We start from the raw sequence: 52,715 nt of genomic DNA, 5'->3' as shown, positions 1-52,715 counted from the left end.
AGCCAGGTCGCCAGGTAGGTGGTGAGGCCGGCGTTTCGCATGCCGTAGACCACCAGGTACATTCCCAAGGAAAAGATCACGATTTGCCACGGTGCTTCCTTCAGCACTTTGCGCGTGGAGATCGCGTGGCCCTTGGCGGCGATGACCAGTAGGAGCACGGCGCAGACGGCGGAAATCGCGCTGATGGGAATGCCCAGCGGCTCCAGGGCAAAGCAACCGACCAACAGGATGCCCAACACCCACCAGCCGGCGCGGAAGGTGGCGCGGTCGTGGACAGCACTGGCGGGGTCTTCAAGGTCGGCCGGGTCGTAGGTCTGCGGAATGTCGCGGCGAAAGAACCACAGCAGCACCGCCAGCGTCGCCGCGACGCTGACGAAGTTCACCGGCACCATCACCGCGGCGTATTCGTTGAAGCCGATCTTGAAGTAATCCGCCGAGACGATATTCACCAGGTTCGAGACCACCAGTGGCAAGCTGGCCGTGTCGGCGATAAACCCTGCGCCCATGACAAAGGCCAGGGTCGCCGCCGGGGAAAAGCGCAGGGCCAACAGCATCGATATCACGATCGGCGTGAGGATGAGCGCCGCGCCGTCATTGGCAAACAGCGCCGAGACCAATGCGCCGAGCAACACCATATAGGCAAATAAACGCCGGCCGCGCCCACGCCCCCAGCGCGCTACATGCAGGGCGGTCCAGGCAAAGAAACCGGCTTCGTCGAGCAGCAGGCTGATGATGATCAGTGCGACAAAGGTCCCTGTGGCATTCCAGATGATGTGCCACACCACCGGGATATCCGCCAGGCTGACCACGCCAGAGGCCAGGGCCAGAATGGCGCCCAGGGTTGCGCTCCAGCCAACGCCCAGGCCCTTGGGTTGCCAGATGACCAATACGATGGTGAAGATAAAAATCGCAAGTGCGACAAGCATGAATGAACGCTCCGAGGATTCAGCAGCAGGTGTTGGTCCGTTGTGGTCTGTCGCCCATTGCATTCAGACGCTGTGCGTCGTTGTGCAACCAGGGCTGGTTGGCTTGCAGGGTGGTGTGCAGCACGTCAGTCACCCAATCGGGTAATGCCGGGTTGATGCGGTAGTAGATCCATTGGCCTTGGCGACGGTCCAGCAGCAACCCGCCACTGCGCAATTGCGCCAGGTGGCGGGAGATTTTTGGCTGGCTGTCGTCCAAGGCATGGATCAGTTCGCACACGCAAAGTTCGCCTTCACGCAGGATCAATAACGTCAGGCGTGCCCGGGTGGCATCGGCCAGGCATTTGAACAAGGTGGGTGGGGAGAGGGGATCCAGCATGGCCAAGGTCTTTGTATATGGGGCTATGCGAATATACGTATTTCCATATATATCGGTCAAACGCTGTTTCAATTGATATGGATCAAATGCCTTGAAAACCGCCACAAGTGTTTGAAATTAAAATGAAACATGAATGTCCTAAAGTGCCTTCCCATTGCTGATCAAGGAATAACCCGCGTGACCCGTGCCACTCGCAACCTGCGCAAGACCCTGGATTCCGTCGCGGAAAATAACGAAACTGCGGCCTTCGACCTGATGCGTGCCGTCGAAAAGCTCGGCGATGAAGTGTTGCGCCAGCGTTTGCTCAACACCATTCACCGGCTTAACCAGGACGCCCACGAACTGCGCGAAGCGCGCGATTCGGTGGAGCAGGTGTCGGTAAGGCTCGCCTGAGCAAGATCGTTCAAGACAATCCCCTTGTTGCGCTGGCATGCTTGTCGACTGTCTGTCGATGAGCCGTTTCCATGCCCACTGCCTTACCTCATTACGCTTTCGCTCGCGGCGCCATCGCCGTCATTCCCTTGTCCCTGGCCTGCGCGCCGTGGGGACTGCTGGCCGGTTCGATGGCCATTGATGCACAGTTCACCCCGTTGCAAGCCCAAGGTTTGTCCGCCATCGTGTTTGCCGGAGCCGCGCAACTGGTCGCCATCGGTATGGTCAAGAGTGGCGCCAGCCTGATTTCCATCGTGCTGACCACCTTGCTGCTGACGTCCCAGCATTTGCTGTACGGCATGCATGTGCGCCCGATCCTGTCGCCCCTCAAGACCCGCTGGCGCATGAGCCTGGGCTTTTTGTTGACCGACGAATTCTTCGCACTGATCAGCCATTTTGACCGCGAGACGTTCAACCGCTGGTACGCCCTGGGCGTCGGCCTGACGTTCTATATTATCTGGAACCTGTTCACACTGGCCGGTATCGTGCTCGGCAAAAGCGTTCCCGGCCTTGATCAACTGGGGCTGGAGTTTTCCATCGCTGCTACGTTTATCGCGTTGATTACGCCGGTGGTGCGTGACATCCCCACGTTGGTTTGCGTGGCCGTATCGTTGCTGTTTTCGGTGTGGTTGAGCTTTCTGCATTGGGAGTCGGCGGTGGTGGTGTCCGGGGTGTTGGGCATGAGCGCGGGGTATGCCTGTAAGCGACTGGGAGTAGGGCAGCGATGATCTACATCATGATTGTGGCCATGGGCCTAGTGGTATTTCTCAACCGATACCTGTTTATCGAGCCGCGCCTGCCGGTGCGCCTCAACCGTGGCGCGCGGGAGTTTCTGGGGTTCGCCGTGCCTGGCATGCTCACGGCGATTTGCGGGCCGATCATTTTCCTGGCCGACCATCAACTCAACTTGAGCCCGGCCAACCCTTACCTGCTGGCGGGGCTCAGCGCGGTGGCGTTGATGTTCTGGACGCGCAATGTGTTGATCACCGTACTGTTGAGCATGGCGTTGTTCTACCTAGTGCGCTGGTTGCTTTAACACTCGGACGAAAAAAAGCCCGCGGGAGGGCGGGCAGAAGGGAGGTTTCTAAAAATGAGCGTGGCCAATATAGGCAGCCCAGGCGCCCTTCACAGTGAAACTAAATTCATGCTGCACACAGCAAGGCAGCCCGATAGGGCTGCCCAGGCACATCAGCTTTTTGCGTTGAGCTTGCGCAGTTCTTCATAGGTGGCCGACTGGACGAACCAGAAGCCGGAAATGATGCACCACGTCAAAGTACCGCCCACCAATACCGCCAGGCCCGACAAAAAGCTTGCGCTGAACATCGTCACCAAACCCATCAGCCAGACGAAGGCCAGTGCGATGTAGAGAACGGAGTTGTTGACGCTGATGACGAAATCTTTCATGACGCTTCCTTGTTGAGGGTATCCCGTTGATCTCCTCAGTGAGATCAACCGCGGCATCATAATGCCATGTGTCAGCAGGCGCCACCTTCAAGCACCCAGTCAGTTGGGCGTGCTCTCGCCCTTGACCGTACGCTTGCCCTTGAGCATGCAGCGAATCCACTTATAGGCGCCTGCGTGACGTAATAGTCCTTGGGTGTCGCCTGCTAATGATAGAGTCGCGTTTTTTTCCAACGGAGCAATGGCATGCACAAGGTGGTAATTGGCGCACTGGTACTGGCGGCCCTGGCCGGTTGTGCAGGTTCGAAGATGAAAGAGGCGCGCGCCGGCACGCCCTACAAAACCCTGGCTTCAGACAAGGCCACACTGGTGGTTGCCGAATGCGTGCAGTTCGGCTGGCAGGATGAAAGCGTGTTCGGCGTTGACGCCGGCGGCTTCAAGGAACCCATCGGCGCTAGCGGCTTTACCGTGTACACCACCGCCGGCGACTACTTTGTCGATGTGCAAAGCGCGGGGGCCGGTTCCACCATCAAGTACTACGCGGCAGAAGACAATATGCCGGCCAAGCGGCGTTTGGCCGCACTGGCGACTTGCCTGTAATCCATTGCTTTAGTCGTTTTAGGAAATGCCTGTCACGACGGCTGCGAGGCATTTGGATTATGATTCACCCGCCCGTCCGACACGATGGCTCTTTACCAGTACACGGACGTCGAGGCTTAAACGTCGGGCGAGCACCTTTTTTCCTCAGCGCGGCATGTAGCCAAGGTGCCAGCGCCGGGGAATCTTCAGCCACACCAGCCCCAGCACGCCTGCCAAGACGCCGCTGACCAGCAGCGCCCTCAAGCCCATCTGCTGCTCCAGCACCGCGCCAATCACCGCCCCCACGAACATCCCGGCCCATGGGATCAGTTGTACGCGCCAGCCGCTGCGACGCTCCCCGAGCAGCCAGCGACCCAGCCCGCGACCGAACCGTGAAAGCGCGCCGGTGACGTAAGTCAGGCCTACCGGCAATCCGTTAACCTCTTCCACAGCGGCATTCAGCATACCCATCGCGATGATCGCCGCCAGCAGCGCGGGCAACGTATCGGCGAAGGGCAGCACGGCAGCGCCGCACAACAAGCCGGCAATACACATCAGCAAAGGCAGTGCATGGCGGCGGCTCAGCCGGCTGACCACGACGCCGAAGGCGTTACCAACGATAAAGGTCGCGACCAGCAACAGCAGCCGTCCGGTCAGGCCAAGATCCCCGGCGCTGATCGCCACCGCCAGGCGTGTGGTGTTGCCGCTCATGAACGACACAAAGTCACCGCTGGCCATGAAGCCGATGGCGTCAGTCATTCCCGCCAGCACCGACAGGCTGGCCACCAGCATCAGCCCGACCCGGCCACGCCAGCGCTGTCGATGGGCCAGTGCAGCATTGGCGTTGGGCTTGCGCGGCGAAGGCAACATAGAGCCGGGTTCCTCTGTGAGATTATCCGGCCACTACCGTAGGGCGCTTTTAGGGCGCGCGCAATGACCTCAGACACACTCTAGGCACCAGCCCGTAGGCTGCCAGGTGAAAAAGTGGGTCGGCCTGATCGCTTGCACGAAATCCGCATCATGGGACACCACCATCATCGCCCCCGTAAAACCTTGCAGCGCCTGTTCAAAGGCCATCACCGATTCCACGTCCAAGTGGTTGGTCGGCTCGTCCAGCAATAACAGTTGCGCCGGCACTTCGCGCCACAAGGCAATCGCCATCGCGGCCTTCAAGCGCTCGCCGCCACTGAGTTGCCCGGCGGGTTGGGTCACGCGCAAGGCGTCCAGTTGCAGCAACGCCAGGCGCGTGCGCAATTCGGCTTCGGCCAGTGGCGAGTCGAGCAGGTTGAGCTGCTCGACGATGGAACGCTGGTCGTCCAGCAGCGCAAGAGGCTGGTCGATATAGGCACTCGGCACCTGCACGCTGCAGACGCCATTGACCGCTTGCCATTCACCCGCCAGCACCTTGAGTAACGTGGATTTGCCGCACCCGTTCGGCCCACGCACAGCGACGCGTACCGGGCCGGCAAGGTGCAGGTTGAGGCAGGTCGAGGGCAGCCATGGCAATTGCGCGTCGACCAACGCCAGCACCTGCCGGCCATAGGGCACCGCTGAGGCGGGCAATGCCAACAGCGTTGGCGTTTCATCCAGTACCTTTTCGTAGGCCTGGCGCACCTGGGCATCCAACGCCTGTTTGTGTTGCCCATGCGCGCTGCGCACGCTGCTGAGGATTTCCGTGGCGGCGCCTTTCCAGCGGGCTTTTGTGAAACGGTCGACGTTGGCTGTTTCCGCCTGTTTGCGTGAGTGGGCGGCATTGCGTTGCAGGTTGTCATGGTCCTTTTGCAGGCGCCGCCGTTCGCGGCTGCGCGCCAGGCGTGCGTGTTCCAGTGCGGCGACGGCAGCCTGTTGCCCGGCATCGCGCTGAAGGCGATAAGCATCGTAGTTGCCGCCATACACTCGGACGCCGAGGGATGACAGCTCGATGATGCGCCCCATGGCGTTGAGCAATTGCCGATCATGGCTGACCACCACCAAGCCGCCACGCCAATCAGCGAGCACTCGCAGCAGCCAGGCACGGCCGTCGCTGTCGAGGTGGTTGGTGGGTTCGTCGAGCACCAGCAGGTGTGGCGCGGCCAACAGCGCTCCGATGACCGCGACGCGGGCCAACTGGCCGCCGCTGAGTTGGTCGACAGGGGTATCAACATTAAGCTGAGAAAGACCCGCCGCATCCAAGGCGCTGCGCAAACGCTCGGCGAGGTTCCAGCGGTCGTCGATCAACGCCAGGTCGTCGTCCTGCGCGGCGCCTTGGGCCATGCGTTCGAGGGCTGCCAATGGCGCAGCGGTCCGGGTGAGATGAGCGACTGTTTCGCCCGGCGCCATCACGACATTCTGCGCGACGTAAGCCACATCGGGCGGTCGATTCAGCGTGCCAGAGGAGGGCGACAGCTGCCCGGCGATCAACTTCGCCAGGACACTTTTGCCGCGGCCGTTACGCCCCACAATGCCGGTGGGCGTGTGATCGATGGACAAGTTCAGGTCGTCCAGCAAGGTTTCGCCATTGGCGAACTGGAAACACAGGTGTTGCAGGGAAACGAGGGCGGGCAGCCGGTTGACGTCAGTCATCAGCACCTCCAAAAAAATGTCGGACACGCCAACAAGCGCGCCAGGCGGCCTGTTGCAGATACATTTTGGAAGGCTTAGTTGTTCACGTCGGCGCTCGTCCCGTGAGTCAGAAGGGAGGCAGAGCCTAACCCACCTTGGCCTTTTTCGGCAAATCCGCCGCCAGTTGCTCAAGGAACATCGCCAATGCCGCTTCTTCGGCCTTGAGCCCTTTGCGCAACCGTGGCTTGGGCAGCTTTGAGAGTTCGCCGAGGCTGAAATGATCCAGCACCGCAGGATGGATGTAGCACTTGCGGCATACCGCCGGGGTGTTGCCCAACTGTTTGGCGACGTCCTTGACCATTGCCACCACGTGCCGTTTGGCATCGGACTCGGGCTGCCACTCCAATTCCCGCAACACCGCCAGCGCCATGGCGGTGCCCGCCCAGGTGCGGTAATCCTTGGCGGTGAAGTCCGCACCGGTGAGGCTGTGCAAGTATTCATTCACGTCCTGTGAGCTCACGGTGTGCCGCTCACCGCTTTCGTCCAGGTACTGGAACAAGTTCTGCCCCGGCAATTCCAGGCAGCGCTTGACCACCGTCGCCAAGCGCCGATCTTTAACGCTGATCTGGTGTTCGACGCCGCTCTTGCCGCGAAACTGGAACTTGATCTCGCTGCCTTTCACATCCACATGGCGGGTACGCAGCGTGGTCAGCCCGTAGGATTTATTGTCCCGCGCATATTGAGTATTGCCGACGCGGATTAGCGTAGCGTCCAGCAGCATTACCACGGTGGCCAATACCTTTTCGCGGGTGAAGCCAGGTTCGGCGATTTTTGCTTCCAGCTGTTTGCGCAATTTTGGCAGGGCGATGCCGAACTGCTGCAGCCGAGAGTACTTGTCGCTGTCACGCACCTCACGCCAGCGCGGATGGTAACGGTACTGCTTGCGCCCACGGGTGTCGCGGCCGGTGGCTTGCAGATGGCCGCGCGGGTCAGAACATATCCATACATCGGTGTAGGCCGGCGGTACGGCCAGGGCGTTCAGGCGCTTGATCTCGTCGGGATCGCGGATGCGCTCACCCTTAGAGTCGAAGTACTGGAACTTGCCCCGCAGGGTCTTGCGGCGGATGCCGGGCTGGGTGTCGTCAACATAATGCAGGTCGCGGGGTAGCGCAGAGTCGGACATGGTGCGGGTTCCTTGGCAACAAATCAGGCCGGTATGTCTGATTGACCGCAGCCGTTTGCGGTCGTGCCAAAAGGTTACTTACGCCAACACAGCCACCGCCTTGATCTGCGCCCACAGTGTCTGGCCGGGGTGCAATTGCAACTGGTCGCGGGAGAACCGTGTGATACGCGCCAGCAACGGCGTGCCACCTGCGTCCAGGCGCACCAGCACATGTGCGCTGTTGTCCGCCGGAATTTCCTGGGTCACCGTCACCGGCAGGCGATTGAGGATGCTGCTGTGTTCTTCTGCCTGCAGGCTGAGGCTCACATCACGTGCCTGGACTTTGATGCGCAACGCTTTGCCCACGGCCAGCGGTGCATGGGCCACGCGCATGTGCAGGGCGCTGTCGGGCAGTTGCAGCGTGAGTAACTGATAATGTTCGTCGTAGGTACTGACCGTGCCGTCGATCACCACGCCAGCGTCGTCGCCCCGTGCCAGGGGCAGGTCGAGGCGCGCCAGGGTTTCGCCAATGGGGCCGCTGGCCAGGGCCTTGCCGTCGCTGAGCAAGACGATGTGATCGGCCAGGCGCGCGACTTCATCCTGAGCATGGCTGACATACAGCACCGGGATATCCAACTCGTCGTGCAGACGTTCGAGGTACGGCAGGATTTCACCTTTGCGCTGGCTGTCGAGGGCGGCCAGGGGCTCGTCCATCAACAGCAATTTCGGGCTGGTGAGCAAGGCGCGGGCGATACCGATGCGTTGGCGCTCACCGCCGGAAAGGTGCTGGGGGTTGCGGTCGAGCAGGTGGCCGATCGCCAATAACTCCGTGGCCTGGGCCATGTCCACACGGCGTTGCTGGCGGGGAATGCGCTTGAGGCCGAACTCCAGGTTGGCCCGCACCGACAAATGCGCAAACAGGCTGGCCTCCTGAAACACGTAACCCAATGCACGCTTATGCGGTGGTACAAACACCCCGTTGCGGCTGTCTTGCCAGACCTCATCATTGACCTGGATGAAACCGTCTTCGGCGCGCTCCAGCCCGGCGATACAACGCAGGCAGGTGGTCTTGCCGGAACCGGAATGCCCGTAGAGCGCGGTCACGCCGCGACCTGGCAGGTGAAGGTCTACCTCAAGGGCAAAGCCCGAATACTTGAGTTGCAGGCGCACATCAATCATTGACATCAGCTCCAGCCCATCTTTGTTTTACGGCTGGAGTAGAGCGCCAGCAACACCAGGAAAGCGAACACCACCATGGAGCCGGCCAGCCAATGAGCCTGGGCATATTCCATGGCTTCGACATGGTCGTAGATTTGTACGGAAACCACCCGGGTTTTGTCCGGGATATTCCCGCCGATCATCAATACCACGCCGAATTCGCCGACGGTGTGCGCAAAACCCAGGATGGAGGCGGTGATAAATCCTGGTCGTGCCAAGGGCAGAATCACCGTGAAAAACGTATCCCAAGGATTGGCGCGCAGGGTCGCGGCCACTTCCAGCGGGCGCGTGCCAATGGCGTAGAAGGCGTTCTGCAAGGGCTGCACTACAAACGGCATGGAATAGATCACCGAACCGATGACCAGCCCAGCGAAGCTGAAGGTGAGGGTGCCCAGGCCCAGCCATTGCGTGAACTGGCCAAAGTAACCATTGGGGCCCATGGCCAACAGCAGGTAAAAACCAATCACCGTGGGTGGCAACACCAACGGCAAGGCGACGATGGCGCCGATGGGGCCGCGCCACCAGGAGCGGGTTCGCGATAACCACAGGGCAATGGGAGTGCCGATGATCAGCAGGATCACGGTGGTCAGTGAGGCCAGCTGGACGGTCAGCCAGATAGCGGAAAAATCGGCACTCGAAAGCGGCATTTATTTGGCCAGCTCGTAACCATAGGACTTGATGACGGCAGCGGCTTTAGGCCCCTTGAGGTATTCAACCAGTGCCTTGGCAGCGGCGCTGTCTTTGCCCTTGTTGAGGATGACCGCGTCCTGTTTGATCGGGTCGTGCAGGGAGGCTGGAACGATCCACGCCGAACCGCTGGTGACTTTGCCGTCTTTATAGATCTGCGACAAGGCCACAAAGCCCAGCTCGGCGTTGCCGGTGGACACGAACTGATAGGCCTGAGTGATGTTCTGGCCTTCAACGAGCTTGTCTTTGACCTGCTCGGTCAGCCCTTGCTTGGCCAACACTTGGGTGGCAGCGAGGCCGTAAGGTGCCGCTTTCGGGTTGGCAATCGACAGATGTTTGAACTGGTTTTTCTTCAGCACTTCGCCTTTGGCATCGACATAACCGTCCTTCGCCGACCACAGGGCCAGGGTGCCAACGGCGTAGGTAAAGCGTGACCCCTTGACGGTATCGCCTTCGGTTTCGAGTTTTTGCGGGGTGGTGTCGTCGGCGCTCAGGAACACTTCGAACGGCGCGCCATTCTTGATCTGGGTGTAAAACTGGCCGGTGGCGCCGTAGGCAGCGACCAGTTTGTGGCCGGTGTCTTTTTCGAAGTCGGCGGCAATCGCCTGGATCGGTGCGGTGAAGTTGGCAGCCACGGCCACTTGGACGTCATCGGCATGCGCCGAACCAAAGGCGAGGGCTGCGGCCAGAACGGCCAGGCGTGAGGCGTGAATCTTCATGAAGCAGCTCCTTTGAGGGTGTGCGGCCTGTTATCGATAGAAAGCTTAACCGCTATGTATTGGAATATATAGCGGTTGGCCAGTTCCGGTACAGTGCAAAGTTGCCATGGATGAGGGCTCTACTTGAGCTTGGCCAGGGCCTGCTCCGCCAGTTCGCGTGTCAGCTCATACGTGGTCGTGTCTTTGCCCAGGCGCAGTGCCTGACCGGACCACAGGTTGCTGAAGCCCGTTTCATCCTTGGCCTTGAGCGGCATCAGCGCACCGCCCGAGGTCGGGAACGCCGGAGCGGCCGGGTTGATCGCACCCAGCTCACGCATCACGCGGTTGACGATGCCGCGTGCCGGGCGGCCGGTAAACAGGTTGGTCAGTGCCGTTTCGCTGGCCTGGGCATGACGCAGCGCATGGTGGTGCGAAGCCGTGACGTTGGCTTCTGGGGTAAACAGGTACGCCGTACCGATCTGCACCGCCGAGGCGCCCAGGGCAAATGCTGCAACCATCCCACGTGCATCGCCGATACCCCCGGCAGCAATCACCGGCACGCGGACGGCGTCGACAACTTGTGGCAACAGCGCGAACAGGCCGATCTGGGTGTTGAGGTCTTCGCTGAGAAACAAGCCGCGATGCCCGCCTGCTTCAATGCCCATGGCGATGATTGCATCGCAGCCATGGTGTTCCAGCCAGATAGCTTCCTCCACCGTGGTGGCCGAGGACAACACCTTGGCGCCGGTGGCTTTTACCCGATCCAGCAGGGACTTTTCCGGCAGGCCAAAGTGAAAACTGACGACCTCGGGGCGGAATGCTTCGACCACCTGGCAGGCGGCGTCATTGAAGGGGGCACGGTTGGACAGCGGTGTTGGCGCATCAAAGTCGGCCCCCAATTCGCGGTAGTAGGGTTCCAATAATTCTTTCCAGCGTCGATCGCGTGCGACGTCAGGTTCCGGGGGTTGATGGCAGAAGAAATTGACGTTGACAGGGCGCGGGCTGGCCTGGCGGATGGCGGTCAGCGCTTCGCGCAGTTGCTCGATACTCAGTGCGGCGGCCGGCAATGAACCTAGCGCGCCCGCATTATTGGCGGCGATCACCATGGCAGTGGTAGTGCCTACCGCCATTGGGGCCTGGATGATCGGCACTTCGATGCCCAGCAGGTCGAGAAGGCGGGTGTCTGGCCAGGTGCTCATGGGATGCGTCTCCAGCGTTAGTGAGGCTTCACGCTGTTTTAACAGGGCCCTTGGCACCCGGCCAGTCTGTTTTATTCACTGGACGAACGTGCAGTTTCGTGATGTGCCATCAGTCGATGGCGTGGCCCACGACGGCGTGAATTCGCTCGGCGATATGTGCCGCATGGGTTTCCAGGGCGAAGTGGCCAGTGTCGAGCAGTTCCACCACGGCGTGGGGGTTGTCGGCCTTGTAGGCGTGTGCGCCTGGCGGGATGAAGAACGGGTCGTTCTGGCCCCAGATCACCAGCGTTGGCACTTGCGTCGCCTTGAAAAAGGCCTGGAACGCCGGGTACAGCGTCAGGTTGTTACGGTAGTCGAGGAACAGGTCCAGCTGGATCTCGTCATTGCCGGGGCGCTGCATGAGCAGGACATCCAGCATGTAGGCTTCCGGCGCCACGCGCTCGGGTTGGTTCACACCGTGCAGGTACTGGTAGCGCGTGCCTTCCAGGCTAATCACCGCGTTGCGGATGACTTCGCGGTTGGCCTGGCTCGGTTCGGCCCAGTAGGCGCGGATCGGTGCCCAGGCGTCGCCCAGGCCCTCCAAGTACGCATTCCCGTTTTGCGAAACCAGCGCGCTGACCCGTTCCGGGTGCGCCACCGCCAGGCGCAGACCCACCGGTGCGCCGTAATCGAACACATACAGCGCGTAACGGCTCAGGGCCAGCGCATCGACAAAATGCCCAACCGTGATTGCCAGGTTATCGAAGCTGTAGTGGTAATCGCGCTCGGCCGGCACCTCGGTGAAGCCGAAGCCCGGTAAATCCGGCGCGATGACCCGAAAGCGCGTGGCGAGCAGGGGGATCAGGTCGCGGTACATGTGGGACGAGCTGGGGAAACCGTGCAACAGCAACATCACCGGAGCCGACGGTGCGCCGGCCTCACGGTAGAACATGCGTACGCCATCGACATCGATGTGGCGGTAGTGAACAACGGGGTCTGGAGTGGTCATGATGAGACACCTATGTAACTTGATTGGGTTGATATACGGGTTACCGTTTTCAAAAGCTGCGCTTAAAAATGTAACCTGTCAAATTGTTTATTATGGTTAGCTAATCGTTCGTGGTAACTACCAGGATGAATTAATAGCGGTTACGATAGGGTCGCGCCCAAGAGGATTGAACATGACCACCCATGCACCCCTGGAACCCTATGTCCTTGCCGATCACCCGGTACTGGACATGCTCAACACCCGCGCCAACGTCGACGGCGAGCCCTTCGAGTTCTGGCAGGCTGACGCCGATGTTGCGCGCTGGTTGGTACGCTTGGGCTGGGTCGAGGAGGGGGCGACGCCTGCGTTCGAGGATGGGGCGTTACTGGCAACGGCGAAGACGCTGCGGGAAGTGATCCGGGCCTTGCTGGAGGCACGCAAGGCGTGCGAGCAGGCTGATCCGGCTGCCCTCAATGGCTTTTTGCGCAAGGCCGTCAGCCATCCACAATTGTCCTGGCCGGCCCCGGGTGAATTGCACCTGGTGCGTCAGCGCAAACTGCAAACGCCGGAGCAGTTTCTTTCGCCGATCGCCGAAGCTGCCGCTACCTTGCTCGTGGAGGCAGATTTCAACCTGATCCGCACCTGCGAACACCCTGAATGCGTGCTGTGGTTCTACGACCTCACCAAGGCGCATAAGCGTCGGTGGTGCAGCATGGCGCTGTGTGGCAACCGTCATAAAGTCGCCGAGTTCCGCAAGCGCAAGCAGGGTTAGACATTGCTCTCACGCTCCAGCAGCTGCTGCTTGCGCTCCACGCCCCAGCGATAGCCCGAGAGGTCGCCATTGCTGCGCACTACGCGGTGGCAAGGGATTGCCACCGCGAGGCTGTTAGCGCCACAGGCCTGGGCCACCGCGCGGAACGACTTAGGCGCACCGATCCGCGCTGCAATCTGCGCGTAGCTGGCCGTGCTCCCCGGTGGAATATCGCGCAAGGCTTGCCACACCCGCTCCTGAAACGCGGTACCACGCAGATCCAGCGGCAAGTCCAGGCCAAGCGCGGGCGCTTCGATAAACCCCACGACCTGGGCGACCAACTGTTCGAAGTGCGGGTCGGCGCCCACCAGTTCGGCGTTGGGAAATTGATCCTGCAGATCACGCGCTAATCGATCCGGGTCATCTCCGAGCAAAATCGCACACACACCACGGGCACTTTGCGCCACCAGGATTGCACCCAGCGAGCATTGCCCGATGGCAAACAGGATCGCAGTGTTAGTGCCGCCGGCTTTGTAGTCGCTGGGCTTCATGCCAAGCAGATGGTCGGCCGACTCATAAAAGCGGCTGTTGGAGTTGAAGCCTGCGTCATACAGCGCATCGGTCACCGAGCGCGGGCCCTTGAGGCCATCGCGCACTTTGCGTGAGCGATGGGCGCTGGCGTAGCCCTTGGGGGTCAGGCCGGTGACGGCTTTGAACACGCGGTGAAAATGGAAGGGGCTCAGCTTGGCTTGCGTGGCCAGCGTGTTCAGGCTGGGCGGGGTGTCGGCCTGTTCGATATGCCGGCAGGCGTCGGCCACCAGTTGTGCATGGTGTGCTGCCAGTTGGGTCTGGTCGCCGGCAGCGCGTTTGCTGGCGCGATAGCCCGCGGCTTCGGCCTGTGCCGCTGTGTCGAAGAACTCGATATTTTCCGGGCGTGGCAAGCGTGAAGCGCTGCTCGGGCGACAGTACACGCCGGTGGTCTTCACTCCATAGACGAACAGCGTATCGGCTTTGGGGTCACGGGCCAGAATGGCTGCCCAGCGGGGGTCGTGTTCGGTGGTCATGGTTGGCACTCTTGACGGGGCCAGGCCAGATTAGTCGCGCCGCGAGCACCTGGCACTCTGAAGCTTGCGGTCAAATCAGCCGGCAGTGCGAAAGGTGAGGTTGATGCGTTGCGCGCCCATGACCGAGTGCACGCTTTCCTTGATCGGCATCACCCCATGAAAGCGCAAGCGGTCCACGCCGCCCCACACCACCACATCGCCATGGAACAGCGAGACTTTCTGGGGCTTGTCACTGCGCTCGTGCCCGCCAAACAGAAAAATCGCCGGCAACCCAAGAGAGACCGACACCACCGGTTCGCTGTAGCGGCGCTCATCCTTGTCTTGGTGCAGGGCCATTTTCGCGCCGGGTACATAACGGTTGATCAGGCAGGCGTCGGGCGCAAAGTTGAGAAAACCGGCTTCTGCCGCTGCCAACACGGCCAATTGGCGCAAGGCGTCCGGCATCTGCGGCCATGGCTGCAGGTTGCGCGGGTCCAATGGCGAGTAGCGATAGCCCGAGGCATCAGTGGTCCAGCCCAGATCGCCGCAACTGCTCAATGCAGCCGACAGGGTAAAACCACCAGGTGTCACCATGTGTCGAAACGGTGATTGAGCCAGGACCCGGCGCAGTTCCGGCAGAAGACGCTCAACCCAAGGCAGGGCATAGCCTCTTAGCACGTAGGACTGTTCGCCAATCTGCTCGCGCCCTGCGGGTTGCTGCAAGGCGTCATCGGCGAACAGATCGGTCGTGGGGCCAGGCATCGGCTTACAGTGCCTTGCTCACGTTGATGTCGGTGATTTCATCACTGGCATCGTGAATTTTCGCCAGGGCTTGCTTGGCTTCTTCCACGCTGTTGGTGTGCAGTTGAGCGAACTCGAAGCGGCGTTCGCCGTTGAGCTTGTATTTGATTACGTACTTGGTGGTAGCGGTCACGGCTATTTCCTGTCGAGTGTTCAGCTCAGTTTGGTGCTGGTACGGCGCACAATGCGAATCTTGTGGGACAGCGCGGGTTTGCGGGTCACGCTGATTGCGCGGCGCGTGACTACGTCCAGGGTGATGTTCCAGAACCCGGTGCTCGGTGCGGTGATTTTGGCCGGGAACGTGTCGAAGGCGCCGCCGTGATAGGTGTGGCGACCGCCGTTCTTAAAGCTGCGAAAATTCGCGTCGCTCATCAGACGAATATTACAAGTCTGCGAGCATTCGATGACGACAATGTCTCCCTCGTTGAGGTGCTCGCGCTGGTGGATGAATTTCATGAGGGTGTCTCCAGAAGGGCTTTTTCTGAAAAATCAGAACGATACGTAGGTTAAGATGGAGTTTATCAGCCCCAGCGCGTTTATTATCGGGTCGTCTTCAACGACGTCGACAATTTAAAACAGTTATTTACCGAGTTATCAGGGATAAATCCTACTTGGGCGGGAGAAATTTACCATCCCCGCTGTCGTAGGGTCTTTATCGGAGGTTTTAGTATGAAGTGGAGTGTGTTGGTTCTGGCCCTGGCGATTGGTGGGTGTGCTTCGGTTGCAGATATCAAGCAGACCCCTCCGACCTTGGCGGTCATTTCCGGGAAGAAACCGCAGGAATATGCCGCGTGTGTGGTGAAGAAGCTGTCGGCGACCCGCCGGCCGTCGCAGATCGAGCCGCGTAAGGAAGGAGGAATGGAAGTCATTGTGCCGCAGAAGTTTTCGGCCGACCCTTCGGCAATCTTCGAGATTGATGAACGTTCCAGCGGTAGCAGCATCAAGCTCTACGAGAGCATGTCCAATGTGCCGATCCGTCCGGGTGATGTGAAGAAGGCCGGCGAGGATTGCATTTCCGGCTGACCTGGCCCGTTTCACCGCATAACTTTCCATCCGATGAAAAAGCCTGGCCCCCAAGTGTGATGCTGATTTTTTACCGCGCGTTGACGGGCTAGGGCCGTGGGGAGAAAACCTGGGTCAAGTTGCCCACCAATGACGGTGTCAATTTCTACGGTCAGATCGTAGGGGCGTGCTGATAGGGCAGGGCATACGTTAAACTGTCTGCCGATCAATGCAAAAATGCCGCGCAAACCCTCGGTTTGTGCGGCATTTGTCTTTTTGGGGAAGTCTTTCATGAAGCGTGAACACGTCAGTGCTCGCCAGGCCGAAGGCCAGATATCGGCCACTCACATCATCCAGAACCCTGCTGCCCTGGGGGAGTGGATCGTATTTTTCAAGAAAAGCGGCGGCCGCAGTTTTTTCCTGGTGGACGATCAAGATGAAGTCGAATCCTTTGCGCGCCTGGATGATCTGGTGGAGACCATTCGCGGCCTGGGTATCAAGTTTGCTGACATTCAGATGTAGGCGTAATGCCTACTTGCAGACCACCACCACGCTGCGGCTTTTGTAGTTGCCAACGTCCTGGCCCAGGGTTTTGTCACTTTCCTTGAGAGAGGGTGTGCCTTCGGTGCCGACGATACGGTAGCCGGTGCCCGCACAGGAGGCGTCAGCTTTTTCGTAGCAACTGGCCCAGGAATTGGCCTCGCCCGAGCAGTCGATGGTCAGGCCTTGCTCACCGTTTTTGAGGTAGACGTCAGAGGTGGTGGTGCACCCGGCGAGCGCCAGTACCGCTATCAGTGCCAGAAACTTGTTCATATGGGTTCATCGTCGAGGGTGTTGGAGGGGGCGCAGACACAGTCGTGGGCGTTGGCGCAAGTTTATAGCTAAATGCCACCTTATGCGCAGTCGCAGAAATAATATCTGTGACTGCGTAGTCCATAAAGTGACGCAAGAGGTCTTCGGTTTCAGCCTTGTGCGTGGGTTATGGCACCCCCATTACGAGCACACCGCTTCCCGTTATGGGCCCTGCCGCGGGTAGGGTTCCAGCGCGCGAGACGAGAGAAAAGATCACGTCATCGCCCCCCACGCTGTTGGTGAGTTGGGTCAGGAATGAACCGTTGACCGGAACCGCTGACCCCGCCCGGATCAGGGCCGTGCCGACGTCAGGATTGGTCATCGTCAAAAGCCGTGTGTCGAACGACGACGGGATACCTTTGTAGGTAATGGTGATCGGCGTGGTGATGCCGCCGGTCGGGCATGAATAATTGAGCCTGCGGTTGCTGTTGATGGGCGTCGTCAGTGGGTTAGTGCCTATTTCCCTTTGATTTACGTTGCCGAAATTTATCTCGATTGGATTGTTATTGTTGATCGTGCACGTAGAGGGTGAGACTGAGAAGTTATTGGCGGCCGTGTACGTGAGCATGAGCCCCGTCCGCTGTGTGTTGTAATTGTTTGTCTGGTTTAGACGCAACACTCCAAGGACGTCCCCTATCCGAACGTCGATAGGGTTTGTTGGGTTATTGCGTATCAAAATATAGGGCGTTACATCCACGGGTACACCCACAGCGTTGTTGCGCATGGTCGAAATCCGAATGCCATCCGGAACCGGGGTGTTTCGGAAAACCCCGTTTATACGCAAACCTGTGCCTTGGCTGACGAATTTTGGGCCGGGCGTCCAGGCGGGGCCGGCTTGTATGGACGTCGCCCAATAGTCTTCCCACCAAGTCGGGGTGCTGGGGTAGGGCGTGAATCTGCACTCCAGCCTCACGCCATCCAGGATGATGCGGGTTGCGTCAGAACCGAGTTGGACCGTTACGGGAACCTGGAGGTTTAGCGTCCCGCCATTGTCTACTTGCTGCCATGGGCCGTTATTCACACGGCATTGAGCTGCCTTCACATTCATCGCAGCAGCCATCAGGACGAAAAGCGCCATGGCGCCATAGAGTCGTTTCATTTTGATCTCTCGCTGCTCCTCTATCCAGGCACCGCCCGACGAACTTTCGGTCCGTGAGCTAAAGCCGCCCAGGAAATAGAGTTGAGGTTTATCTGAGGCGGTTATGGATAGTCCAGCGTAAAAGTCGAGGTCACCGTGAACCTGCCGTGCCCGATGGTTTGATCCCTGATCGCTTCCGGCTCACCCTGCACATAGGCCTTGAGCTCGATCACATTGCTGCCATCGCTCAACACCTGTTCGTCGCTGGCTGTATTCAGGGGTAACGGTTTGTTGTTCGGCGTCTCTATACCAAGCCCAATGCCTGAGGCCCCGCTGGCAACATCGAGCGCGAACAATCCAGGTAGCGCCGCGTTCTCCCTACCGCCAAGCGTGATGGTGACCGTGTTGCCAACCGTGGTGTCACAGTCCTCCAGGTGAACCTTGAAACCCTTACCCTGTGTGCGCGTATTGATGTAGAGGTGCTTGCTGGTCACGTCCCAGAGTTCCAGGGTGATTGCCTCGTCACCCGGGCGGATCGTGCAAGCCTCTTCAACCAGGTTGCCTTTGAAACTCAGGTTGTCCGCCGCATGCCCCGCGGGCACCAGGCTGAAGCTCAGCAGCAACGCCACGCCGGCATATGGCCGTCCTTTAGGGTTCATCGCATGTTGCATAAGCTCAGCTCCTACTCGTATTCGGCCAATAACGTGGCCACCGCGGTAAAACTCGCGGGGGTCAGCACGGCACCGGGCTGCTTGACGGGGACGACTTCCAAGGTCGGTGGGGACGACAGGGTTATGTCCATTGGCGTGTTGAGTAGGAACGGCACGTTATTCTGAAAAACCCGAATACCCAGGTCAGGTACGTTGGTCTGCACCGCCGAGCCATCAAACGCTGTTGCTGTAGCGTTGACGCTCAGTTTCAGCTCCCAGGGGAGTGTGTCGGTGCCGCAGTTGATGGTGTAACCAACACCCCTGCGGTACTGCACGCCGTCGATTCGCCTGATCCCGACATCGCCAAAGTCGACCTCTATCGTGTTGCCTGCATCAATCGTGCAGGGTGGCGGTTCGTTCAATGTTCCGCTGAACGTCAGGTTGGCCGATGCACCCGTGCACAGGCCTATGGAGCACAACGCGAGCAATGCTCGCTGCGGCCAACATGTCATTGATCTTTCCTCTTCATTGATAATCGACCACCAAGGTGGCGGCCGCATCAAAGGCGCCTCCCGTGAGCTCGCTGCCAGCCCGCTTGACGGGCACCGCCTGCACCACCGGAAAGTTCGGATAGGTAAAGTTCACCGCTGTATTGAGTGGCCAGTCGGCACCATTTACGAACAGCTTTACCCCAAGATCCGTTTTGCGAGTCATCAGCACGCGATGGTCAAACGCAGCCGCCGTGCCTTTCAGTTCGAGTGTCAACGCATTGCTGAACGGGGAGTTGCAGGTAACGGTATAAGGCACCCCTCGACGATAATTAATCCCGTCGACCCTGGATGTCAGAAGGTCGTTTCCGAACGGCACATCAAGCGTACTGCCGCCGTTAATGACGCAGGGTGGAGGCGCAATGATGACCGCGCGGATCGCCAGGCTGGTCTCGGCCTGTACGCCCTGGTTGGCAACCCACAGCAGGCCGCCACTGATAAAAATGGCCCGCAGGCCGGTAGGCTTAACCATTATCACGCCCTTACTCATAGTTGAGCCTGAAATCCACCACGGCCCGAAATGCCCCGCTTGTCAACGGTGCAGAGGTGCGTGTGGGCTGAACAGTCCACGTCTGGGTATTACCGCCCAGTGGCAAAAACAAAGGTTCGCCCCTCGATCCCAACTGAACATCCCGCCCCAGGGCATCGGTCAAGCGCAAACCCATGCCAGTGATGCCTTGCACCTTGACCAGCCGTGGGTCATCGGCATCGGCGGGCGCATAGAACGCGACCGACAGCACCGGTTGAAAGGCGCTCCACGTCAGGTTTCCCGTACGTTCGCTGCGGATGCTGCCGGCGGTGCGTTGGCAATCGGTAAAACGCAACTGGAATGCCACGGGCCTGGCTTGATCGCCGGAGCGTTGCAGTTGACTGGTCGATACGGCGCCCAGGTCGATGGTTTGATGGAGGGAGGTCATTTCCAGCACGCAGGGGATTTCGTGCAGGCTCCCGGAAATGTTCAGCATCCCATTCATGCCCTCGACATCCTCAGCGTGTGCGCCTTCCACAGAGGCCAATAGCAGTCCGCTCAGGACCTTCACGGTGTGCGACTTCATGGCTTTCTCCCACGGCATGCGCTACTCACCTGATGTCGATGCTTGCGAGTTCACCTTGCAGGTGCCGCCGCTGCAGGTGAAGGCTATCAACGGACGCCCACCGTAATCGTTCACGTAGGCCAAATAGGGGGCAGAGCCGAGCGCCTTGGCGGTTGGCCCCAGGGTCAGCGTGCCTTTGGGCGGGACCATCAAAGGCTCAAAGCCCGACGCGGTCTTGCCGTCCTTGGTGCTGCGTGCATCCACCAGGGTCACGTAGTAAGGCGTGGGGTTACTCACCCGGTAGTGCTCGCCGTCGCGCGTCAGGGTCAGTTTTTCCTGCCAGGGTGTGGACAGGTCTTGCTGGCTTGGCGCAATGGCTTGCGGTCGGTAGAACAATTTAATCCGGGTTTGCAGCGCAATTTGCAGGGTGTTGGACTTATCGCTGCGCGGCGGAATTTCCCTCAAGTTGAAGTAGTAGACGGTCTCTCGATCCTGTGGCAAAGACTTGGCCGCCGGTAATGCCTGAACTTTCACCTGGCTTTGTTTGCCGGGCTCCACGCGTTGAACCGGCGGTAGCACGATCAAGGGCGTGGTGATTTTCTCGCCGGCTTCATCCTCGATCCAGCCTTGCGCCAAATACGGTAACTGGGTGTTGTTGTTGGTGATGTTCACGCTGGTGGCATCCTTGCCACCATCAAAAATCACTCGGGTGCGGTCCAGCCCGATGGCGGCGTAGGCGCTCTGGCTCAAGCCGAGAGCCAGCATCACGCAGGTTTGTGTGAAGCGCGTGTTGAGCATCATGAAGGGGTGTTCTCCGTATCGTTACGCTGGCCGGTCAGTGCATCTGGCTCGGGCAGGGGTTGATCAATGGCTACCGTCCGGCAGCCCAATTGCAGGGCATCGGTCAAGCTGTCAGCGGGCAGGACGACGGGAAGCGTGAGGATGCAACGCTCGGAACCGCCCCAGCTGACAGTCATCTCTGCGCCAGGCTGTATGCCGCTCAGATAGACATTGCCGCCGTCATTCACGATGCCTGTGTCCTGCTGTTTCAGGTTTTTCACTGTCGCGCCGAAGGGTGGCGAACTGCCGTCTGGCAGGCGCAGGACAGCCATGGCCTTTTCGCCGGAAATCACCGACAGGGAGCGATAGCCGATGGCGCCTTCGGTGAGCGTCAGTTGCGTGACTGATTGAGTGGCTTCGACAGTGCGCGGCAAATTCTCCAGATCCACACTGGCTGCCATGCGTTGATAGCTGCCGATATCGGAAATGACCGCTTTGCCAAAGGCGTTGCTGCGGGTCGGTGTGCCGTAACCCCGCACAGGTACGTCGGGCACCCCGCCGGTATCGACCATCAGGCGGGTGCCGCCCGTGCTATTGGTCCGATGCAGTGCGCCACCGTAAGGCGTGAGCGTGCCGCCGCCGCGCGCAGACACACTGAGCGTGGTGTAACTGCCTTCTTGCGTGCTGGCAGCGATATCGATGTCTGACTGGTCACCGATATGGCTCAGATAACCGCTGGCAGCGTTGTTGCTGGCACTGAGTTGGTAGCTGTTACGCTCATCCAGCCGATCGCTGTAGCGCGTAGCAAAGCGGTTATCGCCTGCGGCCCTGTTAGCGTCCATAGACAATGTGCCAGTACGCCCCAAGGGCAGGCTGACCGTCAGCGCCACGCCGTTATCTTTATAGTTGTATTCCAGGGTGCGGTGAATATTCAGGGACATGTTTATGTTCTTGACGGTGCCGACATTAAAATAACGTGACACTGATAAGTTCCAGCGCTGAGTGGGCGGCCGCTCCCAATAGGTTTGTTTGTTGTAACTGGCATACACGGTGGCGCCTAAATCACGAAACTGCTTGTTGATGGTCGCCGTATAAAGTGCCTTGCTGCCGCCGATAGGTTTCCAGTCTTGCGTGTAGCCATCGTACCGATAGCGCCCCGCAAGCTCGCCGTTCTTTCCATAATGGCGCGCGTCCAGGTATTCACTCATGCTCAAGTAGTTCTTCTCAGAGAACCGGTAGCCGGCAAAGGTGATCTGGCTGTCGTACTGTTCAAAGTTCTTGGAGTATTGAAGACGGTAGGACTTGCCCGACAGTGTCTCATTCCACACATTTGCGCGGGCCTGGGTAACATCCAGCGAGAGTGCGCCAAATGCCAACAGATCACGGCCTATCCCAACAGACAACGCGCGGTAGTTGTTATCCGTTATGCCGCCGCCAAACAGCGACCAGCCATTGCTGACACCCCACGAGAACTCGCCCGTACCGAACAAGTCGCCATCGCCGCCGTATTGAAGATTGGAGGGCCGCCCAGTGGCCATTTTGTAGCGAACGTGACCCGGGCGCGTCAGATAGGGCACGCCTGCTGTATCGATCTGGAAGGTATGGGCCGAACCATCCTGCTCTTCCACCCGTACATCCAGCCTGCCGGACACGGCGTCGTTAAGGTCCTGAATCCGAAAAGGGCCTGCGGCGACCAGCGTTTCATACAGCACACGTCCTTGCTGGCTGATGATGACTCTGGCGTTGGTTTTGGCGACGCCGACCACTTCTGGCGCATACCCACGCAAGTTGGGTGGCAGTTGGCTTTCATCCGAGTTGAGGGCAGCACCGGTAAAGCGAAAGCTGTCGAACAGGTCCGAATACAGGTAGTTCTCTCCCACCACCAGACGTGCTTTCAGTGCAGGGAGTGCGCGATAGGCATAGTAACGACTCCACTCCAGCCTCGAGCGCCTGGCTGACACTTCGCGGTCCTGGTCCACACGGCCCTGCCAATCGGCGCGCAAGCGCCAAGCCCCGGCATTGGCCCCCAGTGTTCCGTTACCACTGATGTCATTGCGAGCACTGCCTTTCTTCTGGTGACTCGATTGCGCTGTCATGTTGTAGTCAAGCAACAGGCCGGGCACCCCTTCATCCCAGCGAGAGGGTGGGTCCCAATTGATAGCGCTGTACTCAAGGTAGGCTTGGGGAAGGTTGATGTTCAGCGTGGCGGTGGCCAGGTCTGCGCTGACCTCCATACCTGGCAGGCTCTGAATATCCAGGCACGCTCCGCCTTTCCACCACGTCAGTTCGGCGGCGCCGGATTCCTTCAGGCCTAACTGGTCCACAAGATCGGCAGATAAACAGGCTTCGCTCCCTTTGGGGTCGTCGTCGGGAGGGTAGAATGCTACCGATTGCTCGGACAGAGACTGGTTGTTTATGTGCACAACCATTGAATAGGTGCCGGGCAGAATAAAACCGCTGCGGGCAAACTGAGACAAGTCAATATTGGTGCGGTCATTGAGGTCTAGCACATCAGTATTAAACTCAACGTCCCCGGCACCTAATGCAGTTCCCGCCACGGATATCAACCCGCCAAACAGGCTTGGGCGGAGGGTATTTTTGATCTTCGACGCATTCAGCATGAAAGCAACCCATCAATGTTCAAAAGTAGTCCAACGTGAATCGCACCGCGGCACTGTGAGCCCCTGGCACAAGTTGCAACCCGTTGCCGACCAGGCGAACCGTGTAATGAAGGGTCATGTCACCTTCAGTCAGCGGTACCAGCGCCATGGGCTCACCCGGAATACTTTCCTGGCCCGCCGCATCCCAAATATGAAAAGCGACCCCTTGTGAAAAACCTGAGGCGGCAAAAGAGCGGCCCTCTCGGTCACGAGCCCCGTCAAACGTCACCCGCAGATGTTCCCAATCAGGCAGGCTGACGCCAGGGCGCAGTGGGTCCGGCCGACTCAGCGAACAATTGACCAGGCGCAACTGGAACGGGTGTGGATCTCCGATCGTATTGCGCAAAATCCGCCCGATTGGCTCGGCGGGCATCTCAATGGACTGGTCGGCGCTGGCCAGCTCCAACCCGCATGCTGAGTCAACGACTTCACCGCCCAGCGTGACCACGCCATCGCCTTGCGCAGGCGTCTGCGAGAGCGCGTAAGGGCTGATGAGCATTGCCAATGAAGAGGTAAATGCGAGGTTTATGAGTGTTTTCACCGTTATCTCCCGTCAGCTTCCCCCGCCACCTGAATGACGGGGGAGAAACTTACTGGTAAGCCAAGGTGAAGTTGGTGACCGCGCTGAAATCACCCGGAATGATGGGGTCCGTAGCCGCGCCTTGTACGTAGGCACCGAACTGGAGTGTGTTGTCACCGGCGACAATCGCCTGCGGGGTCGTCGCCACACCCAGCTCAATGGGTTGGCTGCCGTGTGTCATCATGATGCCTATGCCGCCCGCGCCGCCGATGGTGCCGATCGCACCTGGAACCACAGAAGATGGCGCAGCCGTGAAGGTAGTGGTCACCGTATTGTCGGTAAGGCCGGTGAGATCGCAGCCTTCAAGTTCGATCAATACAGAACGCGGCTCGGATTTCCCTCCCGTTTGCAATTGATGCTTTGCAATGGCGCCCAGGTGAACTGTCTGATCCACGGACTCAGGCTTGATGGAGCAGGCCCCCGAGTGAACCGAACCCAGGAACGTGACCGTTCCATCCGCTGCTTGAACCGCGGACATCGAACCCACCAGCAAGCCGATAGACAGCAACGCAGTTTTCATTTCAACTTTCATCAGCAAAGACCCATCTGTTAACAACGTCATATAGGAAACCTGCAGGCAGACGTGGATTGAACCGTCGCTTCTTTTATATAAAGAACGTGCAGGGAACTCAGCTCGTCGCGCACCCAGTTGCAACCACGGAAATAACTTAATTTTCCAACTAATTGTATTGCTTCTCTGGAGCACGCTTGAACTCAGGCAATTGTCAGGCTTGTAGTGAAGAAAGTAAGTCGTCTAAGTCGCCTGGTTGCGTAGCCTGGACATGTCGAAATATGTAAGAGGGATATGGCAATTTGCCAAAAAACGCTAATTGTCTGTAAGAAATAAACTACATTTGATTTGGTGGGCGTTTCCAGTTGTTGTAATGACTGTAAGAATAGGGCTACATTTTTCCGAAATACAGCAGTGTCCCGTATCGCCCTGTAACGGCGTGACCGAAATTAAAGTTGGCGCCAAAGAGTGGCGCCCACAAAAAAGCCCCGTACAACGGGGCTTCATGCGCAGCGCAGCGGAACTTACTTGCCCTTCGGCCGTTTGCTCGACGCGTGACCCGCTTCATCTACAAATACTTCGGCTACCGCAATCGCTTGGCTTTCGGTGGCGAAGGCCCCGGCGACGCTGTCGCCGTGGAAATTGATCAGGTGCCAACCGTCCGCTCGCTGCGTGATCAGGTAGCCGTTTACGCCTTTTGGTTCTGACATCTATCAATCTCGTGGTGTGGTTCAAGGGCATAATGATAGCGCCAAATGTCGCAGGGCCGGGCAAGTTATTCTAGGTCAGTGTTCTGATCGCAAAAGCATGCTAAAAAGGATGCAGCCCATAGAAGCTCTGAGGTGCAAGCGTTTTTTGCTGTGTCGGTGGAGGCGCTCTTCACAACACCAGTGGAACTTACGCTGACATTTTTTCTCTATGATGAAATCGCAACGCCAGCAGGACCCATTGTAAGGTGCCTGCGGCCTCATTAGACTGCGCCGAATTCCGTACGCACAGCCCTCTGTAAGGACCCATATGATCAAGAAATGCTTGTTCCCAGCAGCCGGTTACGGCACTCGCTTCTTGCCAGCGACCAAGGCCATGCCCAAAGAGATGCTGCCGGTGGTGAACAAGCCACTGATTCAGTACGGCGTCGAAGAGGCACTGGATGCCGGTCTGAACGAAATCTCCATTGTGACCGGCCGTGGTAAGCGCGCGCTGGAAGACCACTTTGACATCAGCTACGAGCTGGAAAACCAGATCAAAGGCACCGACAAAGAGAAATACCTGGTCGGCATTCGCAAACTGCTGGATGAGTGCTCGTTCTCCTACACCCGTCAGACTCAGATGAAAGGCCTCGGCCACGCCATCCTGACCGGCCGCCCACTGATCGGTGACGAACCTTTCGCTGTGGTACTGGCGGATGACCTGTGTGTGAACCTCGACGGCGACGGCGTGCTGACCCAGATGGTCAAGCTGTACCAGAAATACCGCTGCACCATTGTTGCGGTCATGGAAGTCGATCCATCGCAAACCAACAAATACGGCGTGATTGCCGGTGACGATATTGGCGACGGCCTGATCCGCGTTCGTGACATGGTCGAGAAGCCAGCCCCTGAAGATGCGCCGTCCAACCTGGCGATCATCGGTCGTTACATCCTGACGCCGGACATCTTCAAACTGATCGAAGAAACCGAGCCAGGCAAAGGCGGCGAGATCCAGATCACTGACGCCCTGATGAAGCAAGCCAAAGATGGTTGCGTGATTGCCTACAAGTTCAAAGGCCAGCGTTTTGACTGCGGTGGTGCTGAAGGCTACATCGAAGCCACCAACTTCTGCTTCGAGCACTTCTACAAGACCGGCAAGGCTTACTGATCTACGTTAGCCCGCCTGTTGTAAGAGAAAGCCACCTTCGGGTGGCTTTTTCGTTTTTCAGCCCCATCTAAGTCGGTATGCTGATGTTCTGCCGAGGAGAGTGAAATGGCCTACGATTTTGACCTGTATGTAATTGGCGCCGGTTCCGGCGGTGTTCGCGCAGCGCGGTTTGCCGCTGGTTTTGGTGCCAAGGTGGCCGTGGCGGAAAGCCGCTACCTGGGTGGTACCTGCGTCAACGTCGGCTGCGTGCCGAAAAAACTGTTGGTGTACGGGGCTCATTTTGCCGAAGATTTCGAGCAGGCCAGCGGGTTTGGCTGGTCCTTGGGGGAGGCGAACTTTGATTGGGCGACCCTGATCGCCAATAAAGACCGTGAGATCAACCGTCTGAATGACATCTACCGAAACCTGCTGGTCAACAGCGGCGTGACCCTGCATGAGGGGCATGCACGCTTGGTTGATCCGCATCAGGTGGAAATCAACGGTGAGCGCTTTACCGCCAAACATATTCTGATCGCCACCGGTGGCTGGCCGCAGATTCCTGAGATTCCAGGGCATGAGCACGCGATTGGCTCCAATGAGGCGTTCTTCCTCAAGGCGTTGCCCAAGCGCGTGCTGGTGGTTGGCGGCGGTTATATCGCGGTTGAATTCGCCGGGATTTTCCACGGACTGGGCGCCCAGACCTCGTTACTGTATCGCGGTGACCTGTTCCTGCGCGGCTTCGACGGTTCGGTGCGCACGCACCTGAAGGAAGAGTTGACCAAGCGCGGCCTGGACCTGCAATTCAATGCCGACATCGCGCGCATCGACAAACAGCCGGATGGCAGCCTCAAAGCCACGTTGAAGGACGGTCGCGTGCTGGAGGCTGATTGCGTGTTTTACGCCACGGGTCGCCGTCCGATGCTGGACAATCTGGGGCTGGAGAACACAGGAGTCAAACTCGACAAGCGCGGTTTCGTTGAAGTGGATGATCTGTACCAGACCGCCGAAGCCTCGATCCTGGCCATCGGCGACGTGATCGGGCGCGTGCAACTGACACCGGTTGCCCTCGCCGAAGGCATGGCCGTGGCGCGCCGTCTGTTCAAGCCTGAGCAATATCGCTTGGTTGATTACGCGATGATCCCGACCGCGGTATTCAGCCTGCCAAATATCGGCACGGTCGGCCTGAGCGAAGAAGAAGCGAAAGAGAAGGGCCATAAGGTGCAGGTCTTCGAAAGCCGTTTCCGGCCGATGAAGTTGACCCTGACCGAATGTCAGGAAAAGACCCTGATGAAGTTAGTGGTCGACGCCGACACCGACAAGGTACTGGGTTGTCACATGGTCGGCCCGGATGCTGGCGAGATCGTCCAGGGGCTTGCGATTGCGCTCAAGGCGGGCGCGACCAAGCAACATTTCGATGAGACCATCGGCGTGCATCCCACGGCGGCGGAAGAGTTCGTCACCATGCGCACGCCTGTGGCGAGCTGATCAAGCGTCGGGTGTTGCCTCTGGCGCCGCTGCAATGGCGGCGGCCAGGCGCAACGCCTCAATGCTTGCCTGAGCCTTGATCAGGTCCAGTTCCAAGGTGTTGTTGGCGTGCTTGTGTTCGGTCAGCGCTTCCTGGCGTGACTGGCTCTCCAGCACGGCAACCCGCAGGCGCTCCTGAAGCAGGGTGCGCTCGCTTTCAATCAGGCTTACCTGTTCGCTCAGCTTGAGCTGCTGGGCCTGATCTTTTCGCAATTGCTCCTGCAGCGCAGCCAGGTCCTTCGCGGTTACGCGATGTTCGATCAACAACCGCTCATTGTCGCGATGCAACTGGGTGATCTCATCCTGACGCACCATCGCGCTCTGCTGGGCCTGGCGCAATTCGGCTTGCACCTGTTGTAGCTGCCCTTCGTGACGGCGCTGTTCCTGTTCGCGCTGTTCCTTGATCGCATTGCGGTAGTGCTCCAGCGCATCGCGGGCGTGCAGGTGCTTTTCTTCCAGTGAGCGAATCTGTTCGTCCTTGTCGTTAATCCGTAGCGCGTAATCGCTGCACGCCTGGCTCAGCCCGGCGTTACGGGTTTGCTCCGCCTGCAGGCTGGTGCTGGCCGTTTGCAGCGCTGCGCTTTCTTCTGCCAGGGCCGCGGATTGGATATCGAATTGTTGCTTGCGTTGGGTGTGAGCCTCCTCGAGGGCTTCGATCTGGGCGAGTAGGGCGGCTTTCTGCTGCTCGAATTGCACAAGGGCCAGGTCGATAGGCTCCTGGGCTTTCTCCTTCAGGCGTTGAGCGAGCCGCGCCACCAGTTCGCCAAGCTCGTCGTCTATCGGCGCTTCGGTGATGGTGAGGCGGGTTTCGCTTTCGTCCAACTCCTTTAAATACCGATGAATCGTGGTTTTAGAGCCCGTGTTGCCCATTTCGATGCGTACGGCGTCGATGCTGGGGTTTTCGCCGCGGGCGAGGAGCGCCAGGCGTGCTGTTTGAACTACTGCTTTATTGATGCCGCCGCGAGCCATGGGGTCTCCGTCGATTTAGTACTGTGGTACGTAGTATGTATTTACGTACTATATCATGCATTAAAACGTGTTGAAAATCATGAGTTAACAGATGGGATATTGGCGTATTATCCCGTGTCATTAGCTTTTTAACCGCGAATCCACCTGTCAGCAGTACGAATAGGCCTTCTATGAGCAATCTCGATCGTTATCTCAACGCCGCCACCCGCGACAACACGCGACGCAGTTATCGCGCCGCTATCGAGCACTTTGAGGTGAGTTGGGGCGGGTTCCTGCCTGCGACCAGCGACAGCGTGGCGCGTTACTTGGTCGCTCACGCAGGCGTGTTGGCCGTCAACACCTTGAAGCTGCGCCTGTCGGCATTGGCGCAATGGCATACGAGCCAGGGGTTTGCCGACCCAACTAAAGCGCCAGTAGTGCGCAAGGTGCTCAAGGGCATTCGTGCCGTGCACCCGGCGCAGGAGAAACAAGCCGAGCCGTTGCAGCTCAAGCATTTGGAACAGGTGGTTGCATCTCTTGAGGTCGACGCGAAAGAGGCAGCCCAGGCACAGGATCAGCCCCGGTTGCTGCGTGCCAAGCGCGACACTGCGCTGATTCTGTTGGGTTTCTGGCGTGGCTTTCGCAGCGATGAGCTGTGTCGCCTCGATATCGAGCATGTGCAGGCCACACCCGGTGCTGGCATTAGCCTTTATCTACCGCGCAGCAAAAGCGACCGCGACAACCTTGGCAAGACCTATCACACCCCGGCGCTGCTGCGTTTGTGCCCAGTGCAAGCCTACAGTGAATGGCTCAGCGCCTCGGCCCTGGTCCGTGGCCCGGTGTTTCGCGGCATTGATCGCTGGGGCAACCTGGGGGCGGAGGGGTTGCACCCCAATAGCGTGATTCCATTGTTGCGCCAGGCGCTGGAGCGCGCCGGCATTCCCGCCGAGCAATACACCAGCCACTCATTACGCCGAGGCTTTGCCACGTGGGCGCATCGCAGTGGTTGGGATTTGAAGTCGTTGATGAGTTACGTCGGCTGGAGCGACATGAAATCTGCCATGCGCTATGTTGAAGCGACGCCCTTTCTTGGCATGGCCTTGGCGACGCAACCGCTACTTTGAGATTTCTTCTATTAATACAGCCACCTGATAGGGAAAACCAATCGTCAGCATGAGGTTTGCCAATGAGCCATCGTCAGAGAGAGTCGGTAGGATTCACTTCATCAACTTACTAAGCCCTTTTACAAACCTGACGGAGAGTCAACGATGCCTATCATCAACAGCCAAGTAAAACCGTTCAAAGCGACCGCCTACAAAAACGGCAACTTCGTCGAAGTGACCGACGCTGACCTGAAAGGCAAATGGTCCGTTGTGTTCTTCTACCCAGCCGACTTCACCTTCGTTTGCCCAACCGAACTGGAAGACCTGGCTGACAACTACGCCGAATTCCAAAAGCTGGGCGTTGAGATCTACAGCGTTTCCACCGACACCCACTTTGCCCATGCTGCCTGGCACAACACTTCGCCAGCCATCGGCAAAATCCAGTACACCATGATCGGCGACCCAACCCTGACCATCTCCCGCAACTTCGACGTACTGATCGAAGAAGCTGGCCTGGCAGACCGCGGTACGTTCGTGATCAACCCAGAAGGTCAGATCAAGATCGTTGAACTGAACGACGGTGGTGTTGGCCGTGATGCTTCCGAGCTGCTGCGCAAAATCAAAGCCGCTCAGTACGTGGCTGCCCACCCAGGCGAAGTGTGCCCAGCCAAGTGGCAAGAAGGCGAGGCCACTCTGGCTCCGTCCCTGGACCTGGTCGGCAAGATCTAAGTCTGTGAAGCATCAAGGGCGGTATTCCGCACCTACCCAGTAAGCTGCAACCGCCCTCAAAAACGCCCGGGCGAGATTCGCTCGGGCGTTTTTTTATACCCAGAATTCAAGGAAATCGCCCGTATGTTGGACGCCAATCTTAAAGCTCAGTTGAAGTCATACCTGGAGCGGGTTACCCAGCCGATCGAGATCGTTGCCTCCCTCGACGACGGCGCGAAATCCCAGGAAATGCTTGCTCTTCTGCAGGACGTCGTCAGCCTCACTACGCTGATTACCCTGAAAACCGATGGCGATGATGCGCGTAAGCCTTCGTTCTCCATCAACCGCCCGGGTGCCGAGATCAGCCTGCGTTTCGCCGGTATCCCCATGGGCCATGAATTCACTTCGTTGGTGTTGGCCCTGCTGCAAGTCGGTGGCCACCCGTCGAAGGCCAGTGTCGAAGTGATTGAACAGATTCGCGCCCTTAAAGGCGAGTTCAGCTTCGAGACTTACTTCTCGCTGTCGTGCCAGAACTGCCCGGACGTGGTCCAGGCGCTGAACCTGATGGCTGTGCTTAACCCGAACATCCGCCACGTCGCCATCGACGGCGCGTTGTTCCAGGCTGAGGTCGACGAACGCCAGGTCATGGCAGTGCCGAGCGTGTACCTCAATGGTGTGAACTTCGGCCAGGGCCGCATGGGCCTGGAAGAGATTCTCGCCAAGCTCGACACCAGCGGTATGGAAAAAGCCGCCGAGAAAATCAGCGCCAAAGACGCCTTTGACGTCCTTGTTGTCGGCGGTGGCCCGGCCGGCTCTGCGGCTGCGATCTACGCCGCACGTAAAGGCATTCGTACCGGCGTGGCGGCTGAGCGTTTTGGTGGGCAGGTGCTGGACACCATGTCCATCGAGAACTTTATCTCGGTACAGGAAACCGAAGGCCCGAAACTGGCCAGTGCCCTGGAAGCCCATGTCCGTCAGTACGACGTGGACATCATGAACCTGCAGCGTGCCAGCAGCCTGATCCCTGCGAAAAACGCCGGTGAGTTGCATGAGATTCGCTTCGAAAGCGGTGCGACCCTCAAGTCCAAAACCGTGATCCTGGCCACCGGTGCTCGCTGGCGCGAAATGGGTGTGCCGGGTGAGCAGGAATACAAGGCTAAAGGCGTGTGTTTCTGCCCGCACTGCGATGGTCCGTTGTTCAAGGGCAAACGTGTGGCAGTGATCGGCGGCGGTAACTCCGGCGTTGAAGCGGCCATCGACCTGGCCGGGATCGTCAGCCACGTGACCTTGCTTGAGTTCGACAGCAAGTTGCGCGCCGACGCTGTATTGCAGCGCAAGCTTTACAGCCTGCCGAACGTTGACGTGATCACCAGTGCACTGACCAGTGAAGTGAAAGGCGATGGTCAGAAAGTCACCGGTTTGGCGTACAAGGATCGCGACAGCGGCGAGTTCAAGACTATCGACCTTGAAGGCATCTTCGTACAGATCGGTTTGCTGCCCAACACCGACTGGCTCAAAGGCACCGTGGAGCTGACGCCCCGCGGTGAGATCATCGTCGATGCGCGTGGCGAGACTTCATTGCCAGGTGTGTTTGCTGCCGGCGACGTAACGACTGTGCCCTACAAGCAGATCGTGATCGCAGTGGGCGAGGGCGCCAAAGCTTCGCTGAGTGCTTTCGATCACCTGATTCGTACCTCTGCGCCAGCGTAAATTCCAGCCCGAAAATGAAAAACCCCATGAGCGATCATGGGGTTTTTTCGTTTACATCGGTGCTGGCTGAATGATCTCAACCCAGTACGCATCAGGGTCCTTGATGAACGCTAGGCTTTTCATGCGGCCATCGCTCAGGCGCTTCTGGAAGTCACAGCCCAGAGCTTCGAAACGCTCACAGGCCGCGACGATATCCGGTACCGAGATGCAGATGTGGCCAAAGCCACGCGGGTCGGTGTTGCCGTTGTGGTAGGCGAAGTCGGCGTCGTTTTCGGTGCCGTGGTTGTGAGTCAGCTCCAGGATACCTGGGATCGACTTCATCCACTGGGTACGTTCGGCAGCGTCGGCCGGGATCTGGGATTTGTCCACCAGGGCCAGGAAATACAGGCTGAACTCGGCTTCCGGGAAGTCGCGTTTCTCAACCAGCGAAAAGCCCAGGACGCGCGTGTAGAAGTCCAGCGACTTGGTGATGTCCTTGACCCGCAGCATGGTGTGGTTGAACACAAAGTTCGTGGTGGCGGTGTCAGGTTGGGCAGTGACGCCCGGGAAAGTGTTCAGTTCGTGCAGGCTCATGGGCCCTCCAGAAAAAATGGGGCAAACGCGGCTCTAAGATGTGAGCAGGTCCTTGGCTTGCGGCTGGCATCCGTGCAGCCAGGCCATGATACGCAAGGCCTGCGCCGCGCGCCAAATGAAAAAGGCCACGCAGGCCTTGCGACCAGTGGGGCTGGGGCTCAAACTTTGGCGCTTGAACCTTGGGTGTTTTTCGCAATGATCGAACTTCGTAAACCGTTGTTGAGCGCTGTGTGTTTGCTGTTGGGCAGTCCTTTCGTACTGGCGGCCGACCCTGAGGTCCATTGGCCCAGCGGCTGGCAAATCGAAGAGGTGACGCACGATGGCGACACGCCCGGTAAACCTCGGCCTGTCTCTCGGCAACGGGCGATCAAGAACGATGAAAATGGCGCGACCTTGATGGTCATGGAGTTGACCGGCACGCCGATTGAAGCGGGGCACAATGTTAATCTTCAAGGTGTGCTGCTGGAGATGCGCAAGTCGATTCAGAAAGATTTTGCCAAGGGCGGTTATCAAAGTGTATGCAGCAAGATGCGCCCTACAACATTGAGCCGTCTGGAAGCGCTGGAAACTACTTGTGTGATAACCGAAAACGGGCGTCACGTGCTTTCGCAAACATTGGTCGGCGCGGTTGATGCCGATAAGGCGTATGTTTTTTCATACGCGGGGCAGGCCGAAGCATACGAAGCAAGCAAGGACGAAGTCAGTTCGGTGCGCGATAGCCTGAAACTTTAAGTATGTAGTGCCCATCGATCATGAACATGATGAAACGTTATTTAAGTTCGGTTTCGAACCGCTGAAATAAAAAAGGCCCCGCCTAAGCGGGGCTCTTTGTTAGTGCGGTGTGATCAGCCGCGCAGCCAGGCATCTACAGTGGTGGCGCCGTACTGTTCTTTCCAGGCCTTGAGGCCACGGTGGTTACCGCCTTTGGTTTCGATCAGCTCACCGGTGTGTGGGTTCTGGTAAACCTTGACCACGCGTGCACGGCGCTGTTTTGGTGCGGTAGCGGCAGCAGCGCTGGACTTGCCAGGGTTTGGATCAAGGATGGAAATGATGTCGCGCAGGCCTTTACCATAGCTCTTCATCAGGGCTTGAAGCTTTTCTTCGAATTCGATTTCTTTCTTCAGGCCGGCGTCGTTCTTCAGGGATTCCAGCTGGGCAAGCTGCTCTTGAAGGGCTTTTTCTGCTGCGCGAAATTCGGCGAGTCTGGACAAAATCTGTACTCCAATAATGTTGTTGGCTGATATCAACTGCAGACAAAGCTATAAGCCAAGCGCTTTAAGGCGACCCAAGAAAGAAGTCGTCCTGCGAGTTCTGCACAGGCAGGAAAAATTGTAGTAGTTAATCCGCTGCGAGTAAATCATGTCTTTTGTCTAAATAACATTATTTCAGTGCGTCGCGTGTGTGGTTATTCAATGGCTGGCCAGGGATTTAATAAATTCATCGCAGGGCAAAGGCCTTCCGAACAGATAGCCCTGCAGGAAATCCACACCTTGAGTGGCTAGATAATCACGCTGTTCAGCGGTTTCCACACCCTCTGCAACGATGCCCAAGTCGAGCTTGCCAGACAGTTCTATGATGCTGTCCAGAATATGCCGTGATAGTGCATCGGCGCCGATCATGGCGACAAAACTCTGGTCGATCTTCAAGTAGTCCACATTGAAGTTGCGCAAGTAACCCAGGCTGGAATGACCGGTGCCAAAGTCGTCGATGGCAATCATCACGCCCAGTTCATGCAGCGCGTCGAACAAGCGCCGAGTGATATCGCTGGGCTCGATCAACTCACGTTCGGTCAGTTCGAGCACCAGCGTTACCTGGCCCACGGGGAACGCGGCGAGAAACTCCCGACAGTCATCCACCAGCGCCAGGTCCTGGCAATGGCGTGAGGTGATATTTACGCCGATATGAAAGCCAGGGCTGAAGCGCGCGGCGTGCGGCGCCAATTGCGCGGCGGTCTGGCGCAACAGGGCGCGGGTCATCGGCACGATCAGGCCCGAATGCTCGGCCAGGGGGATGAACAGGTCAGGACGCACCAGGCCTTCCTTAGGGTGTTGCCAGCGCATCAACACTTCGCAGCCGGCCCACGCGCGCGTATCACCGCGCACCACTGGCTGGAAATACGGAATGAATTCATTGGCGCCCAGCGCCCGTTGCAGTTCCTGGGTCGGCGCTGAAGAGCGCTTTTGCAGCCAATGCGCCAGTGCGCCCGCCAGCACGCCAAAGAACACCACCAGGCTGAACAAGGCCGCATACCGGGCCTGCATGTACCGCCACACTTCACCTTTCGGCATGCCAGCGGTGACGCGGTAGTGATAGCGATCGGATACCAACTCATGATGCGCCACCGCAAAAAAGGGTATGGCGGTGTTATGCACCTTGCCATCAGCCCCTAGCCAATTCGGGCCAACTTGCAGGACCAGGTAGGCGTAACGGCTGATCAAGCGCAGAGCGTTGGTCAGGTGATAGCCATCAATCGACGCAAAAGCGGCCTTGTCGCCGTCGACCAACCGGTAAACCAGTAGAGCGGTATTCGGCGTCACCGGGTTGCCATTCATCAGCCATAAGCGGCCGTCGACGTAGTCATCCGGATTGACCGGTGACGCGTATTTATCGCCAAACAGCGAGCTGCAATAGATATTTTTCTGCCAGGACAAGGTGGTCGCGCGCACAAACGGCCGACGCGTGACCTGTTCGCGCAGGGCCAACTGCGCACTGCTGTCACAAGGTTGCCCCGCCAAAGGCAGCAAGGCCTGGGCGGCGAGTGCGGTGTTATCGAGCATCAAGTCGAATTGGCGCAGGGCTTCCTGGGCTGTCTGGGCGGTGCTTTGCTGCAGGGTGCGTTCGGCTTGCCAGTGCAGGATGACCACCCCGAGTGCAATCGGCAGCAAGGCACTCAAGGACGTGATCAAGTAACGCGTGGCGCGTTTTCGCGGGCCGTTAACGGTCAGGGGCATGAAGTGAACGGCCTGTTGCCTGGGTCAGATTCAGTCGATGATAGTTGGCTTGGCCCAAATAAGCTCGTGGTGCCTAGCCATTTGGCCAGTAGCCAGCGCTACAGTTCCAGGCCTTGGGCAATGCGGATAAAGGCGAGGGTTGCGGGGGAAGACTGGCGCCGGTCCAGCACCGCCAGGCCAACGTGGCGTGGCACACGCGGTGACAGCGCGCACTGCACATAACGCTGGTCGCTCCCCGCCGGCAAGGAGGCTTGTGCCACCACGCTCACGGCCTCACCCCGGCTAACGGTTTCCAGCGTGCTCAGCAACTGTGAGCAGCGATAGCGCACGTTTGGCGTCAGCCGCGCCTCGTTGAACAGCCGCACCACCATTTCAGTGGAGCCGGCCTCAGTCAGGGCGAACGGTTCGTTGCACAAGTCCTTGAGGCTAACCTGTTCGCACGCGGCCAGATGATGGTCGGCGGGCAGCAGCGCAACCATCTGGTCCTCGAACAGGGCGAAGGTATCAAAGCGTTCCTGTTCCAGCACCACAAAGCCAATATCGATACGGCGCTCGTCGAGCCATTGGATAACCTGCCTGTCCGGCCCTTCGTCCACATGCACTTCAATGCCTGGGTACGCCAGGCGGAACTGGCTGAGGATCTTCGGCAACAGGTGATTTGAGGCCGTCGGTCCAAAGGAACCGATGCGCAGCGTCCCGCGTTTCATGCCCCGCGCATCCGCCGCTTCCTGTTGCAAGGTGTTCGCCAGGCCAAGCATTGCCCGGGCGCGTCCGAGCAATTGCGCGCCAATATCACTGAGTTCCACCTGAGCCTGGTGACGTCTGAACAACGCCACACCCAGTTCCTGTTCCAGGCCCTTGATTGCATGGGACACCGCCGACTGGCTGATACCCAGTCGGTGGGCCGCGCTGGTAAAGCCTTGCAGCTCGGCCACCTGGGAGAATATTTCGAGTTGGGTCAGGGTCATGAGTAATTACTCATTTTACGATGATGATGTATTACCAGAAGAATGGGCCAACCCTCAAGCCATTAGAGCCTCAGCCTGTGCATTTACACCCGGATCGCATCACTTATATGAAGCTCGCTGCCGTCACCATGATTTGGGGCGGTACCTTCGTGGCCGGTCGCTACCTGGGCGCGGCGGTCGACCCTCTACTGGCGGCCAGCCTGCGGTTTCTGCTGGCCAGCCTGGCATTGCTGGCGTTCATGGGATTTGCGCGCATCCCATTGGCCCGTCCAAGCCCAAGGCAGATGGGACAACTGGTGATGCTGGGTTTTTTCGGTATCTTTTTCTACAACGTGTGTTTCTTCTACGGGTTGCACTACATCAATGCGTCGCGAGCTTCATTGATCGTCGCGTTGAACCCGGCGGTGATCGGCCTGGCGTCCTGGTGGTTATTCAAGGATCGCCTGAACACCCGCAAAATCCTGGGTATCGCGTTATGCCTGACGGGCGCCGCCCTGGTCATCGTCAGTCGCAATCCTCACGTGCTGGGCGAAGCGAACAACACTTGGCGCGGGGATTTGCTGATCTTCGGGTGCGTAGTGGGGTGGGGCGTCTACTCGCTGTTTTCCCGTGGATTGAACCAGAGCCTCGGGCCGCTACAGACGGTGACTTGGTCGATACTGTGGGGCACCCTGATGCTCACCGCGAGCACGCTGATCATGGGCCGCTTCTCGGTCGAGGCGATTGGCAGCCTGCATGCCCCGCAAGTACTGAGCCTGGCGTACCTGGGCGTGCTGGGTTCAGCGCTGGCCTATATCGGCTATTACGAAGGCATCCGCCAAATCGGCGCGACACGTTCCGGCGTATTTATCGCGCTTAACCCGCTAACAGCCGTGATCTCTGGCGCTTTGCTGCTGGGCGAGCCATTGACTGCGCCGATGCTGGCCGGTGGCACGGTGATCCTGCTCGGCATCTATCTGTGCAATAAACCCCTTGCACGTGCCAGGGCGTTGGGGATTTGATAAGAGTACGGACAAATACGGTTACGCTGTGTAGAATCGATTTACGCATACAAGAATATGACTTGCGCTCACGCAAGCCTCGGCCGTCAGAGACTGATGACACCATGAAGCTACTCGGCTCCCCCCTCATCTTCGGTGATTTCCTCGCCCGCAGTGTGCGAGGCCTCTCCTGTGCGCCGCCCGTGCCTCTCATCCTTGCTGGCAATTGAAACCGTCACTAAACAAGAATGATGAGGCGCCAAATCATGGCAGATCTATACGAAAACCCAATGGGCCTGATGGGCTTTGAATTCATCGAATTCGCGTCGCCGACGCCAGGCACCTTGGAGCCGATCTTCGAGATCATGGGCTTCAGCAAAGTCGCGACCCACCGTTCCAAGAACGTGCACCTGTACCGCCAGGGCGAGATCAACCTGATCCTCAACAACGAACCCAACAGCATTGCCTCGTACTTTGCGGCCGAGCACGGCCCGTCGGTGTGCGGCATGGCGTTCCGCGTCAAGGACTCGCAACAGGCCTATAACCGCGCGCTTGAGCTGGGGGCGCAGCCGATTCATATCGAAACCGGCCCGATGGAATTGAACCTGCCGGCGATCAAAGGCATTGGCGGTGCGCCGCTGTACCTCATCGACCGTTTCGGCGAAGGCAGCTCGATCTATGACATCGACTTTGTGTTTCTCGAAGGTGTTGAGCGTAACCCGCAAGGCGCCGGTCTCAAGGTCATCGACCACCTGACCCACAACGTTTATCGCGGGCGCATGGCCTACTGGGCCAACTTCTACGAGAAACTGTTCAATTTCCGTGAAGCGCGCTACTTCGACATCAAGGGCGAATACACCGGCCTGACCTCCAAGGCCATGAGCGCGCCGGACGGCATGATCCGCATCCCGCTGAACGAAGAGTCGTCCAAGGGGGCCGGGCAGATAGAAGAGTTCCTGATGCAGTTCAATGGCGAAGGCATCCAGCACGTGGCGTTCCTCTCTGAAGACCTGGTCAAGACCTGGGACGCATTGAAGAAGATCGGCATGCGCTTCATGACCGCGCCGCCGGACACTTACTACGAAATGCTTGAAGGCCGCTTGCCGAACCACGGCGAGCCAGTGGATCAACTGCAAGCACGCGGCATCCTGCTCGATGGTTCTTCGGTTGAGGGCGATAAGCGCCTGCTGCTGCAGATTTTCTCGGAAACCCTGATGGGCCCGGTGTTCTTCGAATTCATCCAGCGCAAGGGCGACGATGGATTTGGCGAGGGCAACTTCAAGGCGTTGTTCGAGTCGATCGAGCGCGACCAAGTACGCCGTGGTGTGTTGACCGCCGACTAAGTGTAAAAAAGCCCGGCCGAGGACAGGACAGCCTCGGCCGGGCTTTTTATTGCCTGCCAATCAGGCTCCGCGATGACGTACCAAGTGCTTGAACCCTTCAAACACCAGCACCATCACCGCCAGCCAGATCGGAATGTAGGTCAGCCATTCGCCGCCCTTGATCCCTTCGCCCAAGATCAGCGCCACACCGAGCAACAGTACCGGCTCTACGTAGCTGAGCAGCCCGAACAGGCTGAACGCCAGCAAACGACTGGCGATGATGTAGCTCACCAGCGCCGACGCACTGATCAGCCCCAGCAGTGGAATCAACGCGTACAGCTTCGGGTAGGCATCCAACACCGCAAAACCTTGCTCGCCACTCTGCACAAACCACCAGGCAACCGGCAGCATCAGCGCCATATCCAGCCAGAGCCCACCCAGATGATCGGTCTTAAGGTATTTGCGCACGACGAAGTACACCGGGTAGCCGATGACCACCACCAACGTTGCCCAAGAGAAACCACCGGCCTGGTACAACTCGTTGAGCACCCCAAGGCCTGCAAAAAATACCGCGACCCGCTGCAAGTACGAAAGCTGTTCGCCCCACACCAGGCGGCCGGTCAGCACCATGGTGAGTGGCAACAGGAAGTAACCCACCGACACATCCAGGCTGCGCCCGTTCAATGGCGCCCACATGAACAGCCACAACTGCACGCCCAGCAAGGCCGAAGACACCAACACACCGGCAATCAAGCGCGGCCGGTCCGCCAACATCCGCACCAACTCCCACACCCGTCGCCATTCGCCGCTGACGATCATGAATACCGTCATGCAGGGCACGGTGAGCAACATGCGCCAGCCGAAAATTTCCAGGCCGCTCAAGGGGGTCAGCAATGATGTGAAGTAATACATCACGGCAAACAACACCGAGGCCAAGACCGATAACACAACACCTTTAGACACACTGTCCTCGCGAAAACCATTGATACACAAGAGGGGGGGATTTCAGGAGGGAGATTATGGTGCTTTTGGCGGGAGAGGGTTGCTCTGTTTTGGGGCGGTTTTCAGGAAAATTTCTCGCGGCGGTCCATAAATTGAGCCCGATCTTGCGCGCGAAGCAGGTGAAATGTGGGAGCTGTCGAGCCCCCACATTTGATCTTGTGTTCACCACAAAAGCCTAGGCGCGTGCCACGCGGCCCGAAACAAAATGCCCCACATCGTTGAACCCCGGTGTCGACGCATGCCCCGGCGTCACCAGCGAATCAATGAACGCTTCATCTTCCGCCGTGATCTTCACATCCAGGGCGCCTATGTAGGCATCCCACTGCGCCTCGGTGCGTGGCCCGACAATCGCCGAACTCACCGCCGAGTTGTTCAACACCCAGGCAATTGCGAACTCGATAATCCCGACGCCGCGCCCTTGGGTGTATTGCTGGATCTGCTGGGCGATGCGCAGTGACTCCGAGCGCCATTCTGTTTCCAGGATGCGTTTGTCCTGGCGCGCCGCGCGGCTGCCGACCTCGGGGGCCACGTCCGGGGCATATTTGCCGCTGAGCACGCCCCGCGCCAGTGGGCTATAAGGCACCACGCCCAAACCGTAGGCCGCCGCGGCGGTGATCTGCTCGACTTCGGCCTGGCGGTTGACGATGTTGTACAGCGGCTGGCTGATCACGGGTTTGTTTACGCCCAGGCGTTCGGCCATGCGAATCACTTCGGCAATGCGCCAGCCCCGATAGTTGGACAAGCCCCAGTAACGGACCTTGCCCTGGCGGATCAGGTCGCCAATCGCCGACACCGTCACGTCCAGCGGCGTGTTGTGGTCCTCGCGGTGCAGGTAATAGATGTCGAGGTAATCAGTGTCCAGGCGCGTGAGGCTGGCTTCCAGTGCGTTGAAAATGTGCTTGCGACTCAGGCCGCTGCGGTTGGGAAGGCCGTCCGGCGGGCCGAACCCGACTTTGGACGCCACGATCCAGTCTTGACGTTGCCGGGTGATAGCGTCGCCGACGATTTCCTCGGAGCGTCCGCCCGTGTAGACGTCGGCCGTGTCAATAAAATTGATGCCCTGGTCCCAGGCCTTGTCGATGATGCGCAGCGAGTCTTCGGTGTTGGTCTGTTCGCCAAACATCATGGTGCCCAGGGTCAAGGCGCTGACCTTTAAACCGGATTGGCCCAATGTGCGGTAAATCATGGGTGACTCCTCAAGGCGGGAAACGTGCCCCTTGCAATACCAGACTCAAAGGCTCTGCGACAAGCCCTCTGCGCGTTTCTTCATGTGCTCAGCAAGGCCTGACAACGCACATGTAAAAAACGATGCAGTACCTTCACCCGTTCCGATACTTGCAGGCGGTGGGGGCACATCAGATTGAACGGCGTCGGTTCGCCTTGCCAATCAGGCAGCAATGGCACCAGCCGACCGGCTTTGATGTCGCGGGCAATATCCAGATTGGCTTTGTAGGCGATGCCGTGACCGGCCAACGCCCAGCGCCGGACGATTTCGCCGTCATCGCTCAAGTAATCGCCCGTGACCTCGACCTCCTGAAGCAGCGCGCCCTGGCGAAAGTACCAGGTACTGTTGGCCCGGCCCTGACGCATATAGCGCAACGTGTTGTGTTACGCCAGATCGGCTGGTGTTCGGGGCGTGCCGTGGCGTGCCAGGTAATCCGGGCTGGCACAGGGGATGCGGTGGTGATCGGGCACCACTGGCAGTGCCACGAGGCTGGAGTCTCGGGGTACGCCAAAACGCAAGGCAATGTCCACGGTGTCGCGGAACAGGTCGGCATTGCTGTCGTTGAGCAGCAATTGCAGGCGGATGAGGGCGATGCTCGCTGCCGCTGGAGTCAAGCCCAAGCTTCGTGCGGCGGCAGACAGGCTGCCGCCGCGCGTGGTGCACAGGTGGTAGTCGCCGGGCGCCGCTTGGCGTCCGGCGTCGAAAACGGCCTGCGCAGCGAACCGGTGGACGTCACCGACACGGCGTCGCTGCAACGCTTGTTCGAAAGCGTGGGGCGCTTTGATCACCTGGTCTATACCTCCGGGCCGAGCGTACGCGCCAGGACCTTGCTCGAAACTGACTTGCTCGAGGCTCAGGACAACTTCAACGTGAAGCTGTGGGGCTCGCTGCGGGCTATCCAGCAGGCACTGCCGTTTCTCGACGAACACGCCAGCATCTGCCTGACCTCCGGGCAGTTGGGTCGAAAACGGGTGCCTGGACAGTTCATCAAGGTCGGCATCAACGCCGCGACCGAAGCGCTGGGCAAGCAATTGGCCAAGGAATTGGCACCGCGTCGGGTCAATGTGATCAGCCCCGGGGTGATTGATACGCCAGCGTATGCAGGGTTGGCTGAAGACCAGCGTCTGGCCATGTTTGCCAAGGCGGGCGGTGGGTTGCCGGTCGGTCGGGTAGGGCAGGCGGAAGAAGTGGCGGCGGGGTATGTATTGGCCATGGAAAACGGATTTCTGACCGGCGCCGTCATCGACATCGACGGCGGCGGCCAGCTGTGAACGCCGGACCAACATGTGGCAGCAGGCAAGCCTGCTCCCACACGGACTGCATTAGGCCTTCAGGGTTCGCGTCATCTGCAACGCCAACACACTACCTGCAACAATCACCGCCGCCAGCAGGTACATCGCCATGTCCGTAGACCCGGTGGCATCCTTCACAAACCCAACGATATACGGGCTGAGAAAGCCAGCCATCTGGCCCATGGAGTTGATCAACGCCAACCCGGCCGGCGCCGAGGCCGTACACGGTTTCGCTGAATTTCAAGGCATCAAGCATCTGCAATTTGGCAAAGCCAACGTTTACCCGGTCGAGGTAATTGAGCAGGTAGCAGATGAAAATGAAGGGGATCAAGCGCAGGGTGATGCGTTTGTAGATGGCGTTTTTATCGTCATCGGTGGCCAGTGCGGTAGCGGCGCTCTGTGATATGGCGTTCTCTCTTTATTATGATTTTTCGCGACGCGAGGGTAACGTTGATCGCCCAAAGAGTCTCGGCCACCTGGCAGGCTGCTGTCTTTGTGCTTGCGCACAGCCAACCCTGCTTTGCGCTGTGCCTATGAACAACCCGCTTCCTAAGGAATTTAGCCCCATGTTCGAGCTGGATCATGACTTGGCGCAGAATATCGTCGATCGGACCATGGCGATTCTGCCCTACAACGTCAACGTCATGGACAGTCAGGGCCTGATTCTCGGCAGCGGTGAGCCTGAGCGTATCAACACCCGCCATGAAGGCGCGCAACTGGTGCTAGCCAATGGGCGCGTGGTGGAAATCGATGGTCAGACCGCCAAGCACCTCAAGGGCGTGCAACCGGGCATCAACCTGCCGCTGATGCACGACCAGCGCCTGATTGGCGTGCTGGGCATTACCGGCGAACCGGAAGGCCTGCGCACCTATGCCGAACTGGTGCGTATGACCGCCGAAATGTTGGTGAGCCACCGCCACCAGCAGGCCGAACAGCAATGGCGTCGTCAGCGTTGTGATGACTTGCTCGCCTTGCTGTTGGCCGAAACCGGCGACTCGCCGCGCCTGGTGGATGAAGCCCAACAGTTGGGCCTAAAACCGCAGCTGGCGCGCACGCCATATCTGTTTGAGCTGGGCGCGGGGCAATCGGCAGAGGCCTTGAGTGCCTGGCTGATCTCGCGTTATCCGGACAGTTGGTGCGTCAGCTTGGCGCAATACTCATTGCTGTGGTGCCGGCCGGCGTCGTTACAGGTCGATAACCCTCGCTTGCTGGAAAAACTCGAAGGGCTGGGCTGGAATATCCTCCGCGTGGCCGTTGGCGGGCAAGCGGACGGGCTGGCTGGGTTGCGCCGCTGCTATCGACGCGTGGGAGACCTGCTCGCCTATGGTCGCGATGTATTGCCGCAGTCGCGCTTGCTGACGCTCAACCGTTATCGCCTGCCGGTGATGCTCTGGCGCCATCGAAATGATGATGCGCTCGATGAGTTGCTCAACCCCCTGCGCAAAGTCCTCGCCAAGGACAGCAACGGCCAACTGCTGGCAACGCTGCGCAGTTGGTGCGAACACGACGGGCAAAGCCAGGCCTGTGCCGATGCGCTGGGCATTCACCGCAACAGCCTGCGTTACCGCATGGAGCGCATCGCCGAACTCAGTGGTGTCGACCCGCTGACCCTCGACGGCATGCTCGCGCTCTATCTGGGCGTGCAGCTGCTGCCCCAGGCTTTGTCGCAATGAACAACAAAGCGCATCCGTACTTGTGCATTGGACTGGCGTCAGCGGCGGTGCCAACTGGCAGCATGGGCGTTATAAAAACCGGAGAAAGCCCATGAAAATCATCATCGCCCCCGACTCGTTCAAGGACAGCCTGAGTGCCGAGGGCGTCGCCCTGGCCATTGCGGCCGGGTTGGCTCAGGTCTGGCCGGATGCACAGTTGATCCAGTGCCCGATGGCGGATGGCGGTGAAGGCACGGTGGATTCGGTGCTTGCGGCCTGTAATGGCGAACTGCGTCGCCAACGCGTGAAAGGCCCGCTGGGTGGCACGGTTGAGGCGCGCTGGGGCTGGCTGGCCGATAGCCATACCGCGATCATCGAAATGGCTGAAGCCAGCGGCCTGCAGTTGGTACCGCCAGGCCAGCGCGATGCGTGCTCCAGCAGCACCTACGGCACCGGCGAACTGATCCGCGCTGCGCTGGACCTCGGCGCCCAGCGCATCATCCTGGCGATTGGCGGCAGTGCCACCAACGACGGTGGCGCCGGTACGATGCAGGCCCTGGGTGTGCAACTGTTTGACGCTGAGGAACACGCCTTGGCGCCGGGTGGCTTGGCGCTGTCCGGTCTGGCGCAGATTAACCTTGAACAACTGGACCCACGCCTGGCCCAGGTACGCTTTGAAATTGCCGCCGACGTGAACAATCCTCTGTGCGGTCCCCAGGGTGCGTCTGCGATCTTCGGCCCGCAAAAAGGCGCCAATCCCCAGCAAGTCCAACAGCTGGACGCCGCCCTCGGTCACTTTGCCGACCACTGCGCCAAAGTGCTGCCCAAAGACGTGCGCGACGAACCCGGCAGCGGCGCCGCCGGCGGCCTGGGCTTTGCCGCCAAAGCGTTCCTGGGTGCACAGTTCCGTGCCGGCGTGGACGTGGTTGCCGACCTGGTGGGCCTGGACACAGCCGTACGTGGCGCCGACCTGGTGATTACCGGCGAAGGCCGTTTCGACGCCCAGACCCTGCGCGGCAAGACGCCGTTCGGCGTGGCGCGGATCGCCCGGCAGCACAAAGTGCCCGTGATCGTGATTGCCGGCACCTTGGGCGATGGCTACGAGCAGATGTACGCCCACGGCGTGGACGCCGCATTCGCCTTGCCTTCCGGGCCGATGAGCCTGGAGCGGGCGTGCAGTGAGGCGCCGCGCCTGTTGAGTGAGCGGGCGGCAGACATCGCGCGGGTGTGGCGCACCGCTTCCAGGCACTGACGTAACGCCTCCTACATGGGACAATCCGCGTCTTTTCGACACGGAGAGTCCCCATGCTGCGCCCCGCACTCCTGGCCCTGATACTGACCGGCGCCACCGCTCCAGCCTTCGCACAAGCCCCCTCGGAAACCGTACCATTGCTGCGAGAAATCAAGGAATGGGTGGTCGGTTGCGACAACTTGCGCAACTGCCATGCCCTCAGCGCACCCAGCGGCGTTGATGAAGAGGCCTACAGCTCGCTGACGTTGCACCTCTGGCACCAAACCGGTCCGCAGGGGTATCTGCGCCTACGCTTGGATCACCGTGGTGAACCCGTGGACCTTTCCACCTTGCTGCTGGACGGTCAGCCGCTGGGCCTGGCGTTGACCCGCGATTTGCACGTTGAGTTGGACGATCAGGGCGGTGATCCCGAGGTGCAGTCCTATGGGGTGATTGAGGACGCTTCGGCGCGGCGCTGGTTACGGCGTTTGCGCAACGGTCAGCAACTGCAGTTGCCAAGCGATGAGCACGCGCATGTGTCATTGAGCGGGCTGAGTGCTTCGCTGTTGTTGATGGATGCGGTGCAGGGGCGCGTGGATAACGTGACGGCGCTGGCCCGACCCGGTAAGGGCGCGGCCAATGAGGTGCCGCCACGCCTGCCGACGCCGGTGCTGCGCACATTCGTTTCACCGCCGCCGTTAAACGCGCAGGAGCAGGCGGGCCTGGTAGCGGTCGCGTTGAAGGCGGCCACGCCCGAGGGTGACTCTGAAGCACAAGCAGGTGCCTTGACCGCGCAGCAAGCGATGACCGTGGTGAGGTACGACTGTGCGGCCTACAACTGTGAGTACGACGTCAACAGCCGCCAGCGACAAGCGCCCTACGCAGAAACGCCTCTCAATGTGCAACCGTTGCCCCTGGATGGCGCCGCGCTGCAAGGCTCGGTGTGGTATGACGAAGCCTCCGGCACCCTGAGTTATTTCTACAAGCAGCGTGGAATCGGTGATTGTGGTGGCGCAGGCTCCTGGGTGTTTGACGGCGAGCGTTTCCAGCTCAGCGAGTTTCACATCATGCCGCGCTGCACCGGGGTCGCTTCGGGGGATTGGCCAGCATTGTGGTCGACCACGCCGGCGCCCTAGCCATCGGGCAGGCTTGACCCCTACACTGGCCGGCCACGTGTTTTTCAAAGGATGAAACGCAATGCACACACCTGAACCCCATATCGTCATCCAGCGCTTCACCGAGGCTCACCTTGAAGGCGTCGCTGCGCTCTATAACGAACCGGCTGTATGCCGTCAGGTGCTGCAAATGCCTTTCCAGTCGGTCGAGGCGTGGCGTAACAAGCTGGTCCAGGACAATGAGCGCCGGCTACAGTTAGTGGCGGTGCATGGGGGTGAAGTGATCGGCCAGCTGGGTCTTGAGCAGTACCTGCGTGTACGCCGGGCCCACGTCGGGTCCTTCGGCATGGGCGTCGCGACGGCGTGGCAGGGCAAGGGGGTTGGCTCCCGGTTGTTGACTGCCGCGTTGGACGTCGCCGACAACTGGATGAACCTGCGCCGAGTAGAACTTACCGTGTACGCCGACAACGAAGCGGCGCAAGGGCTGTACCGTAAGTTCGGTTTCGAGGTCGAAGGCGTATTGCGCGATTACGCCCTGCGCGATGGCAAACTTGTCGACACCGTGAGCATGGCGCGTCTGCGCAAGTCGGCTTAATTCCCTAAAGCAAACGCCACCGCAGCGGCTGCATGCAGCTCGGTGGTGTCCAGCAACGGCAGGTCGCTGTGTTCGGGCTTGATCAGCAGGCTGATTTCCGTGCAGCCGAGGATGATCGCCTGGGCGCCACGAGCGGCCAGGGACTCGATCACACCTTGGTAAACCTTGCGTGACGCATCACTGATCACGCCAACACACAATTGCTCATAGATGATCCGGTGCACGGCCTGGCGCTCGTCCGCCTCAGGCACCAGCACGGTCAAACCCTGGGCGGCCAGGCGCGACGTGAGGAAATCCTGCTCCATGGTGAACGCGGTGCCGAGCAGCCCGACCGTCAGCGTGCCAGCTTCCACGGCCGCCGCGCCCGCCGCATCGGCAATATGCAGGAACGGAATCGACACCGCAGCTTCAATACGTGGCGCCACCAAATGCATAGTGTTGGTACACAGCACTACACATTCAGCACCGCCCGCCTGCAAACGGCGCGCGGCCTCTTCGAGGATCAGCGCGGCGTCGTCCCAGCGGCCGGCGTGTTGGGCCTGTTCCATCGGGCCGAAATCCACGCTGTACATCAACAGTTGCGCCGAGCGCAACGGGCCGAGCGTGTCGCGCACGCGTTGGTTGATGAGGCGGTAGTACTCGGCGCTGGACTCCCAGCTCATGCCGCCGATAAGGCCGATGGTGCGCATGCGATGCTCCTGACACGGGAAGTCGCTTCACCTTACGCATTGACGCCTGCATAGTCATACGCAGTTGTCCGCGAAATGACCGGTGCAGTTTCACATGTTCTGGTTGACCAGCCCGGCTTGGCCTCTTGCGGCGCCACCTCCGGGTCATCGGCGAAAGGCATCAAGCTGGCGTCATCCAGGCTCTTGTCCGACTGACCGCGCAAGCAGTACTCCACCGCGTCATACAGGCACACCACCATCAGCAAGCCCCGCATATCAGGCGATCCGCGCATCAAGCTGGGCCAGTTTCAAGTCCGCGACGCGTACCGTGCGCCAGGTGTTGGAGGCCATCAACACCATCCCGGTGAGAAAGAACACGCCACCGGCAAACCGCACCACAAACCCCGGATGACTGGCCTGCAAGGCTTCGACAAACGAATAAGTGAGGGTGCCGTCATCGTTGATGGCCCGCCACATCAGGCCCTGGGTAATGCCGTTGACCCACATCGAGGCGATGTACAGCACGGTGCCAATAGTTGTCAGCCAGAAATGCAGGTTGATCAGCGCCACGCTGTGCATCTGCTCGCGGCCGAATACCTTGGGGATCATGTGATACAGCGAGCCGAAGGTGATCATCGCCACCCAGCCCAGCGCTCCGGCGTGCACGTGGCCGATGGTCCAGTCGGTGTAGTGGGAGAGGGCGTTGACGGTCTTGATCGCCATCATCGGCCCTTCGAAGGTCGACATGCCGCAGAACGCCAGGGACAACACCAGGAAGCGCAGGATCGGGTCGGTGCGCAACTTATGCCAGGCACCCGACAACGTCATCATGCCGTTGATCATCCCGCCCCAGCTCGGTGCCAGCAGAATCAGCGACATTGCCATGCCCAAGGACTGTGCCCAGTCCGGCAGGGCGGTGTAGTGCAAATGGTGCGGCCCGGCCCAGATATACAGGGTGATCAGCGCCCAGAAGTGCACGATGGACAAACGATAGGAGTACACCGGCCGTCCGACTTGTTTCGGTACGAAGTAATACATCATTCCCAAAAAGCCAGTCGTCAGGAAAAACCCTACGGCGTTATGCCCATACCACCACTGCACCATGGCATCCGTCGCCCCGGAATACACCGGGTATGACTTGAACCAGTCCACCGGGATCGCCAGGTGGTTGACCACATGCAGCATGGCGATCACCAAAATGAATGCGCCGAAAAACCAGTTGCCCACATAGATGTGTTTGGTTATGCGCCGTACCACGATGGTGAAAAACACAATGGCATAGGCCGCCCACACCACGGTCATCCACACCGCGCCGGAGAACTCGATCTCAGCGTACTCGTTGGTGGTGGTGTAGCCCAGCGGATCAGTTGCCAAAATGCCTGCAGTCTATGGCCCAGAAATTCCAAGGCCTTGGCGTCAGTACGGCTCATGCCCAATGGGAATGGCGAGGTGCTGACCGTTAAGTCAGACACGCCGGCCACTGCACTTCGTTGTTTTGCCGGCGTTAGTCGCGCGGCCGGCCACCGCATCTGCCATGATTGAGCTTCGCAACCTGGCTCACCGGAGGAGATCCGCAATGGACGATGTACAGCAACTGGGCGAGATGCTTCGTCATTACGCCGATAGCGAGGCGCATAAAAAACAGCAATTCGACCTGCAGTCGGCCCGCTGGGCGCAAAAACTCGACGCGTTGTTCGGGCAAATCGAGCAATGGCTGGAACCCGTGAAAACGGTTGGGTTGCTTGAAGTGCACCGTGAGCCTTACGTGGCCAGCGGCCCAAGCATCCCGGTGGAGACGTCGACCTTCAAGACCGAGAAACTGACCGTGCAGATCACCGGCAAACCGGTGGAGTTCGTGCCGGATGTGATGGGTGTGGGTGGGTTGATCTGCGTCTCCGTCATGGGGTTGACCGCCGCGCGGCATGGCAGCGTTTCCCTGGTGTTGCCTGCGGATAAAAACGATTGGCTGTGGAAGAAGACCAATGGCCTTAAAGACCCGGACACGTTCGGCTTTGACGCAAACTTCCTGTCGTTGCAGTTGCAGAGCCTGATTCCTCGCGAACGCGGCTGAACGGCAGGGCTATTTGCCCAGGATTAGCTATACCTAAAGCTCAATGTTCCAACGCCGACCGCCAGGGAGTTCAATAATGAGATTAAGGCAAGTCATTACCGTGCTGTGTGTCGCTTCGCTTGGATTGGCGGGCTGTGCCAGCAAGATTACGCAACCCGATGAATACTCGGGTTTTCTCTCGGACTACAGCCAACTGAAGGAAGCCCAGTCGCCTTCGGGCGCCGAAGTGATGCGTTGGGTCGACCCAACACTGGATTTGAGCCGCTACCATGCGGTGTTCGTCGAACCGACACAGTTCTACCCCAAGCCCCAGGCCACTGCGAAGATTCCGCAGAGCACCCTGCGTGGCATCAACGATTACTATAACCAGGCGCTCAAGCGTGAACTGGCCAAGTCGTTGCCCCTGGCCAATGGCCCAGGCCCAGGCGTCATTGTGGTGCGCGCGGCGATTACGGCGATCGGCAGCAAGACCGAAGGCCTCAAGCCCTATGAGTTTATTCCGGTCGCCCTGGTGGCGGCGGCGGTCAGTACCGGTACCGGCATCCGTGACCAGGAAACCACCCTGGGCACCGAAGCGCAGTTTCTCGACAGCGCCAATGGCAAGGTACTCGCCCAAGTGGTACGCAAAGGCACCGGCAAGCCGTTGGCCAATGATTCCCAAGTGATGCAGTCCAGCGATGTGAAAGGCGTTATCGACGGCTGGGCCTCGGACCTGCACCAGTCCTATATGAAGCTGAAAAAGCACTGAACCTCAACCCCGTCCTGGCCGGGTCGTTGTGGTCACAACTGCCGGCCAGTCGCTGCTACTTCAGGGGGGTCAGGGGTGGGAGCTTCCATTGGCCATTAACCGCTTCCGGCTTGGGCAGGTAAATGCGCAGGACCGCGTAGAAGGGCGCGGGCGGCGCGGGCAGCCAATTGCTCTGTTCAGCCTTCGGCGGTTCGTGGTGTTGCAGCGCCAGTGTCACGCCGCCGTCGGCGTCGCGCTTGAGGTTGGGCAGCATCCGTGAATTGATCAGGTGGCGTTTCTTGTGGTTGGGCACCAATTGCCCGTTCTTGGCTTCATACATCGTCAGCGACCAGAACGCATCGGCCGGTGGCAGTTGGTCTTTGGCAAAGTGGACGGTGTAGCTATGACGCGCACCATTGGCCGGTTTGCCTTCGCTGTCGACGGAGTACGTCATGTAGCTGACTTCTTCGGCCGAATTGCCGAACAAACGCTGCATAGCGCCGGCGTAGCGGTACAGGTAGTTGTTTTTCAGGCGATCACGGCTGCCATGCAGTTCGCCACTGGTGACCTGAAGGGTGTCGAGCTTGTCTTTCTTGAATGCTGCAAACTCGGCTTTGCCATCTGCGATGCCTTGTTGCAGGGCTTTGCGTTGTTCCGCGCTGAGTTGGCTGACCTTGAAGGGCGCGCCAGGCGCGATGCCGATGGTGGCAAAGCGGGCCAGCAGGTCTTTCTCGCTGTCCTGAGGTTTTGCGTAGGCGAGCATAAAGTTGAGGTAGCGAAACAGTTGCGGGCTGTCTGTCATGGCCGCCGTGGGCTTGGGCCACTCGATCTTTGCCACCTTGGCCGGTGCGGCTTGCTTCACATAGCCGCTCAGCGGCTGCACCTTGTAGCCGTTCTGGATTTGCTTGACCTTGTTCAGGTCTTTTTCATCAAACAACTGCGTGCGGTAGAGCGCGTAGACCAGATTGCTTTCGCTGTAGATCACCCGGTCCACATCCACAGGCTGCTGGCCCTTCCAATCAGGACCCGCGACCATGTAGTGGCCGCCATGATTGCCGGTGCTGCGAGTGCCCAGGTACGCAATGTTCTGGCTATAAAGGTCGATCAACTGCACCGAGTAATAGCGATCGTCCTCAATCCCGGGCAACGTCAGCACCATCGGCTCCCTGCGCAGGTCCATCCAGACGAAGGAATAGGGCGTGTCAGGGGTCGCGTTGGCCTGCGTGGTGTGTTTCGGGCTGAGCACTTGGGCGGAATGCCCCAGTCGGTTGATCGGCGCCTTGAAGTTGGCGCCGCCTTGATCAACAGCCTGGGTATAGAGCGTCTTGTACATCTCCACCACCGGGTAGCCATACAGGTAGGCTTCCTTGGCAATCGCCCGGGCCTCACTCGGTGTTGCCGTGAAGTCAGCCCAGGCGCCGGTACTCATGAGTATCGAGAGGCTCGCCAACAGCAGGCGCGTCGGTTTTCCAATCATGTTGTTGCGTCCTTCGTGAGTGCGTTTTGAAGAATGAGTAGGGTTGGCGCGGGGAAACGCCGAGTTTCCGGTTTTATTCGTCGAAGGTCACGTTAATCTCTGAGCATCTGACGCAAAAATGCCGCCCATGAAGGCGGCACTGAAGACAAGCCGGGATTACAGCGCAGGCAACATCGATTTGACTTTGTCGCGCAGTTGATCGATGGAAAATGGCTTGGCGATGACCTGCATGCCTGCAGACACGTCGATATTCTCGGCATAGCCGCTGGCGAACAGGATTGGCAGGGCAGGGCGCAGTTCGCGGACCTTGGTCGCCAGTTGCTTGCCATCCATGTCTGGCAGGCCAACATCGGTCATCATCAGGTCGATCACCTGGTCAGTGTTTTGCACCAGTGCCAGCGCCTCTTGCGCATCGGCCGCCTCTACCACACTGAATTCCAACTCCTCCAAGACATCGACGATGAGCATGCGCACGATGGCATCGTCTTCGACGACAAGGATGGTGGAGGTGACTGCAGACATAATCGAATTCCCAAAAAAGGCGAGGGTTTACACGCGGCC

At 59.1% G+C, this 52,715-nt stretch carries 59 protein-coding genes and 5 pseudogenes (1 of these 64 running past the window's edge); 22 read left to right on the top strand and 42 right to left on the bottom strand.

Translation table 11 applies throughout. The features are described from left to right. Positions 1–926: the 5' portion of an arsenic transporter gene (locus AACY44_RS10155; protein ID WP_339436381.1), read on the bottom strand. 358 nt of this gene lie to the left of the window's left edge; only the first 926 of its 1,284 coding nucleotides appear in the window; its start codon is at positions 924–926; its stop codon lies off the left edge, out of view. A gap of 19 nt (positions 927–945) precedes the next feature. Beyond that, positions 946–1,302: a metalloregulator ArsR/SmtB family transcription factor gene (locus tag AACY44_RS10150; RefSeq protein WP_339530186.1), complete on the bottom strand. Its 357-nt coding sequence runs from the start codon at positions 1,300–1,302 to the stop codon at positions 946–948. Positions 1,303–1,479: 177 nt separating this feature from the next. On the opposite strand from AACY44_RS10150, the gene AACY44_RS10145 reads away from it, so the two are divergent. From AACY44_RS10145 to AACY44_RS10135, 3 genes are all read left to right on the top strand, one after another. Next, positions 1,480–1,695, top strand: coding sequence for a hypothetical protein (locus AACY44_RS10145; RefSeq protein WP_025856028.1), 216 nt, complete (start codon positions 1,480–1,482; stop codon positions 1,693–1,695). Positions 1,696–1,766: 71 nt separating this feature from the next. Beyond that, positions 1,767–2,462, top strand: coding sequence for an AzlC family ABC transporter permease (locus tag AACY44_RS10140; RefSeq protein ID WP_339530184.1), 696 nt, complete (start codon positions 1,767–1,769; stop codon positions 2,460–2,462). Continuing rightward, positions 2,459–2,770, top strand: a complete 312-nt coding sequence (locus tag AACY44_RS10135; RefSeq protein ID WP_339530182.1) for an AzlD domain-containing protein — start codon at positions 2,459–2,461, stop codon at positions 2,768–2,770. Before AACY44_RS10140 ends, AACY44_RS10135 begins: the two co-directional genes overlap by 4 nt. Positions 2,771–2,922: 152 nt before the next feature. Here AACY44_RS10135 and AACY44_RS10130 read toward each other — a convergent pair whose 3' ends face one another. Continuing rightward, positions 2,923–3,138 (bottom strand): hypothetical protein, encoded by a 216-nt coding sequence (locus tag AACY44_RS10130; protein ID WP_065873020.1) that lies wholly within the window; start codon positions 3,136–3,138, stop codon positions 2,923–2,925. 243 nt (positions 3,139–3,381) lie between these two features. Here AACY44_RS10130 and AACY44_RS10125 point away from each other — a divergent pair, with 243 nt between their 5' ends. Beyond that, positions 3,382–3,735 carry a hypothetical protein gene (locus tag AACY44_RS10125; protein ID WP_339416221.1) on the top strand — a complete coding sequence of 118 codons (354 nt, stop codon included), beginning with the start codon at positions 3,382–3,384 and terminating at the stop codon, positions 3,733–3,735. 144 nt (positions 3,736–3,879) lie between these two features. Here the strand turns inward: AACY44_RS10125 and AACY44_RS10120 are convergent, their stop codons facing one another. The 8 genes from AACY44_RS10120 to AACY44_RS10085 all read right to left on the bottom strand — a co-directional run bounded on the left by AACY44_RS10120 (position 3,880) and on the right by AACY44_RS10085 (position 12,207). Next, positions 3,880–4,584, bottom strand: a complete 705-nt coding sequence (locus AACY44_RS10120) for a YoaK family protein (RefSeq protein WP_339416223.1) — start codon at positions 4,582–4,584, stop codon at positions 3,880–3,882. Between the two features lie 69 nt (positions 4,585–4,653). After that, positions 4,654–6,276, bottom strand: a complete 1,623-nt coding sequence (locus AACY44_RS10115; RefSeq protein ID WP_339530180.1) for an ABC-F family ATP-binding cassette domain-containing protein — start codon at positions 6,274–6,276, stop codon at positions 4,654–4,656. Positions 6,277–6,400: 124 nt separating this feature from the next. Then, positions 6,401–7,438, bottom strand: a complete 1,038-nt coding sequence (locus AACY44_RS10110) for a DNA topoisomerase IB (RefSeq protein WP_339496971.1) — start codon at positions 7,436–7,438, stop codon at positions 6,401–6,403. A 78-nt stretch (positions 7,439–7,516) separates the two neighbouring features. Then, the gene (modC, locus tag AACY44_RS10105; RefSeq protein ID WP_339436377.1) at positions 7,517–8,596 is read right to left on the bottom strand and encodes a molybdenum ABC transporter ATP-binding protein; all 1,080 of its coding nucleotides are present in this window, start codon (positions 8,594–8,596) and stop codon (positions 7,517–7,519) included. Positions 8,597–8,601: 5 nt separating this feature from the next. After that, a complete protein-coding gene (modB, locus tag AACY44_RS10100) occupies positions 8,602–9,282 on the bottom strand; it encodes a molybdate ABC transporter permease subunit (protein WP_339436376.1) in 681 nt (226 codons plus the stop codon). After that, positions 9,283–10,041 (bottom strand): molybdate ABC transporter substrate-binding protein, encoded by a 759-nt coding sequence (modA, locus tag AACY44_RS10095; protein WP_339427524.1) that lies wholly within the window; start codon positions 10,039–10,041, stop codon positions 9,283–9,285. Between the two features lie 119 nt (positions 10,042–10,160). Then, positions 10,161–11,219, bottom strand: coding sequence for an NAD(P)H-dependent flavin oxidoreductase (locus AACY44_RS10090; RefSeq protein WP_339416228.1), 1,059 nt, complete (start codon positions 11,217–11,219; stop codon positions 10,161–10,163). Positions 11,220–11,328: 109 nt separating this feature from the next. Next, positions 11,329–12,207: an alpha/beta fold hydrolase gene (locus AACY44_RS10085; RefSeq protein WP_339427522.1), complete on the bottom strand. Its 879-nt coding sequence runs from the start codon at positions 12,205–12,207 to the stop codon at positions 11,329–11,331. A gap of 172 nt (positions 12,208–12,379) precedes the next feature. On the opposite strand from AACY44_RS10085, the gene AACY44_RS10080 reads away from it, so the two are divergent. Then, positions 12,380–12,958 carry a CGNR zinc finger domain-containing protein gene (locus AACY44_RS10080; RefSeq protein ID WP_339530176.1) on the top strand — a complete coding sequence of 193 codons (579 nt, stop codon included), beginning with the start codon at positions 12,380–12,382 and terminating at the stop codon, positions 12,956–12,958. Here AACY44_RS10080 and ada read toward each other — a convergent pair. The 4 genes from ada to AACY44_RS10060 all read right to left on the bottom strand — a co-directional run bounded on the left by ada (position 12,955) and on the right by AACY44_RS10060 (position 15,237). After that, complete coding sequence (gene ada / locus AACY44_RS10075; protein WP_339530174.1) at positions 12,955–14,001, bottom strand: bifunctional DNA-binding transcriptional regulator/O6-methylguanine-DNA methyltransferase Ada; 1,047 nt, start codon at positions 13,999–14,001, stop codon at positions 12,955–12,957. The two genes, AACY44_RS10080 and ada, sit on opposite strands and share 4 nt — an antisense overlap. A 75-nt stretch (positions 14,002–14,076) precedes the next feature. Continuing rightward, on the bottom strand, positions 14,077–14,742 hold the full coding sequence (gene alkB, locus AACY44_RS10070) for a DNA oxidative demethylase AlkB (protein ID WP_339416232.1): 666 nt from the start codon (positions 14,740–14,742) through the stop codon (positions 14,077–14,079). Between the two features lie 4 nt (positions 14,743–14,746). Further along, positions 14,747–14,914: a hypothetical protein gene (locus AACY44_RS10065; protein WP_098467678.1), complete on the bottom strand. Its 168-nt coding sequence runs from the start codon at positions 14,912–14,914 to the stop codon at positions 14,747–14,749. 20 nt (positions 14,915–14,934) lie between these two features. After that, positions 14,935–15,237 (bottom strand): DUF1883 domain-containing protein, encoded by a 303-nt coding sequence (locus tag AACY44_RS10060; RefSeq protein ID WP_027606593.1) that lies wholly within the window; start codon positions 15,235–15,237, stop codon positions 14,935–14,937. A 213-nt stretch (positions 15,238–15,450) separates the two neighbouring features. Between AACY44_RS10060 and AACY44_RS10055 the strand changes: the two genes are divergently transcribed. Beyond that, the gene (locus tag AACY44_RS10055) at positions 15,451–15,804 is read left to right on the top strand and encodes a hypothetical protein (protein WP_339427519.1); all 354 of its coding nucleotides are present in this window, start codon (positions 15,451–15,453) and stop codon (positions 15,802–15,804) included. An 11-nt stretch (positions 15,805–15,815) separates the two neighbouring features. Here the strand turns inward: AACY44_RS10055 and AACY44_RS10050 are convergent, their stop codons facing one another. Further along, entirely contained in the window at positions 15,816–16,076 is a 261-nt protein-coding gene (locus AACY44_RS10050) for a hypothetical protein (RefSeq protein ID WP_339416237.1), read from the bottom strand. Here AACY44_RS10050 and AACY44_RS10045 point away from each other — a divergent pair. Continuing rightward, positions 16,075–16,305, top strand: a complete 231-nt coding sequence (locus AACY44_RS10045) for a hypothetical protein (RefSeq protein ID WP_339416238.1) — start codon at positions 16,075–16,077, stop codon at positions 16,303–16,305. The two genes, AACY44_RS10050 and AACY44_RS10045, sit on opposite strands and share 2 nt — an antisense overlap. A 9-nt stretch (positions 16,306–16,314) precedes the next feature. Here the strand turns inward: AACY44_RS10045 and AACY44_RS10040 are convergent, their stop codons facing one another. The 11 genes from AACY44_RS10040 to AACY44_RS09990 form a co-directional block, all read right to left on the bottom strand. Continuing rightward, the gene (locus tag AACY44_RS10040) at positions 16,315–16,596 is read right to left on the bottom strand and encodes a hypothetical protein (protein ID WP_049713257.1); all 282 of its coding nucleotides are present in this window, start codon (positions 16,594–16,596) and stop codon (positions 16,315–16,317) included. Between the two features lie 166 nt (positions 16,597–16,762). Beyond that, positions 16,763–17,734 carry a fimbrial protein gene (locus AACY44_RS10035; RefSeq protein ID WP_339416239.1) on the bottom strand — a complete coding sequence of 324 codons (972 nt, stop codon included), beginning with the start codon at positions 17,732–17,734 and terminating at the stop codon, positions 16,763–16,765. 101 nt (positions 17,735–17,835) lie between these two features. After that, positions 17,836–18,384, bottom strand: coding sequence for a fimbrial protein (locus AACY44_RS10030; protein WP_339416240.1), 549 nt, complete (start codon positions 18,382–18,384; stop codon positions 17,836–17,838). Between the two features lie 11 nt (positions 18,385–18,395). Further along, the gene (locus AACY44_RS10025; protein WP_339427517.1) at positions 18,396–18,875 is read right to left on the bottom strand and encodes a fimbrial protein; all 480 of its coding nucleotides are present in this window, start codon (positions 18,873–18,875) and stop codon (positions 18,396–18,398) included. 13 nt (positions 18,876–18,888) lie between these two features. Next, on the bottom strand, positions 18,889–19,383 hold the full coding sequence (locus tag AACY44_RS10020) for a fimbrial protein (protein WP_339436373.1): 495 nt from the start codon (positions 19,381–19,383) through the stop codon (positions 18,889–18,891). A gap of 10 nt (positions 19,384–19,393) precedes the next feature. Continuing rightward, positions 19,394–19,966, bottom strand: a complete 573-nt coding sequence (locus AACY44_RS10015) for a fimbrial protein (protein ID WP_339530172.1) — start codon at positions 19,964–19,966, stop codon at positions 19,394–19,396. 21 nt (positions 19,967–19,987) lie between these two features. Continuing rightward, positions 19,988–20,746, bottom strand: a complete 759-nt coding sequence (locus AACY44_RS10010) for a fimbria/pilus periplasmic chaperone (RefSeq protein ID WP_339427516.1) — start codon at positions 20,744–20,746, stop codon at positions 19,988–19,990. Next, entirely contained in the window at positions 20,743–23,346 is a 2,604-nt protein-coding gene (locus tag AACY44_RS10005) for an outer membrane usher protein (RefSeq protein WP_339436372.1), read from the bottom strand. Before AACY44_RS10005 ends, AACY44_RS10010 begins: the two co-directional genes overlap by 4 nt. Positions 23,347–23,365: 19 nt before the next feature. Further along, positions 23,366–23,926: a fimbrial protein gene (locus AACY44_RS10000; protein WP_339416247.1), complete on the bottom strand. Its 561-nt coding sequence runs from the start codon at positions 23,924–23,926 to the stop codon at positions 23,366–23,368. A 49-nt stretch (positions 23,927–23,975) separates the two neighbouring features. Next, positions 23,976–24,485: a fimbrial protein gene (locus AACY44_RS09995; protein ID WP_339427609.1), complete on the bottom strand. Its 510-nt coding sequence runs from the start codon at positions 24,483–24,485 to the stop codon at positions 23,976–23,978. 515 nt (positions 24,486–25,000) lie between these two features. Beyond that, positions 25,001–25,186 (bottom strand): hypothetical protein, encoded by a 186-nt coding sequence (locus tag AACY44_RS09990; RefSeq protein ID WP_049713265.1) that lies wholly within the window; start codon positions 25,184–25,186, stop codon positions 25,001–25,003. A 307-nt stretch (positions 25,187–25,493) separates the two neighbouring features. Here AACY44_RS09990 and galU point away from each other — a divergent pair, with 307 nt between their 5' ends. Together galU and gorA are read left to right on the top strand one after the other, a co-directional pair. After that, positions 25,494–26,333: a UTP--glucose-1-phosphate uridylyltransferase GalU gene (galU, locus tag AACY44_RS09985; protein WP_046068218.1), complete on the top strand. Its 840-nt coding sequence runs from the start codon at positions 25,494–25,496 to the stop codon at positions 26,331–26,333. A 105-nt stretch (positions 26,334–26,438) separates the two neighbouring features. Further along, positions 26,439–27,797 carry a glutathione-disulfide reductase gene (gorA, locus tag AACY44_RS09980; RefSeq protein ID WP_339416248.1) on the top strand — a complete coding sequence of 453 codons (1,359 nt, stop codon included), beginning with the start codon at positions 26,439–26,441 and terminating at the stop codon, positions 27,795–27,797. On the opposite strand, the gene AACY44_RS09975 is transcribed toward gorA, so the two are convergent. Continuing rightward, complete coding sequence (locus AACY44_RS09975) at positions 27,798–28,805, bottom strand: DNA-binding protein (RefSeq protein ID WP_339416249.1); 1,008 nt, start codon at positions 28,803–28,805, stop codon at positions 27,798–27,800. 170 nt (positions 28,806–28,975) lie between these two features. Here AACY44_RS09975 and AACY44_RS09970 point away from each other — a divergent pair, with 170 nt between their 5' ends. The 3 genes from AACY44_RS09970 to ahpF all read left to right on the top strand — a co-directional run bounded on the left by AACY44_RS09970 (position 28,976) and on the right by ahpF (position 32,305). Continuing rightward, on the top strand, positions 28,976–29,908 hold the full coding sequence (locus AACY44_RS09970) for a site-specific integrase (RefSeq protein WP_339436371.1): 933 nt from the start codon (positions 28,976–28,978) through the stop codon (positions 29,906–29,908). Positions 29,909–30,052: 144 nt separating this feature from the next. Next, positions 30,053–30,616 (top strand): alkyl hydroperoxide reductase subunit C, encoded by a 564-nt coding sequence (gene ahpC / locus AACY44_RS09965; RefSeq protein ID WP_339439034.1) that lies wholly within the window; start codon positions 30,053–30,055, stop codon positions 30,614–30,616. A 123-nt stretch (positions 30,617–30,739) separates the two neighbouring features. Next, positions 30,740–32,305 (top strand): alkyl hydroperoxide reductase subunit F, encoded by a 1,566-nt coding sequence (ahpF, locus tag AACY44_RS09960; protein ID WP_339416253.1) that lies wholly within the window; start codon positions 30,740–30,742, stop codon positions 32,303–32,305. Between the two features lie 51 nt (positions 32,306–32,356). Here ahpF and gloA read toward each other — a convergent pair whose 3' ends face one another. After that, complete coding sequence (gloA, locus tag AACY44_RS09955) at positions 32,357–32,878, bottom strand: lactoylglutathione lyase (RefSeq protein WP_339416254.1); 522 nt, start codon at positions 32,876–32,878, stop codon at positions 32,357–32,359. 195 nt (positions 32,879–33,073) lie between these two features. On the opposite strand from gloA, the gene AACY44_RS09950 reads away from it, so the two are divergent. Continuing rightward, positions 33,074–33,610, top strand: coding sequence for a DUF4946 domain-containing protein (locus tag AACY44_RS09950; protein ID WP_339439033.1), 537 nt, complete (start codon positions 33,074–33,076; stop codon positions 33,608–33,610). 113 nt (positions 33,611–33,723) lie between these two features. On the opposite strand, the gene AACY44_RS09945 is transcribed toward AACY44_RS09950, so the two are convergent. From AACY44_RS09945 to AACY44_RS09935, 3 genes are all read right to left on the bottom strand, one after another. Then, positions 33,724–34,089 (bottom strand): histone-like nucleoid-structuring protein, MvaT/MvaU family, encoded by a 366-nt coding sequence (locus tag AACY44_RS09945; RefSeq protein WP_339416256.1) that lies wholly within the window; start codon positions 34,087–34,089, stop codon positions 33,724–33,726. Positions 34,090–34,287: 198 nt separating this feature from the next. Then, the gene (locus AACY44_RS09940; RefSeq protein ID WP_339416257.1) at positions 34,288–35,829 is read right to left on the bottom strand and encodes an EAL domain-containing protein; all 1,542 of its coding nucleotides are present in this window, start codon (positions 35,827–35,829) and stop codon (positions 34,288–34,290) included. A gap of 98 nt (positions 35,830–35,927) precedes the next feature. Beyond that, positions 35,928–36,797, bottom strand: coding sequence for a LysR family transcriptional regulator (locus tag AACY44_RS09935; RefSeq protein ID WP_339427514.1), 870 nt, complete (start codon positions 36,795–36,797; stop codon positions 35,928–35,930). A gap of 107 nt (positions 36,798–36,904) precedes the next feature. Here AACY44_RS09935 and AACY44_RS09930 point away from each other — a divergent pair, with 107 nt between their 5' ends. Both AACY44_RS09930 and hppD read left to right on the top strand, forming a co-directional pair. Continuing rightward, a complete protein-coding gene (locus AACY44_RS09930) occupies positions 36,905–37,798 on the top strand; it encodes a DMT family transporter (RefSeq protein WP_339416259.1) in 894 nt (297 codons plus the stop codon). 245 nt (positions 37,799–38,043) lie between these two features. Then, the gene (hppD, locus tag AACY44_RS09925) at positions 38,044–39,120 is read left to right on the top strand and encodes a 4-hydroxyphenylpyruvate dioxygenase (RefSeq protein ID WP_339416260.1); all 1,077 of its coding nucleotides are present in this window, start codon (positions 38,044–38,046) and stop codon (positions 39,118–39,120) included. A 60-nt stretch (positions 39,121–39,180) separates the two neighbouring features. Here the strand turns inward: hppD and rarD are convergent, their stop codons facing one another. From rarD to AACY44_RS09910, 3 genes and pseudogenes are all read right to left on the bottom strand, one after another. Next, a complete protein-coding gene (gene rarD, locus AACY44_RS09920) occupies positions 39,181–40,062 on the bottom strand; it encodes an EamA family transporter RarD (RefSeq protein WP_339416261.1) in 882 nt (293 codons plus the stop codon). A 214-nt stretch (positions 40,063–40,276) separates the two neighbouring features. Further along, entirely contained in the window at positions 40,277–41,287 is a 1,011-nt protein-coding gene (locus AACY44_RS09915) for an aldo/keto reductase (protein ID WP_339416262.1), read from the bottom strand. An 80-nt stretch (positions 41,288–41,367) separates the two neighbouring features. Next, positions 41,368–41,910, bottom strand: a pseudogene (locus AACY44_RS09910) (substrate binding domain-containing protein); the annotation flags it as partial. A 54-nt stretch (positions 41,911–41,964) separates the two neighbouring features. On the opposite strand from AACY44_RS09910, the pseudogene AACY44_RS09905 reads away from it, so the two are divergent. After that, a pseudogene (locus AACY44_RS09905) lies at positions 41,965–42,597 on the top strand (SDR family oxidoreductase); the annotation flags it as partial. A gap of 51 nt (positions 42,598–42,648) precedes the next feature. Here the strand turns inward: AACY44_RS09905 and AACY44_RS09900 are convergent. Together AACY44_RS09900 and AACY44_RS09895 are read right to left on the bottom strand one after the other, a co-directional pair. Continuing rightward, positions 42,649–42,801, bottom strand: coding sequence for a hypothetical protein (locus tag AACY44_RS09900; RefSeq protein WP_339436366.1), 153 nt, complete (start codon positions 42,799–42,801; stop codon positions 42,649–42,651). Between the two features lie 22 nt (positions 42,802–42,823). Then, positions 42,824–43,024, bottom strand: a pseudogene (locus tag AACY44_RS09895) (MFS transporter); the annotation flags it as partial. A gap of 160 nt (positions 43,025–43,184) precedes the next feature. On the opposite strand from AACY44_RS09895, the gene AACY44_RS09890 reads away from it, so the two are divergent. The 4 genes from AACY44_RS09890 (at position 43,185) to AACY44_RS09875 (ending at position 47,211) form a co-directional block, all read left to right on the top strand. Next, positions 43,185–44,291 (top strand): sugar diacid recognition domain-containing protein, encoded by a 1,107-nt coding sequence (locus AACY44_RS09890; protein ID WP_339530167.1) that lies wholly within the window; start codon positions 43,185–43,187, stop codon positions 44,289–44,291. 91 nt (positions 44,292–44,382) lie between these two features. Continuing rightward, positions 44,383–45,522 carry a glycerate kinase gene (locus AACY44_RS09885; RefSeq protein WP_339530165.1) on the top strand — a complete coding sequence of 380 codons (1,140 nt, stop codon included), beginning with the start codon at positions 44,383–44,385 and terminating at the stop codon, positions 45,520–45,522. Positions 45,523–45,575: 53 nt separating this feature from the next. Beyond that, on the top strand, positions 45,576–46,637 hold the full coding sequence (locus AACY44_RS09880) for a DUF1176 domain-containing protein (RefSeq protein WP_339530163.1): 1,062 nt from the start codon (positions 45,576–45,578) through the stop codon (positions 46,635–46,637). A 61-nt stretch (positions 46,638–46,698) separates the two neighbouring features. After that, entirely contained in the window at positions 46,699–47,211 is a 513-nt protein-coding gene (locus tag AACY44_RS09875; RefSeq protein ID WP_339416273.1) for a GNAT family N-acetyltransferase, read from the top strand. On the opposite strand, the gene AACY44_RS09870 is transcribed toward AACY44_RS09875, so the two are convergent. The 3 genes and pseudogenes from AACY44_RS09870 to AACY44_RS09860 form a co-directional block, all read right to left on the bottom strand. Then, positions 47,208–47,900: an aspartate/glutamate racemase family protein gene (locus AACY44_RS09870; RefSeq protein WP_339530161.1), complete on the bottom strand. Its 693-nt coding sequence runs from the start codon at positions 47,898–47,900 to the stop codon at positions 47,208–47,210. The genes AACY44_RS09875 and AACY44_RS09870 overlap by 4 nt on opposite strands. A 107-nt stretch (positions 47,901–48,007) precedes the next feature. Next, positions 48,008–48,154 (bottom strand): annotated as a pseudogene (locus tag AACY44_RS09865) (cbb3-type cytochrome c oxidase subunit 3); the annotation flags it as partial. Position 48,155: 1 nt separating this feature from the next. Then, positions 48,156–49,256 (bottom strand): annotated as a pseudogene (locus AACY44_RS09860) (cbb3-type cytochrome c oxidase subunit I); the annotation flags it as partial. Positions 49,257–49,455: 199 nt separating this feature from the next. Between AACY44_RS09860 and AACY44_RS09855 the strand changes: the two are divergent. Together AACY44_RS09855 and AACY44_RS09850 are read left to right on the top strand one after the other, a co-directional pair. Continuing rightward, the gene (locus AACY44_RS09855) at positions 49,456–49,950 is read left to right on the top strand and encodes a hypothetical protein (RefSeq protein ID WP_339530159.1); all 495 of its coding nucleotides are present in this window, start codon (positions 49,456–49,458) and stop codon (positions 49,948–49,950) included. A 76-nt stretch (positions 49,951–50,026) separates the two neighbouring features. Beyond that, a complete protein-coding gene (locus AACY44_RS09850) occupies positions 50,027–50,698 on the top strand; it encodes a DUF3313 domain-containing protein (protein WP_339416278.1) in 672 nt (223 codons plus the stop codon). A gap of 55 nt (positions 50,699–50,753) precedes the next feature. On the opposite strand, the gene AACY44_RS09845 is transcribed toward AACY44_RS09850, so the two are convergent. After that, complete coding sequence (locus tag AACY44_RS09845) at positions 50,754–52,154, bottom strand: DUF1254 domain-containing protein (protein WP_339436358.1); 1,401 nt, start codon at positions 52,152–52,154, stop codon at positions 50,754–50,756. 156 nt (positions 52,155–52,310) lie between these two features. Further along, positions 52,311–52,676 (bottom strand): response regulator, encoded by a 366-nt coding sequence (locus AACY44_RS09840; RefSeq protein WP_339416282.1) that lies wholly within the window; start codon positions 52,674–52,676, stop codon positions 52,311–52,313. Between the last annotated feature and the right edge of the window lie 39 nt (positions 52,677–52,715).

Origin of the sequence: Pseudomonas sp. RA_15y_Pfl1_P11 (assembly GCF_963970975.1) — a bacterium.
GTDB lineage: Bacteria > Pseudomonadota > Gammaproteobacteria > Pseudomonadales > Pseudomonadaceae > Aquipseudomonas > Aquipseudomonas tritici.
The sequence above is the reverse complement of the archived record's forward strand: the minus strand, read 5'-3'. Positions and strand labels throughout refer to the sequence as shown.

What these genes read in the sequence shown, in the direction of transcription:
- AACY44_RS10150 (WP_339530186.1), bottom strand. Translation starts at nt 1,302, where the DNA reads ATGCTGGATCCCCTCTCCCCACCCACCTTGTTCAAATGCCTGGCCGAT.
- AACY44_RS10140 (WP_339530184.1), top strand. Translation starts at nt 1,767, where the DNA reads ATGCCCACTGCCTTACCTCATTACGCTTTCGCTCGCGGCGCCATCGCC.
- AACY44_RS10135 (WP_339530182.1), top strand. Translation starts at nt 2,459, where the DNA reads ATGATCTACATCATGATTGTGGCCATGGGCCTAGTGGTATTTCTCAAC.
- AACY44_RS10130 (WP_065873020.1), bottom strand. Translation starts at nt 3,138, where the DNA reads ATGAAAGATTTCGTCATCAGCGTCAACAACTCCGTTCTCTACATCGCA.
- AACY44_RS10125 (WP_339416221.1), top strand. Translation starts at nt 3,382, where the DNA reads ATGCACAAGGTGGTAATTGGCGCACTGGTACTGGCGGCCCTGGCCGGT.
- AACY44_RS10120 (WP_339416223.1), bottom strand. Translation starts at nt 4,584, where the DNA reads ATGTTGCCTTCGCCGCGCAAGCCCAACGCCAATGCTGCACTGGCCCAT.
- AACY44_RS10115 (WP_339530180.1), bottom strand. Translation starts at nt 6,276, where the DNA reads ATGACTGACGTCAACCGGCTGCCCGCCCTCGTTTCCCTGCAACACCTG.
- AACY44_RS10110 (WP_339496971.1), bottom strand. Translation starts at nt 7,438, where the DNA reads ATGTCCGACTCTGCGCTACCCCGCGACCTGCATTATGTTGACGACACC.
- modC (WP_339436377.1), bottom strand. Translation starts at nt 8,596, where the DNA reads ATGATTGATGTGCGCCTGCAACTCAAGTATTCGGGCTTTGCCCTTGAG.
- modB (WP_339436376.1), bottom strand. Translation starts at nt 9,282, where the DNA reads ATGCCGCTTTCGAGTGCCGATTTTTCCGCTATCTGGCTGACCGTCCAG.
- modA (WP_339427524.1), bottom strand. Translation starts at nt 10,041, where the DNA reads ATGAAGATTCACGCCTCACGCCTGGCCGTTCTGGCCGCAGCCCTCGCC.
- AACY44_RS10090 (WP_339416228.1), bottom strand. Translation starts at nt 11,219, where the DNA reads ATGAGCACCTGGCCAGACACCCGCCTTCTCGACCTGCTGGGCATCGAA.
- AACY44_RS10085 (WP_339427522.1), bottom strand. Translation starts at nt 12,207, where the DNA reads ATGACCACTCCAGACCCCGTTGTTCACTACCGCCACATCGATGTCGAT.
- AACY44_RS10080 (WP_339530176.1), top strand. Translation starts at nt 12,380, where the DNA reads ATGACCACCCATGCACCCCTGGAACCCTATGTCCTTGCCGATCACCCG.
- ada (WP_339530174.1), bottom strand. Translation starts at nt 14,001, where the DNA reads ATGACCACCGAACACGACCCCCGCTGGGCAGCCATTCTGGCCCGTGAC.
- alkB (WP_339416232.1), bottom strand. Translation starts at nt 14,742, where the DNA reads ATGCCTGGCCCCACGACCGATCTGTTCGCCGATGACGCCTTGCAGCAA.
- AACY44_RS10060 (WP_027606593.1), bottom strand. Translation starts at nt 15,237, where the DNA reads ATGAAATTCATCCACCAGCGCGAGCACCTCAACGAGGGAGACATTGTC.
- AACY44_RS10055 (WP_339427519.1), top strand. Translation starts at nt 15,451, where the DNA reads ATGAAGTGGAGTGTGTTGGTTCTGGCCCTGGCGATTGGTGGGTGTGCT.
- AACY44_RS10045 (WP_339416238.1), top strand. Translation starts at nt 16,075, where the DNA reads ATGAAGCGTGAACACGTCAGTGCTCGCCAGGCCGAAGGCCAGATATCG.
- AACY44_RS10050 (WP_339416237.1), bottom strand. Translation starts at nt 16,076, where the DNA reads ATGAAAGACTTCCCCAAAAAGACAAATGCCGCACAAACCGAGGGTTTG.
- AACY44_RS10040 (WP_049713257.1), bottom strand. Translation starts at nt 16,596, where the DNA reads ATGAACAAGTTTCTGGCACTGATAGCGGTACTGGCGCTCGCCGGGTGC.
- AACY44_RS10035 (WP_339416239.1), bottom strand. Translation starts at nt 17,734, where the DNA reads ATGAAACGACTCTATGGCGCCATGGCGCTTTTCGTCCTGATGGCTGCT.
- AACY44_RS10030 (WP_339416240.1), bottom strand. Translation starts at nt 18,384, where the DNA reads ATGCAACATGCGATGAACCCTAAAGGACGGCCATATGCCGGCGTGGCG.
- AACY44_RS10025 (WP_339427517.1), bottom strand. Translation starts at nt 18,875, where the DNA reads ATGACATGTTGGCCGCAGCGAGCATTGCTCGCGTTGTGCTCCATAGGC.
- AACY44_RS10020 (WP_339436373.1), bottom strand. Translation starts at nt 19,383, where the DNA reads ATGGTTAAGCCTACCGGCCTGCGGGCCATTTTTATCAGTGGCGGCCTG.
- AACY44_RS10015 (WP_339530172.1), bottom strand. Translation starts at nt 19,966, where the DNA reads ATGAAGTCGCACACCGTGAAGGTCCTGAGCGGACTGCTATTGGCCTCT.
- AACY44_RS10010 (WP_339427516.1), bottom strand. Translation starts at nt 20,746, where the DNA reads ATGATGCTCAACACGCGCTTCACACAAACCTGCGTGATGCTGGCTCTC.
- AACY44_RS10005 (WP_339436372.1), bottom strand. Translation starts at nt 23,346, where the DNA reads ATGCTGAATGCGTCGAAGATCAAAAATACCCTCCGCCCAAGCCTGTTT.
- AACY44_RS09995 (WP_339427609.1), bottom strand. Translation starts at nt 24,485, where the DNA reads ATGAAAACTGCGTTGCTGTCTATCGGCTTGCTGGTGGGTTCGATGTCC.
- AACY44_RS09990 (WP_049713265.1), bottom strand. Translation starts at nt 25,186, where the DNA reads ATGTCAGAACCAAAAGGCGTAAACGGCTACCTGATCACGCAGCGAGCG.
- galU (WP_046068218.1), top strand. Translation starts at nt 25,494, where the DNA reads ATGATCAAGAAATGCTTGTTCCCAGCAGCCGGTTACGGCACTCGCTTC.
- gorA (WP_339416248.1), top strand. Translation starts at nt 26,439, where the DNA reads ATGGCCTACGATTTTGACCTGTATGTAATTGGCGCCGGTTCCGGCGGT.
- AACY44_RS09975 (WP_339416249.1), bottom strand. Translation starts at nt 28,805, where the DNA reads ATGGCTCGCGGCGGCATCAATAAAGCAGTAGTTCAAACAGCACGCCTG.
- AACY44_RS09970 (WP_339436371.1), top strand. Translation starts at nt 28,976, where the DNA reads ATGAGCAATCTCGATCGTTATCTCAACGCCGCCACCCGCGACAACACG.
- ahpC (WP_339439034.1), top strand. Translation starts at nt 30,053, where the DNA reads ATGCCTATCATCAACAGCCAAGTAAAACCGTTCAAAGCGACCGCCTAC.
- ahpF (WP_339416253.1), top strand. Translation starts at nt 30,740, where the DNA reads ATGTTGGACGCCAATCTTAAAGCTCAGTTGAAGTCATACCTGGAGCGG.
- gloA (WP_339416254.1), bottom strand. Translation starts at nt 32,878, where the DNA reads ATGAGCCTGCACGAACTGAACACTTTCCCGGGCGTCACTGCCCAACCT.
- AACY44_RS09950 (WP_339439033.1), top strand. Translation starts at nt 33,074, where the DNA reads ATGATCGAACTTCGTAAACCGTTGTTGAGCGCTGTGTGTTTGCTGTTG.
- AACY44_RS09940 (WP_339416257.1), bottom strand. Translation starts at nt 35,829, where the DNA reads ATGCCCCTGACCGTTAACGGCCCGCGAAAACGCGCCACGCGTTACTTG.
- AACY44_RS09935 (WP_339427514.1), bottom strand. Translation starts at nt 36,797, where the DNA reads ATGACCCTGACCCAACTCGAAATATTCTCCCAGGTGGCCGAGCTGCAA.
- AACY44_RS09930 (WP_339416259.1), top strand. Translation starts at nt 36,905, where the DNA reads ATGAAGCTCGCTGCCGTCACCATGATTTGGGGCGGTACCTTCGTGGCC.
- hppD (WP_339416260.1), top strand. Translation starts at nt 38,044, where the DNA reads ATGGCAGATCTATACGAAAACCCAATGGGCCTGATGGGCTTTGAATTC.
- AACY44_RS09915 (WP_339416262.1), bottom strand. Translation starts at nt 41,287, where the DNA reads ATGATTTACCGCACATTGGGCCAATCCGGTTTAAAGGTCAGCGCCTTG.
- AACY44_RS09900 (WP_339436366.1), bottom strand. Translation starts at nt 42,801, where the DNA reads ATGGGCCAGATGGCTGGCTTTCTCAGCCCGTATATCGTTGGGTTTGTG.
- AACY44_RS09890 (WP_339530167.1), top strand. Translation starts at nt 43,185, where the DNA reads ATGTTCGAGCTGGATCATGACTTGGCGCAGAATATCGTCGATCGGACC.
- AACY44_RS09885 (WP_339530165.1), top strand. Translation starts at nt 44,383, where the DNA reads ATGAAAATCATCATCGCCCCCGACTCGTTCAAGGACAGCCTGAGTGCC.
- AACY44_RS09880 (WP_339530163.1), top strand. Translation starts at nt 45,576, where the DNA reads ATGCTGCGCCCCGCACTCCTGGCCCTGATACTGACCGGCGCCACCGCT.
- AACY44_RS09875 (WP_339416273.1), top strand. Translation starts at nt 46,699, where the DNA reads ATGCACACACCTGAACCCCATATCGTCATCCAGCGCTTCACCGAGGCT.
- AACY44_RS09870 (WP_339530161.1), bottom strand. Translation starts at nt 47,900, where the DNA reads ATGCGCACCATCGGCCTTATCGGCGGCATGAGCTGGGAGTCCAGCGCC.
- AACY44_RS09855 (WP_339530159.1), top strand. Translation starts at nt 49,456, where the DNA reads ATGGACGATGTACAGCAACTGGGCGAGATGCTTCGTCATTACGCCGAT.
- AACY44_RS09850 (WP_339416278.1), top strand. Translation starts at nt 50,027, where the DNA reads ATGAGATTAAGGCAAGTCATTACCGTGCTGTGTGTCGCTTCGCTTGGA.
- AACY44_RS09845 (WP_339436358.1), bottom strand. Translation starts at nt 52,154, where the DNA reads ATGATTGGAAAACCGACGCGCCTGCTGTTGGCGAGCCTCTCGATACTC.
- AACY44_RS09840 (WP_339416282.1), bottom strand. Translation starts at nt 52,676, where the DNA reads ATGTCTGCAGTCACCTCCACCATCCTTGTCGTCGAAGACGATGCCATC.